A 46,676-nucleotide genomic window follows, 5' to 3' on the forward strand; every position below is an offset into this window, starting at 1 on the left:
TCACCATCGTGATCGGTGGCCTGACGACGTTTAACCTGAGTGCTGGCCGCGCCGTCGCACTTTCCTCCCATCTGTCATGCCGCGGGCTTCCTGGTGTCTGATCGACGCTGCGCGCCCGCCCACGCGGAAAGTATCTGCCGGACGTCTTCAGTGAACTAGGCGTTTGCCAACATTCACGCATCGCGGACTACCGCTACGGGTCGAATCTTACCGGCACCGTGACGGCCACGTTCAGCGTACTCACACCACGACACGCAAACCGACAGCCACATCGTCGACCCGGAATTGAATCCCGGCCTGACCCAAGATCCATGCCTCGATCTTGTCGTGCCACATGCGAAGCAGGTCGAGCGGGCGGCGGCGGTAGTGCTTTTCGGCAATTGCGCTCGGCTTGTGGCCTTGAATCTGTGCCACGACGCCGACCGGCACTTCGCACCATTCCGCCAGCGTGCCGAATGACCGGCGCAGGCCGTGCAAGGTAACGTGCGGCAGTCCAGCCATCTGTAACGCCTTGTTATGTGCAATACGCGGCTCCGCAATCTTGCCATCGGCGGCGGCGGGACTACTGAATACCCAGTCATTTCGGCGCGGTAAGGCGACCAGCACTGATGCAAGGTATGGCGTCAGGGGGATGAGGCGGCCCGTCTCGGTCTCCACCTTGTCCGCGATATGCAGGCTGCGCCACTGAAAGTCCACATCGGCCCATTTCAGCGCGGCCATTTCCTCGCGGCGTGCGCCGGTCAGCAATAGCGCTTGCAAGTAGGCAGAGATAACCGGGTTCCGAATCTCGCGAACCGCATCGAACCATGCGAGTAACTGCTCGCGCTGCAAACAGTCGCCGTCCTTGGCTTTGCTCTGCGGTAGCACCGCCGTTACCTTGGGCGAATCGTAGGCGTCCGGCGCGATGGTTCCCGCATACTCGTCCTGTCCGCCGCACCACCGAATGAACGCCTTCAAGAGTCGATAGGCATGTGCTGCATTGGTCGGGCGTTCGCGGGCCTCATCCTCCAGCCAGGTTGCAACCGTCTTTGCCGTCAGCCTGGATAACTTGAGCGGCATCAACGGCGCGAGCGGCCCCCGCACCGTCTTCCCCTTGCCGCGCTTCAACGGCTCCCCTCCCGGAGCTGCGAGCGCAATATGGTCGGCCAGATAACGGGCCGACCGGGGCTGTTTCGTCTTGGGGGAAATAGCCGTCCTCAGGTAATCGAGGTAATCGGCCCATGCTTCGCCAACGGTTGCGGCATGGCGGCGCGCTTCGACCTTGCGGGCTTCGTGGGCGGCGCGTTGCTCGGCGGCGTGTTCGCGCGGGTCGATACCGCTGTCGACGAGCGTTTGCAGGCGGCGCGCCTCTTGGCGAGCACCGCGCACGTCTTCCCGTCGCTCGCCGTCAACCTTCCGATACTGCGTCTCGATGGGCCACGAATCAGGGCTACCGATGGTCACGCGCACCGTTGCACCGCCAAGCTTGCCCTGGAAAATGTATGCCTTGGAACCGGCAGCAGTCACGCGCAGGCCCAGGCCCGGGGTGTCACTGTCCCACAGGAACGACTGCGACCTGCCGGCAGCGCACTTGTGCGCGTTGACCCGTGCCGCCGTGAAATTGACCTTTGCCACGCTCGCCCCCTTCGGATCGCGTACATGAGTCCATGTAACCACTGTGTAACCCAATTATGGGATAACTGATCAATTCGGGTCAATACAAATATGCGAACAACACGCCAATACTCCCTTGTGGCAGGTGTTTCCACCGGATTACATGAATGCAAATCAACACGAAGAAATGCCATATTTCGCGCATTCGTAATGCGAAGGTCGGGGGTTCGATTCCTCTTTCCGGCACCAACAGATTCAAGCAAAAAGCCCAGTCATTGCGACTGGGCTTTTTGTTTTGGGAAGTCTCCGCGAGTCCTCCCATTCGACGCGAACGGCCAAAACCTTCCTAACGCCCCCTCAAAAGCGCCCTCATGATTTTCACGGGCACGCGCATTGCGTTGCCACGATGCTGACTCCGCCCATGCGGGGTGGGCTTCGGTTACGCTGATTCGCCAGACATCGCGCGCCTGGAAAACCACGCCCGCTGATCGTGACGCCGACGCTCGCCCACCGCCCCGTTCTCACCTGCCATGAACTTTCCTGAAGAACAGCCGCCTGCCGAACCGACCCTGCCCGCCTCCACCGGCTTTGTGCGCGTGCGCGGCGCTCGCGAGCACAACCTGAAGAACGTCGACGTCCAGATTCCTCGCGACGCGCTCGTCGTCTTCACCGGCGTTTCAGGTTCGGGCAAATCGTCGCTGGCGTTCGGCACACTGTATGCCGAAGCGCAGCGGCGCTATTTCGAATCGGTGGCGCCCTATGCGCGGCGCCTGATCGATCAGGTCGGAGTGCCGCAAGTCGATGCCATCGAGGGCCTGCCGCCCGCGGTCGCGCTGCAGCAGCAACGCGGCACGCCAAGCGCCCGCTCGTCGGTCGGCAGCGTCACCACCTTGTCGAGCCTCGTACGCATGCTGTATTCGCGCACCGGCAGCTATCCGCCGAAGCAGCCCATGCTCTTCGCCGAAGATTTCTCGCCCAACACAGTTCAGGGCGCCTGCCCGACCTGTCATGGTCTCGGACGCATCTACGAAGTCACCGAAAAATCGATGGTGCCCGACGACTCGCTCACGATCCGCGAGCGCGCCGTCGCCGCATGGCCGCCGGCCTGGCACGGACAGAATCTGCGCGACATTCTGGTGACGCTTGGCTACGACGTGGATACCCCCTGGCGCGATTTGCCCAGGAAGGACCGGGACTGGATCCTCTTCACGGATGAGCAACCTACTGTACCTGTCTACGCCGGACTCACCCCCAAGGAGACGCGTGCGGCGCTCAAGCGCAAGCTTGAACCGAGCTACCAGGGCACGTTCACCGGCGCGCGCCGCTACGTGCTGCACACGTTCGCCAACACCCAAAGCGCGCTGATGAAAAAGCGCGTGTCGCGCTATATGATCGGCAGCGAGTGTCCGACTTGCCATGGCAAACGTCTCAAGAAGGAAGCGCTATCGGTGAGCTTCGCCGGCTACGATATCGCCGAGTTGTCGCACTTGCCGCTCGCGCGCCTCGCCGCCCTCCTCGAGCCCATCGCACAGGGCAAGTGGCCGGAGGACGAGACCGCCGCGTCTGTGAGCAAAGACAGCGTGCTCAGCAAACACGCCCGACTCGATGCAACCGCGCGACGGGTTGCCGCCGGCGGATCGGCACATCAGGCGTCGCCGGATGTGCGGCGCACGCCCAATCTGTCGGCGGAAAAGCGGGTGGCCGCGCAGCGCATCGCCGCAGAGTTGCTGGAGCGACTGGTTACGCTCATCGACCTTGGGCTCGGCTACCTCGCGTTGGAGCGCAGCACCCCGACGCTGTCCTCCGGCGAATTGCAGCGGCTCCGACTCGCCACCCAGTTGTCCTCGCAATTGTTCGGCGTGGTGTATGTGCTCGACGAACCATCCGCCGGACTGCATCCCGCGGATGGCGAAGCGCTGTTCACCGCGTTGCGGCGACTCAAGGAAGCGGGCAATTCGCTTTTCGTTGTCGAACACGATCTGCAAACGATGCGTCGCGCCGACTGGCTGGTCGACGTCGGACCGGCGGCCGGTGAAGCGGGCGGACACGTGATCTACAGCGGACCGCCCGCCGGGCTCGCGGCAATCGAAGCTTCACAGACGCGCCTGCATCTGTTTGCGCCGCGTATCCCCGTCGCCCGCACGCCGCGCTTGCCAACCGGCTGGCTGCGACTCGCCGGCGTGACGCGCAACAATCTGCAGCAGCTGGATGTCGCTTTCCCGTTAGGGTGCTTCACGGCGGTCACAGGCGTGTCCGGCTCGGGCAAGTCGAGCCTCGTCAGCCAGGCATTGCCGGAACTGGTTGCCGGCCGCCTCGGGCGCGTGATCGAAAGCGTCGACGAAGACGAACCGGATCCGCTCCTCGCGGCAGCTGAGATTCCGACCAGCGGCCAGATCGTCGCAGGCATGGAACACGTGCGACGGCTGGTGCGCGTGGATCAGAAGCCGATTTGCCGCACGCCGCGCTCGAACCTTGCCACTTACACGGGTCTCTTCGATCACGTCCGCAAACTGTTCGCCGAAACGCCGGCAGCGCGCAAACGGCATTACGGCGCGGGCCGCTTCTCGTTCAACGTCGCGCAGGGGCGCTGCCCGACCTGCGAAGGCGAAGGCTTCGTCAGCGTCGAACTGCTTTTCTTGCCGAGCGTCTACGCGCCCTGCTCGACCTGCCACGGCACCCGCTACAACGCACAAACGCTGGAAGTCAAATGGCGTGACAAGAACATTGCCGAAGTACTCGGACTGACGGTCGACGCCGCGTGCGATTTCTTTGCAGGCGAAGCACACGTGATGCGCGCACTCACGGTGTTGCGCGACATCGGGCTGGGCTACCTGCGGCTCGGCCAGCCGGCCACTGAACTGTCGGGCGGCGAGGCGCAGCGCATCAAGCTCGCGACCGAGTTGCAACGCTCGCAGCGGGGCGACTCCCTCTACATCCTGGACGAGCCCACGACGGGTCTGCATCCCGCCGACGTCGACCGGCTCATGGTGCAACTGCAGGGTCTCGTCGACGCGGGCAATACGGTGATCGTCGTCGAACACGACATGCGTGTCGCCGCGCAAAGCGACTGGATCATCGACATCGGCCCGGGCGCGGGCGATGCCGGCGGCAAGGTCGTCGCAAGCGGCACACCGGCCGATGTCGTACGGGTGGCCGCGAGCCGCACGGCCGCTTATCTGAAGGAAAGCGTGTCGGCGTGAGCTGCGCGCGGCCTGGGTCGCAAGTGCCGCCGCCTTATTCGTCGACGTGATACCGGCCGGCCTTTGAACATTCCACTGCGCATCAATGTGCGTCGCATTCGTTCGAAATGCGACGTGCATTCTTCATTTGATAAGTCCAATTAAAAAGTGGTAATGACGCGTCAACGGATACATGTAACCGTTCGTTAACAAAAAATTGGGACGCTATTCGTCTACTTTGTGTGTATGAAGTGAAACGGGTTGAAGTGGCAATATTTAACCTGTGTGCAGTGCAGCGGAATCTTTTACTTAAGGCGTCCTGACTAGCACATGGCAAGTGCCACGCTCCCGCGCTGCAATGCACAAAGAATGTTGCCTGGTGGGCGTGGATAGACGCGAAAGATGGGTCCCGGTCGAAGCTGATGACCGCCGCCGGAAGCCGGGCGTTGCTGAGGGCAGCCAAGCCGTTCACTCGAACCGCCCAGCTCGGCGATCCGAAATGCAGTGCGGCGAATTGACGCCGGTTTTAAGTGCGACCGTTCAAAAATGCCGGCAATCGTTAAATTTTATTCAGACGGATTCAAGTGCGGTGACGGTGTGCCGTTAAAGCAACAAATTGCGAATGAAAAGCTGCTTCCGTGCTTTACCGCACTGGTGCAAAACGGGGACCGAGGCAGATAATCGGTTCGTAAAGGAGAAATATCATGGATGCCAAACCGCCCAAGATTCCGACCCCGGATAAAGTTTTTTGCCCGGATCCGGAACCCGCTGGCGTTGAGTTCCTGGGCGCCGAACTGCCCGAGCATGTTCGAGCGTTCTTTGACGAACAACGCAAGTCGTGCGAGCAGAAGTAGTCAAGCTCTGCCGCGTTGCAGCATCGGGGACACGCCTTTTGGGCGTGACCGGGGTTAACACGCGCCTGAATAACCCAGGCTTTTGCGCGGCGCGGCGCTAGCCTGGTCTAGTCGCGCTGGATTGTATCCAGCGCGTACACCCGCGTCCTGGCGGTCCTCCTTTTGTTTCCGACGCTCAGCGCTTCCCTGGCGCATCGTTTATTCTTCGTGCTTCTCCGCTTTGACCACACGGTCAACTCTCCGACATGAATCGTTCGTCCCTTCGTGGCGTTTTTGGCGGGATGGCACTCTCCGCCGCACTGGCTTTCGCCCCCGCTCACGCAGATAGCGACGACACCGCGCTGACCAATCTGATTTCGCTCGTCTCGCAACGCCTCAATCTGGCCGAGCCGGTCGCGCGCTGGAAATGGGCGCATCATCAGGCGATCACTGATGCGCCTCGCGAAGCCGCGTTGCTCGCCGAGGTGGAAAAGCGCGCCGCGGCGGCGCAAGTCGACCCGGCGTTCGCGCGAGCGTTCTTCCAGGATCAGATCGATGCGAGCAAGGAGGTACAGACCGCGCTATTCGACACATGGCGCGCCACGCGGCCGCCCGAAGGCGCGGCGCCCGACCTCGCCACGAGTACCCGCCCCCAGCTTGATCAGCTGACGAAGTCGTTGATCGCGGGACTCGCACGCGTGCAAACGCTGCGAACGGCGCCGGACTGTCCCTCACGCGTGGCGGACGGGATTGCTAACTGGAAGTCGTTGACGCGCTACGACTCCACACGCTCCAGCGCGCTCGTCCATGCGCTCGGACACGTGTGCGAATCGGGCGGCGTCGGCGCGACCGGCTAAGCGAGGCTCTCGGCGCGGGCGGCCAGCGGCACGCCGAGCGGCATCACCCGCAATCCGCGCGCGAGATGCGATTGCAGGATCCGGTAGGTGGACAGTTCAAACGGACCTGCGACGCTCGATGCATGCAAGCTCGCCGCCTGGTCCAGCGACGGTGCATGCCCGACGTAGCGCCAACGATCGACCACATGAAAAGCCCGTGCCTGCAGCTCGCCGTCATGCTCCTCGAAGACGATCGGGCCGTCGAACGGCCAGGGAGCATCCGCTGGGTCGCTCTTCGCGATCCGCGGCAAGCGGTTCTGGCCCGGACGCAACGTCGCGATCCACTGCGCCTCGGCCAGCATGGCGCCAAGTTCACCGCCGGTCGCGAGCCACTCAACTCGCCGGACTTGCTGTGCAAGCCGCATATCCTTTGCGGAGCGCCGTTCGCCCGTCAGATGGGAACGCAGACGCTGACGTAGACGCACGCTACGTCCGACATACAGCGGTAAATCCCCTTCTCCATAGAACGCATAAATCCCACACCCAGCCGGCGCAGTGTCCAGCAGATCTTCCGTGATGTCGCCTGCCAGCTTGTAGCGCCGTAGCGTGCGGTCGATCTGCGTGCGCAACACGTCCACGGGTACCAGGCCATGCAGGCGCTGCCAGAACTGCCAGAGCAGATCGGCGTCGGCCAGCGCGCGGTGCCGGTCCGAAGGCACGAGCGCGTGCCGCTCGACCAGTGCGTCAAGTCCATGACGCTTTTCAGAAGGAAAGAGCGCGCGCGACAGCCGCACGGTACACAGCACATCAGGATTGAACGCGAGGCCTGCTCGACGGAACTCCCCACGCAGAAAGCCGCGGTCAAAACTGGCATTGTGCGCAACGAACAGCTTGCCGTTCAGCCGTTCGAATAGCCCGGGGGCGATTGAATCGAAAGTGGGCGCGCCCCGCACCATGGCGTCGGTGATGCCGGTCAATTGCTGAATGAATGGCGGAATCGGCTGCCGCGGGTCGACCAGCGTGCTCCAGCGCGTCACGCCTTCTGGCCCTACCTCGACAACACCGACTTCCGTGATGCGATGCTCGCCCGTCGAGCCACCTGTAGTTTCAAGGTCGACGAAGGCAATCGGGGTGTCGATAGCGGGATTCTGCAGAAGCGGTTCAGCCATGGGGGAAATAGACGGTTCGGTACGTGACTTGCGGCAAGTATGCACCAGTTGGGCCGCAACCATGCGAGCGACATGATGATTTCAGCGTTTAAACAGGAAGGCGAGACAACCGGCTTCCTCTACCCTTACCGCGAAAGAGACAGACGGCTCATTATGTTTTTTTGAAACCCACTGGGAAAAACCCGATAAATTTATATACCTGAAAACCTGGGGTGTCCAATCAGGCAGACAGACTCTTATACAAGAGGCGCCTGATAATCCGGATAGCAGACCGGTATAGTAAATATCGGCCATCGTCCTGGCAACTGGCGGAGTTCGTCGATCCTGCGTAGAAAATAAAAAACCCTCGCCTACGCGAGGGTTTTTCTTCGTGTCACAGTGCAGTCATTATAAGACCGCACGACGCGGCGTTCTTACAGCGGCTGAATGTTGGCCGCCTGCTTGCCCTTCGGGCCAGTCTTCACTTCGAAGGAAACGCGCTGGTTTTCCTTCAGCGACTTGAAGCCTTCCGCGCGAATTTCCGAGAAGTGTGCAAACAGATCGTCACCGCCCGAGTCCGATGTGATGAAGCCAAAGCCCTTAGCATCGTTGAACCATTTTACGATACCGGTTTCCATGTTCCAGTTTCCTCAAAATTTTGAATAAAACGGGCAATGCCCTCATGCCGATTACGACGCCTCGCGAATAGAGGCACACGACAGCGCTGCGGCGCCATGTCTTTCAATCGAAAATTCAGCCTTGCCGTTATACGGGGAAGCAAGATCGATCGTCAAGCAAATTTTTAATAAACGCTTATCCGCCAGATCATATTGAATCAAACGACTGATTTAACGCAAAGTCACACGGATATTAAGTAACAACTAAATACCGTTATGTCATTCCTACTGCACGCGTTTCACAGTTGAGCAACACAAGGGAAAACTTTCCGGGCAATGTAACAAATCATGTCAATCGTAAGTGTTTGTCCGAGTTGTTCGGCCCAGGCGATCAAATCATGATGGACCTCAGCAGTACGTATCAGGAGATCGTCATGCTATTGAACGAATTCCGCCGCATCCTTGCGTGGTTCTCGCACTCGCGCCGCGAGGCGCCGGCAGACGGGGCGCAGCAAGCCGTCGCCTCCTCATCCAGTTTCGACTTTGATCCGATGTGGCACGGGGACCATTGGCAGAACCTGCTGTCATCCCCAATGGATGCACGGCACTATGTAATGGAAGATTGGAGCGTCGTCACCGACTTCGAATTTACCTCTGCCGGGCTGGCCATCCAGGGCCGATAAAGCGGCTCGGATGGCCCTCAGGAATGAGGGACAAAAAAAGCGCGACTGGGAAGTCGCGCCGACAAAGGTTTGGAGATCTTTTTCGTCAACGAAAAAGTCTGCTTCGAAAAGCAGCCTCTTCAGTATAGCGCCGACGCGTTGACCGATTCGCGACATGGCCGGCAATCTTCTGTTGCGTTGCCGGCAACAATCGCGTCTTTCCTTCTTTTCGTGTTGTTTCTGCACATCGTTTGGTGTAGTAATTGAACAACGCATCTCGTTGACACCTCCCCGCAGAACCCCATCCAGCCACGGGAAGCCTTTGCTAGCAAGGCCCCAAACCGCGACACCGATCATTGCGCATTGCGTAATACTTTATTGCGGAAATTGGAATGTCCGCTCGCCAAACCCATCCTTACACTCTGCCTGTCCGGAAACGAGCACGCTTGGTCAACCGTGCGTTTCACGCATCAAATTCGCCTCTCGCAGCGAAAGCGTGATGTTTCCTCGAAGCCTGGGTTTCCAAAGCCCATCCTGTTCTCGGAGTTACAAAGATGAAAAAGACACTCATGGTCGCCGCCCTCACGGGCGTTTTTGCAACTGCAGCACACGCACAAAGCAGCGTCACGCTGTACGGCCTGATCGACGCCGGCATCACCTACACGAACAACCAGGGCGGCCACTCGGCATGGCAAGAAACCAGCGGCTCGATCAACGGTAGCCGTTGGGGCCTGCGTGGTTCGGAAGACCTCGGTGGCGGCCTGAAGGCAATCTTCGTGTTGGAAAACGGTTTCGGCCTCAATAACGGCACGTTGAAGCAAAGCAGCCGTCTGTTCGGCCGTCAGGCATTTGTTGGCCTGACAAGCGACCAGTTCGGTGCCGTGACCCTCGGCCGTCAATATGACAGCGTGGTCGACTACCTGGCACCGCTGGCATTGACCGGCACGCAATACGGCGGCACGCAGTTCGCCCACCCGTTCGACAACGACAACCTGAACAACTCGATCCGTATCAACAACTCGGTCAAGTACTCGAGCGTTAACTACGGCGGCTTCAAGTTCGGCGGTTTGTACGGCTTCTCGAACACGGCTGACGGCTTCGCGAACAACCGCGCATACAGCTTCGGCGCGTCGTACAACTACGGCGGCCTGAATTTTGCGGCTGGTTACCTGCAACTGAACAACAACCCGAACAACCTGTCGCTCGCAGCAAGCAACGCCGGTGCGGTCACGGGTGAGTACACGTTCGCTGCAGCACGTCAGCGCACGTTCGGTGGTGGCGTCAACTACACGTTCGGCCCGGCAACGGCTGGCTTCGTGTACACGCAAACCAACCTGAACGACGGTTCGCTGGTTTCGCCGACCCAATCGGGCACGTCCAAGGGCGTTGGCATCGACGGTGGCGCGCGCTTCCAGAACTTTGAAGGCAACATCCGCTACGCTCTGACGCCGGCTCTGAGCCTGGCAGGCGCGTACACGTACACCCGTGGCAACATGGGTGGCGGCGTGAACCCGAACTGGAACCAGGTCAACCTGCAAGCTGACTACGCGCTGTCCAAGCGTACCGACGTGTACCTGCAAGGCGAATACCAGCACATCAGCAGCAACAGCGAAGATATCGGCCCGATCATCAACGGTCTGAGCTCCGCTTCGGCAACGCAAAACCAGATCGCTGTGACGGCTGGCCTGCGTCACCGCTTCTAATAAGCATCTAGCAGTATCAGCAGTATTGAAAGGCGCCGCTTGCGGCGCCTTTTTTTGTCTGTGTCACGCGGCGCTGAGTGGCTCAACCGCCCGTATCCGGCGGTGGATAGCGGACGTCGAGAATGTCGATCGGCTCCGGACCCGCCGGTGTGCGCAGCGTCACCTGATCGCCGATCCTTGCCTTCACCAGCGCCCGGGCGATCGGGGAGATCCAGCTGACCTTTCCGTGATCCAGGTCGACCTCGTCGACACCGACGATCGTCACGGTGTGATCCTCGCCATCCTGCGTCGCGTATTCGACGGTCGCGCCGAAGAACACCTGATCGACGTTCTCCTGCTTGCTGCTGTCCACGATCTCCGCCAGATCGAGCCGTTTGGTCAGAAAGCGGATGCGCCGGTCGATCTCCCGCAAACGACGCTTGCCATAGATGTAGTCGCCATTCTCCGAGCGGTCGCCGTTCGACGCGGCCCAGGAGACCAGCTTTACAACTTCGGGGCGTTCCTCATCGATCAGATGCAGCAATTCATCGCGCAGCCGGCGGTAGCCAGCTGGCGTAATGTAGTTTTTCGCGCCCGCGGGAATAGCCGGTTGGGCGACGTCGAGATCGTCATCACTGTCTTCGCTCGACTCTTTGACAAAGGCCTTGTTCATGATCATCCATAGACTGCAGCAAACCCTGCCCCATCAAGGGTACACGATCATGACAGTGAGACAAATCGCAGTTTCACTCTTCCCTTTTTTTCTGGCTTTGCTATAATCTCGTTTCTGCGTGCGGCTGTAGCTCAGTTGGATAGAGTACTTGGCTACGAACCAAGGGGTCGTGGGTTCGAATCCTGCCAGCCGCACCATTTATTCGAGGGCCTCCCTCCGGGGAGGCCCTTCTGTTTTACCCGGATTATCGAAGCATTCGCCTCATAATCTTTTGTATTGCACCCGTTTTAGCGTGCGGCTGTAGCTCAGTTGGATAGAGTACTTGGCTACGAACCAAGGGGTCGTGGGTTCGAATCCTGCCAGCCGCACCATTCATAAGCAAAGGGCCTTCCACACGGAAGGCCCTTTGCTTTTGCTGAGCCGAATTTGTGGAGCGAGGCATTCCCGCTGGGCATCTCGCATTGGGACCACCACTAGCGCCTAGCGCGGCGCCGATCCTATGTCCCCGATCTGCCCATCCGGCTTCGGCACATCCTCGACGGACAGTCCTACCGTCTGCTCACCGATCGGCTCGGCACGCAGGCCGACCAGCGCCTGAGCCTGCCGCACCATGTCATCCACGGTATCGCCGAAGCGGCTCGCCACGAACGCGCGCAACAGCGCGATCCGCAGCGTCCCGCCCCGCCCTTCCACCGTCCGGTGACCGCCTTCGAAGTTTGCGACGCAGTGCGCCTGCTGCCGGTTCACGTACTCACGCACCTCGAGCCGTTGCGCGCGCTCCAGTACGAGGGCAGCAGCCTCCCAGGACGTGGACGGCGTGAAACGCCCATCCCAGGGATGGCCGCGATCGTTGCCGCGCACGGATACGGTCTCGCCGCTATCGGTAAAGTGGATTTCGCGCACGAAGTCGTGCAGGCTGCGGGCGACCCAGTAGTCGAGCGCCACGCCGGTCAGATCAGCTACGTTCATCGCGTTCTCCCTCCTGTGCAGGTGAAGCTCGCCCGCGGCGTGAGTGTTCAGCGTCTTGAATAGCAGGATTCGGCGGCGGCCCGACCTCAGCCGGCCACCTCAATAGTCCGCGCGTTCGCGGTCGATGCGCATCCCGCCGTCGTGACGGTGATGCCCTTCCTCGCTCGGCCGTTCACGCGCAATGCGCATCACGTCCGGATTGGTGCGCACCCGGCGCATCACATTGGCCAGATGGACACGGTCGCTGACCTGAATGACGAAGCGCAACACCGTCGATTCCTGCGACAGGTCTTCGTCCATCGCAATGTGCACGATGTTCGCGTCGGCGGATGTGATATCCGCCGCCACCCGGGCAAACACGCCCTTAGTGTTCTTGACGAGCACCTTCACCGCCACATCGAAAAGACGTCCCGGTTGCGGCGCCCATGCCACGTCGATCCAGCGGCCCGGATCACGCCGGTGAATGCGCTGGGCCACCCGGCAATCCGTGGTGTGAATCGCCATGCCGAGGCCAATGCCGATATAGCCCATGATGTCGTCGCCGGGAATCGGCCGACAGCACGCCGACAACTGCACCGACATGCCTTCGGTGCCGGTAATCACCACCGGAGGCGCATGCGGCGCATTGTGGGCGTCGTGGCGCGGGCTGTCGTCGTCAGCGTCGAGGCCGCTCATCAGCACTTCGATGCGCTTGGCCATCACCGCCGCCACGCGCCGGCCCAGACCAATGTCCGCGAAAATTTCCTGACGACTCTTGTTGCCGGTCCACTGAACCAGCTTTTCCCAGACTTCCGGCGTCACGTCGGACAACGCCAGGTTGTAGCCCTTGAGCGCCTGATCGACGAGACGCTCGCCCAACTGCACCGACTCGTTCAGGCGCATCGTCTTCAGATAGTGGCGGATGGCCGAGCGCGCCTTGCCGCTGCGCACAAAACCAAGCCACGCCGGATTCGGCTTCGAGTACGGCGCCGTGATCACTTCGACGATATCGCCGCTCTTCAGCTCGGTCCGCAGCGGCAGCAATTCGTTGTTGATCTTCACCGCGACGCATTGATTACCCAGGTCGCTGTGGATCGAGTACGCGAAATCGAGCGCCGTGGCGCCGCGCGGCAGCGCCATGATCTTCGACTTCGGCGTGAACACGTAGACCGCATCCGGGAACAGATCGATCTTCACGTGCTCGAGGAATTCGCTCGAATCGCCCGCTTCGCTCTGAATGTCGAGCAGCGACTTGAGCCATTGATGCGCGCGCTTTTGCACGTCGTTCAGGTCGGCGCCACCGTTCTTGTAGAGCCAGTGCGCCGCCACGCCCGCTTCGGCGATCTCGTGCATCTTGCGCGTACGGACCTGAAACTCGATGGGCGCGCCGAACGGACCCACCAGCGTGGTGTGCAACGACTGATAGCCGTTGACCTTCGGAATGGCGATGTAATCCTTGAACTTGCCCGGCACCGGCTTGTAGAGCGCATGCAACGCACCGATGCAGGTGTAGCACTCCAGCGCGCTCTCCACGACCACGCGGAAGCCGTACACGTCCAGCACTTGCGAGAACGACAGTTGCTTGTCGCGCATCTTCTTGTAGATGCTGAAGATGGTCTTTTCGCGGCCAGTGACTTCGGCGTCGATCTTCGCTTCGGCAATGGCCCGCTGCACGGATTCCAGGATCTTGCCAACCACTTCCCGCCGATTGCCGCGCGCGGCCTTGACAGCCTTTTCAAGCGTGGCGTAACGATGCGGGTTGAAGTTCGCGAAGCTCAGGTCCTGCAGCTCGCGGTAGGTATTGTTCAGACCCAGCCGGTGAGCGATGGGCGCGTAGATGTCCAGCGTCTCGCGTGCCACGCGGCGGCGTTTTTCAGGCGGCACGGCACCGAGGGTGCGCATGTTGTGCAGCCGATCGGCCAGCTTGACGAGAATCACGCGCACGTCGCGCGCCATGGCGAGCAGCATCTTGCGGAAATTCTCCGCCTGAGCTTCCTCGCGATTGCGAAACTCCATCTTGTCGAGCTTTGACAAGCCGTCGACCAGTTCCGCGACCTTGGCGCCGAAACGCTCGGCGAGTTCGGCCTTGGTCACGCCCTGGTCTTCCATCACGTCATGCAGCAGCGCCGCCATGATCGACTGGGCGTCGAGCTTCCAGCTCGCGCAGATCTCCGCGACGGCAACCGGGTGCGTGATGTAAGGCTCGCCGCTCTGACGGTATTGCCCGAGGTGGGCTTCGTCGCTGAAGTGGAACGCCGCCTTGACTTCCTTGATCTCTTCCGGCGACAGGTAGCCGGACAGTGTGGAGGTCAGCTTGGCGATCGAAACGACGTCGTGCCGGCGCGGCTGCTCCGGCGTGGCGGTCGGCCCGAACAGATGGCGAAACGACTGTTCGAGAACCGCGTCGATGTACTTGCGTGCAGAGGCCGGGGAATCGCCTTCTTGAGCTTCTTGCTCCACTTCCGTGACGGGGGGCGAGGGGGTGGTGCTCATGTTCGCCTCCGTATCGGGTTGGACGCCGGTCTGCACGCGTTGAGTGAATTACATGGCAATCGAATACAGATGAAGCGTACCTTAGACCGGCACCTTCTTCAGCATTTCGACGCCGACCTGACCTGCCGCGATTTCACGCAGCGCGACAACGGTGGGCTTGTCGCGGCTTTCGATCTTCGGCGTATGGCCTTGAGCGAGCTGGCGAGCGCGATAGGTTGCGGCAAGTGCCAGTTCGAAACGATTCGGGATCTGTTTCAGACAGTCTTCGACGGTAATGCGGGCCATGTTGAGTTCCTTCTCAGTATGTCGCTTATTCTACCTTATGTGCTCGATACCCCGCCGCGATCACGCGTGCGGGAGGTGGATGCCGAGCTGCACAAAAAGGTCCGTGTGGCGTGCGTATTGCGAACCGAAGCGCAAGCGCGTGGCGGCGACGAGGCATTCCAGCTCTGCGAGCGCCCGATCGAAGTTCTCGTTGATCACCACGTATTCCGCTTCCGCCGAGTGCGCGATCTCGCTGCCGGCAGCCAGCAGACGCCGTGTGATCACGTTCGGCTCATCCTGGCCGCGCTTCTTCAAACGCTCTTCGAGCGCTTCGAGTGACGGCGGCAAGATGAAAATCTCGACAGCATTGCGAAACTGTTTCTTCACCTGCTGCGCACCCTGCCAGTCGATTTCGAGCAGCACGTCATGGCCGCTCTTCATCTGCTCTTCGATCCACAAACGCGAGGTCGCATAGTAGTTGCCGTGCACTTCCGCGCTTTCGAGGAACTCGCCCTCGGCGTGACGCTGCAGAAAATCGTCGACTGTCGTGAAGTGGTAGTGCTCGCCGTCCTTCTCCTTGGGACGCGGCGGGCGCGTCGTGTAGGAGATCGACAGACGGATCGCCTCGTCGCGCGCGAGCAGCGCGTTGACGAGCGTCGATTTGCCCGCGCCCGAAGGCGCGACCACCATGAACAGGTTGCCGGGGTAAGCGCCGGCGTAAGGATTGCGCGGTGCGCTGCTTTCGCGTGTGTGGTCAGTCATGTGTTCGTGTTGCTCCAGATCCAGAGTGAAAGTTGCTCCGGAATTACTCCAGATTTTGTACCTGCTCGCGCATCTGTTCGATGAGCAGCTTCAGCGTCATCGACGAATCCGCCAGTTCCTTCGCCGCGGCTTTCGAGCCGAGCGTATTCGCTTCGCGATTCAACTCCTGCATCATGAAGTCGAGGCGCTTGCCGACCTTGCCGCCTTTCTCGATCACGTGACGCGTTTCGTTCAGGTGAGCGGTGAGGCGCGACAGTTCTTCGGTGATGTCGATACGAATGCCGTACATCGTCACTTCCTGGCGGATCCGTTCGGCGATTTCCTCGCGCGAGATGCTGGTCGTCACCGTGTCCGGCGCCGCGATGCCCAGCGCTTCCTGCAACCGCTCGACAATCTTCTGCTGATGCCGCGTGATCAGCTCCGGCACGAGCGGCGTGATTTTCGCCACGATCGTCTCCATTTCCGTGACGTTCGACAGCAGCATGTTCGCCAGTTGCGCGCCTTCCCGGGCGCGCACGTCGATCAGGTCCGCGATGGCCTGCTTGCCGCAGGCGAGCACCGCGTCGCGCAGGGTCTCGGCGGCGACGCCGCTTTCGGCCAGCACACCGGGCCAGCGCAGGATCTCGCCGGTACGCAGGCGGCCGGCTTCCGGAAACGCGTTCACCACGGCGCGCTCCAGCAGCGCGAGCTGCGCCAGCGCGTCATGATTGATCGCGCCCGCATTGGCCGACTGTTCGCTACGCTGCAGATTGATACGAATATCCACCTTGCCGCGCGACAGCTTGTTCATCAACATTTCGCGCAAGGTCGGCTCACAGACGCGCACGTCTTCGGGCATCCGGAAGTTCAGATCGAGAAAGCGCGAGTTCACCGTGCGCAGTTCAACCGACACGCTTACGCCGCCGTTGCCCGATGCCGCTACGAGTTCGCGCGTGGCGCTCGCATAGCCAGTCATGCTGTAGATCATCATTTGTCTCGCGATGGAGGCCATGTCCCGCTCGGGATGGCCGGAGTGTCGAAACGCCCGGCGTGTCGATGAGGCGGGGCGTGGAACCGGCATTATCCCATTTTCCGCGACGCGGCCTGCCGGTGCGGATGACACACGGGAAAGCGCCCCGGCGCACGCGCCGCAGCCGCTGCAACGGATCGGCGGTAAAATTGCCGTTTCCCTCCAAGCTTCGTCTCCAGGACACGGTCCGGGACGACTCCAACCAGACTCCGAACGATGAACGACACCACCCAACGCCCCAGCGGCCGGCGCGCCAATCAGCTGCGCGATGTGCGCATCACGCGCCACTATACGAAGCATGCGGAGGGCTCGGTGCTGGTCGAATTCGGCGACACCAAGGTGATCTGCACCGCGAGCGTTGCCGAGAGCGTGCCGGGTTTCCTGCGTGATCGCGGCCAGGGCTGGCTGACCGCCGAATACGGCATGCTGCCGCGCGCCACCAACACCCGCAACGACCGCGAAGCCGCACGCGGCAAGCAGAGCGGCCGCACCCAGGAAATCCAGCGGCTGATCGGCCGGGCGCTGCGCTCGGTGTTCGATCTGGAAAAGCTCGGCGCACGCACCATGAACATCGACTGCGACGTGATCCAGGCCGACGGCGGTACGCGCACGGCCAGCATTACCGGCGCCTTCGTGGCGGCGCACGATGCGGTGACGAAGCTGCTCGCGAGCGGACGCATCGAAAGTTCGCCGATTACCGACTTCGTGGCGGCCATTTCGGTGGGTGTCTACAACGGTCTGCCGGTGCTCGACCTCGACTACGACGAAGACTCGCAGTGCGACACCGACATGAACGTGGTGATGACGGGCGCCGGCGGCTTCGTCGAAATTCAGGGCACTGCCGAAGGCGTGCCGTTCTCGCGCGACGAAATGAATGCGCTGCTCGACCTGGCCGGCGACGGCATCAGCACGCTGGTCGCGAAGCAGAAAGAAGCGTTGGGGTTGAAGAGTGAGTGATCGTCAAGGCGCAGCCGGCGCGGCCTCGGGCGATACGAAGGTGTCGCTCGGCAAGGTCGTGCTCGCGTCGAACAACGCCGGCAAGCTGCGCGAATTCGCGGCGCTGCTGGATGCGGCGGGGATTGAACTGATTGCGCAAGGCACGCTCAACGTGCCGGAAGCGGAAGAGCCGTATCCGACCTTCGTCGAGAACGCGCTGACCAAGGCGCGACACGCGGCGAAGCTCACTGGCCTGCCCGCTTTGGCCGACGATTCCGGACTGTGCGTCGCCGCGTTGCGCGGGGCGCCCGGCGTCTACTCGGCGCGCTATGCGCAGCTTGCCGGCGGTCCGAAGAGCGACGCCGCAAACAATGCGCGGCTCGTCGCAGAGATGCAGGGCCTCAACGACCGGCGCGCTTACTATTTCTGCGTGCTGGCGCTCGTACGTCACGCTGATGATCCCGAGCCGCTGCTTGCCGAAGGTCGCTGGCACGGCGAGATCCTCGACGCGCCGCGCGGCGCGCACGGCTTCGGCTATGACCCGTACTTCTTTCTGCCGCAACTCGGCGCGACCGCCGCCGAACTCGATCCGGCCGTGAAGAACGCCAGTAGCCATCGCGCGATTGCGTTGCGACAGCTGCTCGCGCGTCTGACGGAGGCAGTGTGATTCCGATTAAACCTGCCGCGGATGCGGGCGCGGGTGTGATTCGCGCATTCACTTCGCCGGGCAGCATCCATCTGGGTGCGTTGCCTCCGCTCACGCTCTACGTGCACTTTCCGTGGTGCGTGCGTAAATGTCCGTACTGTGATTTCAATTCGCACGAGTGGAAAGGTGACGCCTTTCCCGAGGGCGAGTATCTCGACGCGTTGCGCACGGATCTCGAACTGGCGTTACCGCTGGTCTGGGGACGTCAGGTGCATACAGTGTTCATTGGCGGCGGCACGCCCAGCCTGCTGTCGGCGGCAGGGCTCGACCGCTTGCTGTCCGACGTGCGCGCGCTGTTGCCACTCGACGCGGACGCGGAGATCACGCTCGAAGCCAACCCCGGCACGTTCGAAGCAGACAAGTTTGCGCAGTTTCGTGCGAGCGGAGTGAACCGGCTGTCGGTGGGCATCCAGAGTTTCAACGAAGCGCATCTGAAGGCGCTCGGCCGGATTCACGATGCGTCGCAAGCACGTCATGCCGTAGAAGTCGCGGCGACGACCTTCGACAACTTCAATCTCGATCTGATGTTCGGGTTGCCGCAGCAGACGCTCGCGCAGTGCCAGGCGGATATCGAAACGGCGTTGTCGTTCGCGCCGCCCCATTTGTCGCTCTATCACCTGACGCTCGAGCCGAACACGCTGTTTGCGAAATTCCCGCCGCCGCTGCCCGACGACGACTCATCCGCCGACATGCAGGACTGGATTCACGAACGCACCGCTGCCGCCGGTTACGAGCGCTATGAGGTGTCGGCGTATGCGAAGCCGCATCGGCAGAGCAAGCACAACCTCAACTACTGGCGCTTTGGCGACTACCTGGGTATCGGCGCGGGCGCGCACACGAAGCTGTCGTTTCCGAACCGCGTGCTGCGGCAGATGCGCTACAAGCATCCGACGACGTTCATCGAACAGGCCAGGGCCGGCGCGCCAGTGCACGAACAACACGAGGTCGGAGCGCGCGATCTGCCGTTCGAATTCATGCTGAACGCGTTGCGGCTGGTGGAGGGCTTTCCGGTGCATCGCTTCATCGAGCGCACGGGGCTGTCGATGACGTCGATCGAACCGGCCTTGCAGGAAGCGGAACGACGCCGGCTGATCACGCGCGACCACGAAAAAATCGCGCCGACACCGCTTGGACAAGCGTTTCTCAACGATCTACAGGCGCTGTTCCTGAAAGACCCGCAGTGATTGCGAGCGGACTTGCCGTAGCGGCAAGATTTCAGGTTACAATTTAGGGCTTGGAGGTGTGGCCGAGTGGTTTAAGGCACCGGTCTTGAAAACCGGCGAAGGAGTGATCCTTCCGTGAGTTCGAATCTCACCGCCTCCGCCAGATCATCAATGAATACGGGCCGCGAGGCCCGTTTTTCGTTTGCGGGCAGAGAGCCAAACATCGCCCTGCGGTAGCGCTCTTCGACGAAGAATCCAGTTCGTACGGATACAATCGCTCGGCATCCCGACATGAGTTCGGGATGCCAGCAAATCGCCGAATCGCAGAGTCCGTATGAATAGCGACCAGAGTCCCTGGGCCGGCCGCGTAGTCGCGATTCGTTGACAACTGTTCGTGGGTCGCGACGAGGTCAAGCTGATGACGTCGCCCCCCCGGCAAAACCCCCACTCAACTTCCCGCACCAGGCGCCGATTCCCCGCTTACGAGCCTCCCCACGGCTCGCACGGAGCCGCTCATGAAACTTCGCCCGTTACTCAGCCTGCTGGTATTGCTCGCCGTCGGTGCCTCACCGGCGCTCGTCTACGCACTTGCGCCGACTGATCCCGACGCCGCGGCCCTCTTCGACACCACCCGGCTCTCTACCGCCCAGCAGACGGGCGGCACGGCAACGCTGCCAACTTCGAGCGCATCGGTCGGCGCGGATGTCCTGCGCGGCGCGACCGGCAATGTCGGTGTCAACGTCGCCGCCGGGGCACTGAATGTGCAGGCCAATCAAATCGCGCTCGCCGTCTCGCCAGCAGCGGACATCGAGACGCGACAGGATGCGCACGCGTCGGCGTCCATCACGGGCAGCGGTCATGCGACACTCGGCGCGGGCGCGTTGTCGCATGCGAGCGGGAATATCGGATTGAATCTGGTGTCGGGCGCCGCCAACGCGCAGTCGAATGCACTCGTGATTCACTGAGACGCGTCTACCCCGGCTTCCCCCCGCCACTACCCGACAGGAAGCTGCGCGGACTAAACCCCAATCCCGCACAAGAGCAAAACATTTACCGTCCCCATCCTTCGCCACGCGTCGAAACATTCCGTCACGGGAGTTCCTAGACTCGAAGTCTCATCAAGACGACGGAACGCCGATCATGCCCGAGGCCGCAGACGACGGGATACGCTGCTCCCGGCAACGAACCATGGCGCGCCGAGTCCTGTGCGCCACCAGCATCAGCTACACGATCGTTCTGCTCGACGCGTCGATCGTCAACGTCGCGCTCGAACAGATCGGCTCAACGCTGCGAAGCAATGTCGCGGGACTGCAGTGGGTCGTCAACGCCTACACCTTGAGCTTCGCGACCCTTCTCCTCACCGGAGGCACGCTAGGGGACCGGCTCGGCGCGAAACCCGTCTACCTTGCCGGCCTCGCGGTATTTGCGCTGGCCTCGGCGCTATGCGGTTTCGCGCCCAACCTGCTGACGCTCACGCTGGCCCGCGCGCTGCAAGGCGTCGGCAGTGCAATGCTGGTGCCGTGCTCCCTCGCGCTCATCAATCGGGCTTTTCCTGATCCAGCGGCAAAGGCATCCGCGGTCGGCGTGTGGATGGGTTGCGGCGGTATTGCTATGGCGTCCGGTCCGCTGCTTGGCGGCATCCTGATCCATTGGCTCGGCTGGCGCAGCATTTTCGTCGTCAACGTACCGATTGCCCTGGCCGGCGTATGGCTGACACGCTCCGTCAATCATGAAGCGGCCAGCCAGCGCGGGCATTTCGACGTCGCCGGTCAAGCGAGCGCCATCGTCGCGCTCGGGACGCTGATTGCCGTGCTGATCGAAGGGCCGACCCTCGGTTGGCGAATGCCTCTCATCGCGTCTGGAGCATGCGTGAGTTGCGCTGCATGGATCGCTTTCTTCGTGATCGAAAAGCGCCGCGCACATCCGATGCTGCCGCTCTCGTTCTTCACGAATCCGCTTTTTTCGGCGTCCACGACGGTATCCATGGCGTCGGCCCTGGTGTTTTACGGCTTGCTCTTCATCTTCAGCATCGGCTATCAAACGATGCATGGCTACTCGCCGCTCGAAACCGGTCTGGCGTTCCTGCCGATGACCGCCATGGTGGCGGCGGGCGGCCTCACGTCCAACCGGATCGTCAAACTCTGCGGACCACGCGCAGCAATGTGCGCCGCATTCACGCTATACGCCGCGGGCTCTTTGACGATGCTCGCCGCCCCGCCTGCAGCGCCGTATTGGCTCGCGATTGCACCGATGCTGGCCATCGGACTCGCCGCCGGGTTCATCTCGCCCGCGGCAACCTCACCGGCGATGGGCACCGTCGACACACATCACGCCGGCGTCGCCGCAGCCGTTCTCAACTCGGCCCGGCAAAGCGGCGCGGCTTTAGGTGTGGCAATCTTCGGCGGCTTCATCACGGCTGTGCAGCCGTTCGCGTCCGCACTGCGCGTTGCGCTTGCAACCGCTGCCGTCGTCGCGCTGATGACCGCGCTGCTCTGGTGGATCGCGTCAGACACGCCACCCGGGCGCGCTAAACGGCGCGCTAAACCATTGCCGTCGCCTCGACTTCGATCTTCAGGCCGTAGTGAAGTCCGCTAACCGGCACGATGGCGCGTGCTGGCCTCGCCTCGCCCGCCCAGCGCGCGTAGATCTGATTGAAGCTCACCCAGTGTTCGATATCGGCGATATACACCCGCACCTGGACCAGTTGCGCAACACTGCTGCCGGCGCCTGCGAGCGCTGCTTTCAGGTTCGCAAGCACTTGCTCGGCCTGCACATCGAACGATGCGTCCGTCAATTTCTGGCCCTGCGCATCGATCGGCAGTTGGCCTGACACGAACACCAGGCCGTTCGCGATCGCCACATGACTGTAGTGCCCGCCCGGCGTCGCGAGCCCTGCGGGGTTTTGCGTGCGCGGTAGCCGCGCGTCGTGTTCGTTACCAGCCATGAAAGCGACTCCATACGATGATTGCGCCATCTGCGGACAGCACGTGATAGTCGGGAAACTGCGCGCCCGTTGCGCAGGCGTGGTTCGGAAAGATGCGCAGCTTCGTGCCGATCGGCAGGCGGATAGCGATGTCCTGATCGGACGCGCCGCGCAAGTCGTCATCCTCCGCTGCATTTCCGGTTTGCGCACGCGCCACGATTCCATGCTCCTGATTCGCGCCGATCATCTGATAGCCATCAAGCAACGTTCCATCGAGCCGGCCCACCAGGCCATAACCGTAATCGTGCGCCTGTTTTGCGGTGCCGCGATCGCGGCTCATGGCCATCCATCCCGCGTCGACAATCGCCCAACCCTTCTCCGGCTGATGCCCGATCACGGTGGTCACGACGCTCAATGCCAGCTCACGGATCTCGCACACGCCCACGTTATGCATCACGAGGTCGAAGAAGACGTAGACGCCTGCCCGCACCTCGGTCACACCTTCAAGACTCTGTGCGCGCAACGCGGTCGGCGTCGAGCCGACGCTCACCCCCTGGCACGGCAAGTGTGCATCGCGCAGCCGTTGCGCAGCGCGTACGCAGCCGGCGCGTTCCTGTTCAGCGAGCGCCGCCAGTGCCTCGGGCGTGTCCAGCTCGTAACTGGAACCGGCATGGGTCATCACACCGCCAATCTGCATACCGCCACCGTGCAGAATGTGCGCGACCTCCAGCAACAAATCGTCCTCGGGACGGATGCCTGAGCGGTGTCCATCCGTATCCACTTCGATCCACACTTCAAAGGCCTCGCCGTGCTGCTTGCCGAACGCGGCAAGCGCGCGCGCCGCGTCGGGATGATCCACCAGCAGTTTGAGGTCGCAGCCGGCGCGCCGCAACGCCAACGCGCGCGGCAGTTTCGACGGCGCGATACCGACGGCGTACAGAATGTCCGAAAAGCCCGCGGCAAAAAATTGCTCCGCTTCCTTCAGCGTCGAAACCGTGATGCCACGTGCGCCGGCATCACGCTGGGCCCGCGCGACGTCGATGCATTTCGCGGTCTTAACATGGGGCCGAAAGCGCACGCCGAGGCTGTCCATGCGCTGCTGCATGCGTTCGATGTTGTGCTGCATGCGGGCACGGTCGATTAGCGCAGCGGGAGTGTCGAGGGTTTGCAATGTGGTCATGCGGAAATTGGGTCGAAGGTCGAGGATGCATTGAAACCGCGCAGCCACGGTATCAGCGCCGCGAGGCGAGGCAATTCGATTTCGGGCGCCTGCACGCCGTCGACGCGCTGCAAGCCCGCACGGTTGTGCCAGTAAGTTCTTAAGCCAAGTGCGGCGGTGCCGAACATGTCGTAGCTCGAGCCCGCGACGAACGCCGCCTCGTGTGCATGCACGCCTAACTGTTCGAGGGCAAGACGATAAGGTTGCGCATGCGGCTTATAGAAACCGGCCTCCTGTGCGGTCACGATCGCATCCCAGCGAATCTCCAGCCGCGCTGCCGCCGCGCGGCCAAGACGCGTCGAACAGTTCGTGACGACTGCCAGCAGGCAATGCGGTGCGAGTTCCTGCAATGCCTCGCGCGCACCGCTCCACGGCTGCAACTCCAGCCAGCGCGCTTCGAGTGCGAGCGCTGCGGACTCGGGCAAGCCGACCTTCGCTGCCGCGCGCCGCACGAGTTCTTCATACGCGACGTAGGCACCGCAACCATAGGTCAAACGCAGATACGCTGCGCGCCATGCACGGCCGGCGTCGTCGGAGCCAGCGGCCGCGTTCCACACGCTCCAGGAATCCAGCAACGCGGTCAGCAGGTCGAACAGCACAGCCTTCGGCCACTGACTGCTGATTTCGGATGATCGGGTCTCGTTCATGACCCCGACTATAGAGCGGCATCCATCAATTGTGTTTAAATCAGATCACACCAATCCTTAAGCAAAATTGAATGATCGATCTGGCGGATTTGCGGCTGGTAGTGACGCTTGCGGGCTCCGAATCGCTGAGCGCGGCGGCGCGCGCGTTGAATGTCACGCCAGCGGCGCTGTCGATGCGTCTGAAGAAACTGGAAGCGAATCTGGGCGTCAACCTTGCCACGCGCGACGCGCGTCACCTGTCGCTCACCGCTGACGGCGAGAAACTCGCGCGTCACGCGCACACGCTGCTCGCCGATATCGACGCCCTGCCCGACGTCTTTCGTCACGACGGCAACCACGTTGCCGGACATATCCGCATTGCCGCACCGTTCGGCTTCGGGCGCGCCTATGTCGCCCCTTTGCTGGCGCGCTTTGCGCAGCAATATCCGGAAATCCGCCTGCATCTGGAGTTGCTCGAAGCACCGTGGCCCGACAACCGTGCCGCCGACGTCGTGCTGCACATCGGCACGGTGCGCGACTCGTCATGGATCGCGCTGCCGTTGCTCGCCAACGAACGCTGGTTATGTGCAAGCCCCGCCTATCTGGCAGGACGGGGTTTTCCGCGCGAGCCGCGTGACGTGCTCACGCACGATTGCATCTGCATTCGGGAAAACAACGAGGACGTGACGCTCTGGCAATTGCGACGCCGAGCAACACGCAAGACACAGAAAGCGCCGAAGGCTGCCGCGCATCCGGCATTGCGGATCAAGCCCGCGTTTACGACGAACGACGGCAGCGTCGCACGCCGCTGGGCAGAAGAAGGCTTGGGTCTGGTGCTGCGCTCACAATGGGACGCGGCTGGGCCGGTCGCCGCCGGCAAGCTGGTGCGGCTGCTACCCGACTGGGATTTCGGCAGCGTACCCGTGATCGCACTGGTGCCGACGCGCAAAGGACGTTCACTGCGCATCCAGACGCTGTTGCGCTTTCTGGCCGCCAACATCGAAACCGTCGCGGCCGATGCCAGTTGACCGTAAGCCGTTGGCCTTGAGCGTCAGTCGTTAGTGTCCCTCACGCAGCAAGCATGGCCTGCTTTTCGCGCGCATCGGCGCAACGGCAATTCAGATCGCGATGCATGGCCTGGCTATCGAGCAACGCCGTTACATCAGTCAAGCCATAGTCGAAGCGCAAGACATATTCGATGTCCGTGTAATCGTGATACGCGCCGCTATCTGCCAGCTTGCGTGCTTCGGCGATGGCGGCCTGCTGCCGCTCGCTTTTGGTCAAATCTCTGATCGCCATGGTTGCCGCTCCGAGGAACAGTGTCGCCATCATAGCAATGCTCGGAGCGCTGCAAGGTAGCGCGCACGCAACACCTGGTAGTTTCCGTAGTGCTACCGCACACCGACAACTTCACCGCTAGCCAGTTGGACCGATTCTTCATACATGTATGCAAGGTAAGCAACTGTAAGTGGGGTCGCCTCCTCGAGTCACGGTCTGGCTGTCATTGGATCGCTGCACGAAAAGCTTCGCGAGGCGGCCAGCGCGTCGGGAACCCGGCGTTTCCGTAATGCGCCGTCACACGCCGGCACGAACGAACAACGAGGCACGCGTCTCCAAGCTAGAAAGGAGGATCACCATGATCAGAGTTCTCGCTCTTATTGCTCTCGCCGCCAGTCTTGGCGGCTGCGTCGTCGCGCCGCCCTACGGCTACGGTTATGGCTACGCGCCGGCGCCCGCTTACGGATACTACGCGGCGCCCGCGGTTAACGTCGGGGTCGGCTTTGGCGGCGGCTGGCATCGATAGAAGCGCATGAAAAAATGCCCGCGCGAAGCGGGCAAAAAAGACCTTCCACCGATACCTCTTTGGGAGAGGCGAGTGCAGTGTATAAGCGTTCGAGCGTGATTGTGTTGCCGCCAGGTTTCCCGGCATTACATGAGCCTGGCGCCGCATTTAGAGGAGAAGCGCCGCTCACTTCGTTACGAAATCGACACGTCAAAATGACAACGCGGCTGCCGTTTCAATTCAACGGCAGCCGCGTCAACATCGAAGTTCAGCTCGACGCTCAATACGTTCCGGGCGGGGGCGGCGGCGGCGAGCCAGGCGGAGGCGGAGGCGGCGTGGTGGCATAGCCGCCCTCGGTGGACTGAATCGTACTCATGCGGCCAGAGACCGGAATGCGATTGCCGGACGCATACATACATTGCAAGTACGAATAGTCGTAACGACGCTGGACTTCGTAAGCCGAACCTTGCGACGCACTTGCGCCAAACAGGCTGCCAGCCAGCAGACCAGCACCGGCGCCGACCGCCGCGCCACTACCGCCATTGAACGCCGCACCCGCTGCTGCGCCCAGTGCCGTACCCACCACCGCACTGCCAACTCCACTCGCGGTGGCCGCCTGATTGGTCGACACACCCCCCACCTGCTGAAACGCATATTGCCGGCAAGAGGCATCGTCGGCGCGAAACTGATCGAAAGTTTTACCTGTACCGGGCAGCGCCATCACGCTGGGACCCGTCGGCACAACCGCGCACGCACCGAGAAAACTCAGCGATGCAAGCAAAGCAATCCGTGAATATTTCATTTCCTTCTCTTTGCGGAAAAGCACATTTAATTTGAGGGTGCCGCCGACTGCTGCGCCGGCACCGGCCGCCAGCCCGACGAACACTGCTTCACATACGGGTAATAGCTTTTCGTGGCATCGCAGAAGTACCAGGTGCCATTACCCTGCTGCGCGGCGTCCGGAGCCGGCGCGGCGGCAGACGGACCCTGCTCCACGTATTCCTGCGGCGCCGCCGGCACTGGCACGGGCACCACGACGGGCGCCGGATACGGGTAGTAGTAAGGCCCCGGCGCGTAGTAATAGCCCCCTCCGCCGATAAACACACCCACGCGGGCTGCATGCGCCACGCCGCTCGCGCACACCAGTGCGGCGGCCGACAGCCCAAGCAAAATAGTCAACCTTTTCACAACATTCTCCAGGACGAAAATGGGCGCCCATACGGCGTCCCAAAGTACTACTGAACGCTATTCCACTCTGAGCAGCAACACAACCATTTGCGAAGGCATGAATTTTTCCGCTCGTTACAGTGCAAGCTTTTCGAATGGCTTTTGTACGCTGTGGCGGCTATTGCAAGTCATCTGTGTCCGGATAGAGGCGCTGCAGCAGCTCGCGGCCGCGACGCGTCAGTTGCAGCATGCGTCCCTGGCGATCGTGCTGGCGCACTTCGACCAGTTCGTAATGGCGCAACGCAAGGACATCGGGATCGAATTCTTCCAGATGCCTTCCGGTGTCCCGGAGCAGCATAAGCGTCGCGAGTTCGTGATGGCTCAGCATCCGACACCTCCATTGATCAGTGCATGGGCAATGTCGACATCCTAGTGATCCGAAAAGACGCTTTGGCTACAAATGTGTTTCGTGACGTTACGCGGTTACATATGCAGCGAACGTCGCCAAAAACGCCGCGCCGTAGCAGTCAACAAACTTACAGCAAGCCATGTGCCGCCAGTTCGGACGCCAGCGCTTCGGTGCCGGTGAACCGGTAGCCGCGCAGTCCCGCCTCCACCGCTCCCGCCACGTTCGCCTCGACGTCGTCGATAAACAGCGTCTCGCCGGGTGCAACCTTGAGATGCTGCACGCAGCGCCGGTATAGATCCGGCGAGGGCTTCGCCGCACCGAACGACGCCGACGCATAAACCTGTGCTCCGAACACCTCCGCGACCGGCGGGCATAGGTAATGGATGTGATCGGCAAGCAGGCAGCAATTGTTGGTGAGCACCGCGACACGGTGCCGTCGGGCAACCGCCTTTGCAATGGCAATGACCTCGGCGTCCGGTGTCATGCCGGCACGCCGCGCGTCGAGCCAGTCATCCACCGTGAGCGGATACGCCAGCAGCGCGCCCAACTCGCTGATGTAGCCGGCATCGCTCACCTGGCCGGCATCGGCGCGCCCTTCCAGACCCGAGTCCCAGATCGCCTGGCGGACCGCTTGCGCGTCGCGGCCGACCCGCGCCGCAATGTGCGCGATGCGCGCCGAGCGATCGTAGCGGCACAGCACGTCGTCGAGATCGAACAGGATCAGTGACAGGGGAGATGTCATGGCGTCGCTCGGGAAGGGATTCGCAACTGCATGCGCTTCACGATTCTGGCAGAAACAGAAAGGCGCATCCACGCGCTCAAAAAGGCATTTGCTCCGGCATGCGTGGCAGATTTATTCAGGGCCAATGCGCATTGAAACCTGGCGGCTTTTGACTACCATGAAGACACGTCCTGTCACCGGGTTTGTCCTGCGATGCCCAACCGTACACACCCTGTTTGCCGCTTCGTTTTTCCCCGCAGCCGGTGCCGCCCGCTTGCGCGTGGTGCAGCGTTGGCGTGCTTGATCCTGATGGCCGGCTGCACTTTCACGCCGCCGCAACGTCCAGCACTGACCACGCCGGCCGCCGCCGTCAACAGCGCCTCGCTCGATCAATACCGCCTCGCGGTGGCCCGCCGCATTGTCGAGCGCAACCCCTCGTATGTCTTGCAAGGCACGCTTCAGCCGATGCTGCGTTCGCTTGTCGTGGTCTCGTTCACCGTCGACCGCAACGGCCAGGTCGTGCAATCCGCCGTGTACCGCACCAACGGCGACGACGACGCCGAGAGCACCGCGCTCGCCACGCTACGCCGCGCCGCCCCCTTACCGCAGCCGCCGGCCAAACTGCTCAATACGCGCGGGCAGCTCGAACTGTTCGAAGACTGGCTCTTCAACGACAACGGCAAGTTCCAGCTACGCAGCTTCGCGCCGCAACAGGCGCAGACAATCGATTGAAGGATCGACCAGGCGCCGAAGCAGCCTCGCTGCACACCCACGATATAATTTGCGATCCCTTGCGCCGGAGGCTTCCGGCACGACTGTCGCCGCTCACCCACCCGCTGGCGCCGCACAGCTCGACCTTCGCAGCGCCGCGCTACCCGCGCATTGCATCGCCCGCTGCGTCTTTCTGGCCGCGCCTGCCATCGCTTCGCCCCGGCTGGTTTTCCCAGCTCCGGCCATCGCGCGGCAGGCCGGCCATGGTTCGTCGTTTAAGCTGTCCAATCGTTGTCCGCGCAACGTCCTGCCATGACTGGCGGTGGTCGTCGCGGCGCACGCGAAACTCACTATAAGCCGCACCGGACCGCCCCCACCCACCGGGGCCCGGGCGTCACGAAACTGGAGATTTGAATGTCCACTTCGCCGCTTTCCGCGACTCAGCCTGGCGCAGCCGGGCAAACCAGCAGTGCGCGGATCATCTTCGCGAGCTTCATCGGCACCGCGATCGAGTTCTACGATTTCTACGTCTACGCGACTGCAGCGGCACTGGTCATCGGACCGGTATTCTTCCCACACGGCTCCGCGACCGCCCAGGCGCTATCCGCATTCGTCACGTTCGGCATTGCGTTCGTCGCGCGGCCCATCGGCTCGTTTCTGTTCGGCCACTTCGGCGACCGGATCGGCCGCAAGTCGACCCTCGTGGCATCGCTGCTGATGATGGGCGTTTCCACCACGCTGATCGGCTTCGTGCCCGGCTACGACTCGATCGGGAGCCTCGCGCCGATCCTGCTGTGCGTTTTGCGCTTCGGCCAGGGCATCGGCCTTGGCGGCGAATGGGGCGGCGCCGCGCTGCTCGCCACCGAAAACGCGCCGGCAGGCAAGCGCGGCTGGTTCGGCATGTTCCCGCAGCTCGGGCCGTCGATCGGCTTTCTCGCTTCCAATGGCCTGTTCTTCGGCCTTGCGCTGTCGCTGTCCGACGAGCAGTTCCGCAGCTGGGGCTGGCGGGTGCCGTTTCTCGTCAGTGCGGTGCTGGTCGCGCTCGGTTTGTACGTGCGCCTGAAGATCGCCGAAACGCCGGCTTTCCGTGCCGCCATCGAACGCGAAGAGCGCGTGCGCGTGCCGGTCGCCACCTTGCTTTCGCAGTACTGGTGGCCGACTATCCTCGGCGCGCTTTCGATGGTGGTCTGCTACACGCTGTTCTACAACGCGACTACCTTTTCGCTGTCGTACGGCGTATCGGTGCTGCACATTCCGCGTCAAAGCTTCCTCGGCCTGCTGTGCGTCGCGGTGCTCTTCATGGCGCTCGCCACGCCGCTCTCCGCGTGGGCCAGCGACCGCTACGGACGCAAGCCCGTGCTGATCGTCGGCATCGTCGCGGCCATCCTGTCGGGCTTCACCATGGCGCCGTTGCTCGGCAGCGGTTCGATGCCACTGGTGCTGCTATTCCTCGTGATCGAACTGTTCCTGATGGGCGTCACTTTCGCGCCGATGGGCGCGTTACTGCCGGAGCTGTTTCCGACCAGCGTGCGCTATACCGGTGCCGGCGTCGCGTACAACCTGGGCGGCATTCTGGGTGCCTCGGTGGCACCGTATATCGCCCAGATGCTGGCGGCACGCGGCGGTCTGAGCTGGGTCGGCGCATATGTGTCGATCGCCGCGGCGGTGAGTCTGTTCGGCGTGCTCTGCATGCGCGAAACACGTGACGCCCGTTTGATGTAACACCGCAGCCGGGCGTCGGTCTGGCGCCTTGCCTGCTCGCGCATCGTTGCGGGGCGCAGCGCCTGGTGCGTGCTTGCCGGATCGTTTCCGGCGGCACGCCGGCCACCTTTCCCGACGGTAGTTTGCCGCTCTTGCACGGCTTTTTGCCGCGCCTATACTCAGGGTCAGATACCCCGTGAGCCAGGAGGCGGCAATGAACTTCTATCTCCAGAACTCAGATCTCGTGATGATCATTGCACTGGCGCTGCTGGGCTCTCTGCTGCTGGCCATCCGCTTTCGTCCGGCCACCTGGAAAGGCATCGTGCTCGAGGCGCTCGCCGCCAACGTGGCCGCCATCGTTGCCGTTGTCGCCTTCGAGTTGATGCTGGGTTGATCGCCGGACTCTCGTGGTCGCGGCAGCCGCACGGCCGGCTTGCGCGGACCGTGCGACGCGTCGCCTTGCCTGCTCTTTTGTTTCTCCCTGATGCCTGTCGCCGGTCGCCGTTCCCCCCGCTCAGTAGTAATAGCCGTGGTGATAGCCGCCGCCGTAATACCCCGGCGCCGGTGCAATCACGCAGCCTCCCAACGCGGCGGCCAGCAGCGCGCCCGCAATCAAAGTCAGCGTCAAGCGTTTCACGTCGTTCTCTCCATCTATTCAGTGTGATTCGAGCCAACCTCGAACGCTGTTGATTGGACACCACGACGCCTCGCGCAAGCGTTGCATTTTGTAAGTGATCTGGAGAGTGGCGTTACAGGGCGCGCGGTTGCGCAAAGCGGTGCAGCGCGGGGCAGCGAGGCGATTCGCCCAGCTCGCGAGTCTGGGCAAGGCCGGCGCGTGAACTGAGGTGCGCGGCTGACACATTGGCATGCCTACCAAAAGCGACACTTTTAACAGGTGTGTAATGGAACAGCGACGCGACCGCCCAAGGGACGCAAGACAAACACAAGACGAACATTCCCGCCCGGCGCTGCAACAACATGACGACGCAGATTGAACTCGGCCTTCAACCAGCGGTCTGTCTTATTGAAGTCCTGTTGTGTTCATGTTGGATCCTCTCCGCCCATCGTTCCCCGACGTGGGCGTTTTCAGAGGCGTGCCGCGACGGCGCTCGCTGGTTTGAGCGTACAGTGCGTCACGCCTTTTTTCTTGCTGGCCACGCAACCGGGCACTGGCGCAGCTTCCGCGCCTAGGTCGACGCACTCTCAGCAAACAATCTCAAGCCGCGATTTCAGGCAGCGGTGGCGGACACGCCGGCGGTGCGCGGATCCGTATGCACGTAGTCGATGGCTCGCAAGGCTTCGCTCACCGGCGGCACGGAATGACCATCGCCGATGGAAATTGAACGGAACGGCGCTTCAATGCCGAAGTGCGACGGCGAAGTGGCGACGAAAATCATCACCGTGCGCTTTTGCAGTGCATGCGCGACATGCACGAAGCCCGTGTCCGTACCAATCACGAGCGAACACGCGTCGATCATCCGCGCAATTTCCGTCACGCTCAGCTTCGGCAATACCGTTGCGCCCGGCAACTGCGCCGCGATGGCCACGGCTTCCTCACGCTCACCGTCCGACCCCCACGGCAACACGATGCGAAAGCCGCGCTGCATCAATTCCTGCCCCACAGCCACCCAGTGCGTGAGCGGCCATTTCTTGTCGTCTTTGGAGGTGGCATGAAACAGCGCGGCGACAGGCCCCTCGCCGGCTTCGAACGGCACGACGCCCGTATCCGGCAGCTTCAGATCGTAGATTTGCGGACCGTCGGGCACGTAACCCAGCACCTCCCCGGCGCTGATGCGCATGCCCTGCCACGCGTTACCTGCCGGGCGCGGTCCGAAGCGGCCGGTGTAGGCGAACGCGGCGCCGCGCTCGCCCAGGTCCTTCGCGCGGTAGCCGTAACGACGCGACGAGCGCGCCAGAAAGGCGATGATCGCGCTCTTGTAGACGCCCTGAATGTCGATGATGAAATCGTACCGATATGCCCGCAATTCGCCGATCGACGCCGCGATCGCCTTGAAGTCGGCCCAGCGGCGCGCCTTTTTGAACCGGCGCAACGGCGCGCAGAGGACGCGGTCAACGCTCTGGCTCCAATGAACCACTTCGGCAAACGCCTCGTCTGCAGCCCAGTCGACCTGCACCCCTGGAAACGCCCGTTTGATGTCGGCGATGACTGGGAGTGCCTGCACAATATCGCCCAAGGAAGTTACCTTGACGATAAGAATTCGCTTCATTGATAGCCCGTCACATAATCGGTCGCGGCGTTATTTTAGCCGACGATCCTTTCATCTTATCCAAATGGCAACCATTTTGCCGGCGCCTGAAGCGCCGCGCTGTACGGCGAACCCGCGCAGATGAGCGAGTTCACAGGCGGGATTTCGGATTAATTTCGATTCGCTTTCGGCCGGTTTTGGCCTTGCATCGCCCGCTATACTTTCCCCTTTGCCTGAGCACTTCACTCATGCGGGCACTGCCACCCTTCTCCTCCAGCCTCGCGCGGCGCACGCGGCGCCTGTGGCGCCAGTACGGCGTGTTCTGGCTCGGCGCCATCGCCGTCGGCCTGATTGCCGTCCTGTATGCCCGCCTGATCGATTTCGGTTTTTCGCAATTCCAGGCCATGCAGCATCGGCACGTGTGGCTGCCGCTCTTCGTGACGCCCGCCGTGTCGGCCGCAGCCGTGTGGCTCACGCGCACCTTCTTTCGCGGCGCGGAAGGCAGCGGCATCCCGCAGGTGATCGCCACCCTGCATGCGAAGCCTGGTGAATACGGCGAACGCCTGCTGTCGCTGCGCATCCTGTGCGGCAAAGTCCTGGTGTCGTTTCTCGCCATCCTGGGCGGCTTTACGATTGGCCGCGAGGGACCGACGGTGCAGGTCGGCGCCGCGCTGATGTTCAATCTGCGGCGCTTCTATCCGCGCTCAAACGCATTGATCGAGCGGCAGCTCGTCCTGGCCGGCGCCTCCGCGGGTCTGTCCGCCGCATTCAACACACCGCTCGCCGGTATCGTGTTCGCGATCGAAGAACTTACCCGCAGTTTCGAAGCGCGCGCGAGTGGCGTGCTCATCACCGCCATCATCATTGCGGGCGTGATCGCACTCGGTCTGAACGGCAATTACACGTACTTCGGCACCATCCAGATCGGCGCGCATTTCCCGGATCTGCTGGCGGTCGCCGTGCTGCTCACCGCCATCGTCACGGGTATCGCCGGCGGCTGTTTCGGCTGGCTGCTGCTCAATACGGCGCGCTGGATTCCCGCACCGCTGCGGCAGTTGCACGGCGAACGGCCGGTGGTGTTCGCGGCGCTGTGCGGGCTCGCGATCGCGGTGGTCGGCCTCGTCTCCGGCGGCATGACCTTCGGTAGCGGCTATGCGGAAGCGCGCGGCCTGCTGGACGGACGCGAACAGCTGTCGGTGTTCTATCCGTTCCTGAAGATGATCTCGATGGTCGGTTCGTATCTGCCGGGCATTCCGGGCGGCATCTTTGCGCCGTCACTGTCGATCGGCGCCGGCTTCGGCAATCTGCTGCACATGGTGTTCGGCAGCATGCAATTGCAGATGCTGATCGCGCTCGCCATGGTCGGCTATCTCGCCGCGGTGACGCAGGCGCCGATCACGTCGTTCGTGATCGTGATGGAGATGATCAACGGTCACGCGCTCGTGATCTCGCTGATGGCGACCGCGCTGATTTCGAGCCGCGTGTCGCGCCTGTTCGCGCCGCCGCTCTACGAAGCGCTGTCGCGGCGCTATATGGCGCCGCTGCCGAAACCGGCGCCGGCGCCGGTCCCCGAAGTGCCCGAGGCGCTGATCGACGACGCGCCCGAAGCGGACAAGGCCGGCGAAGTCGACACGCCGCCGCGTTAAGCGCAATCAATAGATCACGACGGGCGCCGGCCGGACATATACCGGCCGCCCCGGCACCACGACGCAGCCGGCCAGCGTGATGGCCAGCAGCACAAGCGCCAGAAGATTCTTTTTCATACATTTCACTCCGCAAGCGCGCAGGCAGCCGGCGCAAGACGACGCGCGGTTGCCCGTTTGCTCATTCGTTGGATGGTGTGCAGGCCTTCACAGACCTGCTCTGCGGCCGCGCTGGGATGTGCCTGAGGATTCTCTTCAGGCAGACCTCACGCAACCGCGCTCAGGGGGTTCGGCGCGTGAGACAAGTCACGCGCCGCGGTTCACGACACTCAAGCCCAGTGGCCGTCGATCCAGCGGTAGTGCGGACCGTGCGCGGCCCAATGGCCCGGCACCCAGTGATACCCGACCCGCTCCACTTGCCAGTGTCCGGGGACCCATACGTAGCGGCCGTGATCCCAGCGCCAGTGGCCGTGATCCCAGACATAGCCGGCACGCGCGGCCGGCACCGCTTCGTAGCGCACCGGCGGCGGCGCGGACGGTGCAATCACGACGACTTCAGCGGCCGATGCCGATGCAACTGCCGAAGCACCAGCGGCAAGCAACACAGCCTGCGCGAGCAGCAAACGAAGAGTCTTGTTCATGTTTTTCCTCTAGTCAAAGGCGCCGATCACGGCGTTATCCGTTTAATGCGCGAGAGGACATTCCGGCTGACGAGGCGAACGTTACGCGCTGCCCCGAAGTGCAACGGAATATTTCGCGGGCGGGAGCGGCTTTGCATAGACGCGGCGATATGGCCGCAAAGGTGCGCGCATACGCCGCTGCGAAGGCACACGTCAGCGGCGAATCACATGAAGAAACACAGGGGGAAGGAGACGAACGGCGGCTGAAGAACCCTGCTACCGCACTCGCATGCCCTGCCCCGTCGCAACGACGGAGCAGGACCTGCGCACAGATGATTTAAAAAGCGCTACTGGAATCAGGCCTGCGGAATTTCGATCTTGACCTCGAGCACTTCGAGGTCGTCCTGGCGTTCGAGGCTCACGCGAATATCATCGTCGGAGATCTTCACGTACTTCGAAATCACGGCAACCAGTTCGCGTTGCAACGCCGGCAGATAATCGGCGGGCGCATGGCCGCCGGCGCGCTCGTGCGCGATGATCAACTGCAGGCGTTCCTTCGCTATGGATGCGGACTTCTTTTTCTCGCCCAGCAAAAACGAAAGAATCGACATTACGTGCGCTCCCCTTACTTGGTGCCGAAGAGGCGCTGCAGCAGGCCTGGCTTCTGGTAATCGGTAAAGCGAAGCGACTTCTGCTCGCCGAGGAAACGCGACACGACATCCTTATAGGCTTCGGCAACGTCAGTACCGTCGAGGTGCACGGCCGGCAAGCCCTGGTTCGACGCATGCAGCACCGCTTCCGATTCCGGAATCACGCCGATCAGATCGATGCGCAGAATTTCCTGGATATCCGTGAGCGACAGCATTTCGCCTTCGCTCACGCGCTTCGGGTTGTAGCGCGTGATCAGCAGGTGTTCCTTGATCGGCTCCTTGCCTTCGATGGCGCGCTTGGTCTTCGACGACAGAATGCCGAGAATGCGGTCCGAGTCGCGCACCGACGACACTTCCGGGTTCGTCACGATCAGCGCTTCGTCGGCGAAGTGCATTGCCAGCAATGCACCCGACTCAATGCCCGCCGGCGAATCGCAGACGATGTATGCGAAGTCCATCGCGACCAGGTCGTTGATGACCTTCTCGACGCCTTCCATCGTCAGTGCGTCTTTGTCACGCGTTTGCGAGGCCGGCAGGATGAACAGGTTCTCGCACTTCTTGTCCTTGATGAGCGCCTGGTTCAGGTTGGCTTCACCCTGGATCACGTTGATCAGGTCGTACACCACACGGCGTTCGCAGCCCATGATGAGGTCGAGGTTACGCAGGCCGACGTCGAAGTCGATCACGGCGGTTTTGCTGCCACGCAACGCGAGGGCAGATGCAAAACTCGCGCTCGTGGTCGTCTTGCCCACGCCACCCTTGCCCGATGTCACCACAATGATTTTTGCCATTACCCTTACCCTGTATGCAATTTCGTTCAAATAAGTCCGGTGTCTGCCCCGATCAGCGGCACGCGCCTCGCAGCGCGCGCAACGGACGATCAGGTGAGCCGCAGCGGTTCAATCATCAGCTTTTCTTCGTCCAGCCAGATTTGCACCGGCTTGCCGAGCACGTCTGCCGGCAGCGGCGTCTCCGTCGTACGGTAGATACCGGCAATGGAGATCAGTTCCGGCTCCAGACAGGTGCAAAAAATGCGCGCGTCGTGGTTGCCGTGCACGCCGGCCAGCGCCCGGCCGCGCAACGGCGCGTAAATATGGATGTTGCCTTCGGCGATCACTTCGGCGCCGTAGCTCACGAGGCCGAGCACCACCAGATCGCCCTTTGCGTAGATGCGCTGGCCGGAGCGCAACGGCTTGTCGACCACCGTGGTCTGCGACGAGGTGGCAAGACGCACCGGTTCGGCAGCGGGCGCGCCGGCCACTTCGGCGCTCGCGGCCGGCGCCGCTGTCTCGGACGCTGAAGGCGCGACGGCAATCGGCAGTTCGGCCTGCACCGGTTCGGCGGCCTCGCCGTTTTCTTCGCCGGCCGGCTTCGCGCTCGCGCCGCGACGGTCGCGCGCTTCGAGAAGCGGCAACGCGGATTCGGCGGCCCAGCTCTGCTGCGGCTGCGCGACCACGCCCACCGGACGCATGCGCACGCTGTCGAGCAGTTGCGCGATCTCGGCGAGCGGCACGCGTTCGCCGTCGGCGAGGCGGCGCACGTCGATTGCGACGACGTCGTTGGCGAAGAATTCCGGGGTCGCCTCGAAGCGCCGCGTCAGTTCGGCACGCATGGCGTCGAGGTCAGTGGTCTTGACCACGAACAGGAGCGTGTCGACGCTGCCGCTGCGCAGTTCAAAAAATGGCGATTTCTTGGGCGACATAGCGTTCTGCAAAAAATTTTGCGTATTTTACAGGCGTCCACGCGCGCGGCGAGTATTTTTGGAGATGACGGCCGCGGACGCGGCCCGGCGCCATGCGGCGGACACGATAGCAGCGCAGGAGCAAGGGAACGGCGTGCGGCGGAACCGCTCGCCGGATCACTGGGAGGAGGCTTCTGAAGACCGCCGGACGTGGCGCACCAGCAGGCTTTCCGACTGGTCGGGCCAGCGCGCCGTGCGAGCGTGCTCGCCGGTCGGGCCGAAGCCGAGGCGCTCGTAGAAGCGCATGGCGTTGCGGTTGGCGTCGGCCACCCACGCGTAGATTTCCTCGGCGCCTTCGCTTGCCAGCCATTCGCTGGCGGTATTGACGAGCAATTCGCCGCCACGCAGATGCCGCACGGCCGGCGCGACCCACAACTCGCGGACAAATGCGCGGCGCGGCGTGGTGTGCTCGAAATGCGCCTCGATCAATCCGGCGGGATGCCCTTCGGTATAGAGAATGAACGACGTGACGGTGGCGGAAACCGCATGACTCGCGGCGGTGACATCGAAGGTGGCGGCGTCGGCCGACAAAGCGTCCTCGAGCGTCTGGCCGAAGGCGTAGGGTGCCTCGCGCAGCGACGCGGTACGAAGTTCGCGGAAAACTGCGCCCTGATCAGCGGCGATGCGGCGAACGGTCAATGACGGACTCATGCAGACGAAAACCCCTTGTAACACTAAGGCGTAGCTTTAACCGAACCGGCGCGCGAGTCAAATCCTTATTTGCGCGATTTGTGCGCAAACGGGCTTGACGGGTGATCGACGAAGCGCAACTGCCGTTTCGATCCGTCACACAGCGGAGCGTCGCGGCGGTGCAGCAAGCGGGCCTGCATACGTGAGCCGCGGTTGCGCCAACGCGCGTGGGAGATGCCGTGCATGTGAGCCGATCTGCGAGAAATAACGCGTTTCCGCCTTCCCGCAAACGTTGTCGCCGACGTTGGCCGGCTCAAGGCGCTTCGTATCTGCCGGGCCCGTCCGGCCACGGCGTAAGCAGCTCATAGCCGTCTTCGGTGACGGCCACCATATGTTCCCATTGCGCCGACAGCGAACGGTCCTTGGTGACCACGGTCCAGCCGTCGCGCAGCACGGTCGTACCCGCGCGCCCGGCATTCACCATCGGCTCGATCGTGAACACCATGCCCGGCCGCAGACGCACGCCCTGTCCTGCCTGCCCGTAATGCAGCACCTGCGGATCTTCGTGATAGACCTTGCCGATGCCGTGCCCGCAATAGTCGCGCACGATCGAAAAGCCCTTGCTCTGCGCAGTCTTCTGGATGGCATGACCGACATCGCCGAGCGTCGCGCCCGGTTTGACCTCGCGGATGCCCGCCAGCATCGCATTGTAGGTGGTGTCGATCAGTTCGCGGGCCACCGTGCTGGGGGTGCCGACGCAATACATGCGGCTCGTGTCGCCGAAGTAGCCGTCCTTGATCACGGCAACGTCGATATTGACGATGTCGCCATCCTTCAGCACCTCGGCGCGATTCGGAATCCCGTGACAGACCACCTGATTCACGGACGTGCACACCGTCTTCGGAAAACCCAGATAGCCGACGTTCGCCGGAATCGCCTTCTGTGTGTTGACGATGTAGTCGTTGCACAGCGCGTCGAGTTCGTCGGTCGACACGCCGGGCCGCACGTGTTCGCCGATCATCGCGAGCACGTCGGCCGCGAGACGGCCGGAGATGCGCAGCGCGGCGATATCCTCAGGAGTCTTGTAGGTGATAGCCATGAAATCAGAACAGGTTGATGAACGCGTCACGGCGAGCGGGCCACGCGAGTTCGTGTGCGGAAGACACACCAGAGGCGCTGCCGGCGTGCGCTGGAAATGCGCACACGCAGCGACGATCCGGTCGTCGATTGGGGAATTGTACAGAGGATGACGGCACCCGCCGTTCGACCCATGCTGCGGGCGCACGCAGATTTCTTTTCCATGTGCTGCATCCAGCGCCTCATTCGAGCCGTAGAACGTGTTGAGGACCTGCCTCTTACCGGCGACGCTGTTCTGTTCCTGTTGAAGAGTGGTGTGTCTTCGTGTCCGTCATTTTCGCCCATGCATCGCGTGAGGAGTTCCGTTGTCTGCACGCGTGCGTCGCGACTGGCGCGGCAACCCTTGCGAACTTTCTGAGGAGCACGGTCATGTCCGACACCAAGCAAGACAGTTATTCAGCATCCCTTATCGATGTCTTCGATCGCCGCGTGGAGCGGCGCCTGAAGCGGCGCCAATTCTTCAGGAATGCCGGCGGCCTCGGTCTGGGTCTGGTAGGGGGCACCTTGATCAGCGCCTGCGGCGGCGGTTCGGGCGGATCCGCCACGGCCAGTCCGTCGGCGCCGACGGATGCCGAGATTCTCAATTTCGCGCTCAACCTCGAATATCTCGAAGCGCAGTTCTATACCTATGCGACCACCGGCAGCGGTTTGCCGGCCGGTATGCTGTCCGGCGTCGGCACGCAAGGCGCCGTGACGGCAGGTGCGCAAGTACCGTTCCAGGATCCGCTCGTTAAGGCATACGCGAACGAAATCGCCAAAGACGAACAGGAGCACGTGGCGTTCCTGCGCACAGCGCTCGGTTCGTCGGCGGTTGCCATGCCGTCCATCGACATCAGCGGCACCAATCCGAATGGCGCATTTTCCGTTGCGGCGCGCGCGGCCGGCCTGGTTGCCGCGGGTGTGGCGTTCAATCCGTACGAGAGCGATAACAACTTCCTGCTGGGCGCGTTCATCTTCGAAGACGTCGGTGTGACGGCCTATAAGGGTGCCGCGCCGCTGCTTGCGAGCAAGACGTTCCTCAGCGCCGCCGCCGGCATTCTCGCGGCCGAGGCGTATCACGCGGGGCTCGTGCGGACGACCTTGTATGCCAAAGGACTCGATACGGAGTCGCTCATCACCGCGGCCAACGCGATTTCCGCGGCGCGCGACAGCCTCGATCAGGTGGGCAACGACGACCAGGGCATCACGGGCGCCACGGCCGGCACCTCCAACATCGTGCCGCTCGACAGCAATGGTCTCGCGTTTAGCCGCACTTACTCAGATGTGCTCAATATCGTCTATCTGACGAGCACCGCCGCGGTCAAGGGCGGCTTCTTCCCGAACGGCGTCAACGGCACGCTCAACATGAGTGCCTGAACGCGCGTTCCGGGATGCCGGCAGCGGGTCGCCGCGACGCGGGTCGCGTTCCCCGTTGGCCGGACCCGCCACAAATCGCCCGTCGCACGGGCATGCGGTGTTCCACGCGTTTGACGGCACCCAGGAGATGTCATGAACGAAGCCGTGAGCCACGCGGTCGTACCGCGAACGCTGACCGAGCAGACCTGTTTCGAGGTGCGCGAAGCGCTGGCCGGCCGGCGTCGCGGGCCGCGCGCGATGCTGACGTTTGCCGGGCCGGCCGTGGTCGCTTCGATCGCATACATGGATCCCGGCAACTTCGCGACCAACATCCAGGCTGGCGCAGGTTACGGCTACACGTTGCTGTGGGTGGTGGCCGTAGCCAATCTCGTCGCGATGCTGTTCCAGTCGCTCTCCGCCAAGCTAGGGCTCGTGACCGGGCGCAATCTCGCGCAACTGTGCGGCGCGTCGCTGCCGCGCCGCTACGTGCTCGTCATGTGGGGCATGAGTGAAATCGCTGCGATGGCGACGGACCTGGCCGAATTCGTCGGCGCAGCGATCGGCATGTCGTTGCTGCTGCATCTGCCGATGCTGGCCAGCATGCTGGTGACGGCTGCCGTCACGTATGGACTGCTGCAATTCGAACGCAAGGGTTTTCGCCCACTGGAACTGGTGATCGCCGCGCTGGTGGGTGTAATCGGCTTGTCGTATCTGGCCGAACTGGTGATCGCACCGGTCCATTGGCCCGCGGTTCTGCTGCATACGTTCACGCCCAGTGTGCCGGATCGCAACGCGCTGACCATTTCGGTCGGCATCATTGGCGCGACGGTGATGCCGCATGTGCTGTTCCTGCATTCGGGTCTCACACAAAATCGCGTGACACCGCGCAACGATCGCGAACGCGCGAAGCTGCTCAGATTTTCGAATATCGAGGTGATCGCCGCGCTCGGCGTCGCCGGTCTCGTCAACATGGCCATGGTGATCATGGCATCAAGTGCGTTTCATCAGGGCCACCCGGAGATCGCCACCATCGAGACCGCCTGGCGCACCTTGACGCCGCTACTGGGCAGCGCGGCGGCGGGACTGTTCCTTGCGGCGTTGATTGCGTCGGGCGTTTCCAGCTCGGTGGTCGGCACGATGGCGGGCCAGATGATCATGCAAGGCTTTGTCGGCTTTCGCATTCCGGTCAGCGTGCGCCGGCTCGTCACGATGGCGCCCGCCTTCGCCGTGGTGGCATGGGGCGTGGACGTGACCAATGCGCTCGTCGTCAGTCAGGTGGTACTGAGCATTGCTTTGCCGGTGCCGATGATCGCACTGGTGTGGTTTACCTCACGCAGCGAACTGATGGGCGCGTATCGCAACCGCCGCGTGACGACGATTGCCGCGGTAACCGGCACCGTCGCGGTACTGGCCTTGAATATCGTCCTGCTGGTGCAGCTCGCACGCGTTTCGCTTTGAGCGGCGCGTATATCCGCGCCCGGATGATCACGCTGCGGGTACCTTCATGCGACCGGCAATGCTTCGGAAAATCCAACACGTCACGCCGCCGCGCGGGCAAGGCGGCCGCAAAAAAGCGCGCGCATGTCAGTTCGCCGATTCGAGCACGAACTGGATCACATCGGTGCGACCTTCATCAAAACCCACCTCGCAATACGCGAGATAAAGCCGCCACGTCCGAATGAAAGTCTCGTCGAAACCTTGTGCGCGGATGGCTTCGAGTTGCGCTTCGAAGCCGCTGCGCCAGCGACGCAAGGTCTCCGCGTAGTCGCGCCCAAAGGCAAGCGACACCTGCGCCGCAAGTTTCGCGCGTTGCGCGGCCGCGATGAAACGTTGCGGACTCGGCAGCATGCCGCCAGGGAATATATATTCGCGGATAAAGTCGCTGGAAGCGCGATAGGCAGCAAAGTGCGCATGATCGATGGTGATGGTCTGCACCAGCGCCTGCGCGCGCGGTCCAAGCCGTTCACGCAAGATGCGAAAGTAGGCCGGCCAGAACTGCTCGCCGACGGCCTCGAACATCTCAATCGAGACGATACCGTCGTACTGTCCAGTCAGCGTGCGATAGTCGCGCAGTTCAAGTTTTACACGCCCGGAGAGGCGCGCCTCGGTCACACGCATCTGTGCAAATTCGAGCTGCGCCAGCGAAATCGTCACCCCATGTACGTGAATGCCAAGACGCGCCGCGTGGATCGCAAAGCCGCCCCACCCGCAACCGATCTCGAGAACGCGCATGCCGGCGCGCAAGCCGAGCGTATCGATGATGCGCTGATACTTGGCGTGCTGCGCGGTTTCAAGCGACTGGTGAAACCGGCCGTCGAAAACCGCGCCCGAATAGGTGAGGCTCCGGTCCAGCCAGCGCGCATAGAAGGCATTGCCGAGGTCGTAATGGGCGTGAATGTTGCGACGGCTACCCGTGCGCGTATTGCGGCGCAGACGGTGTCGCACGCCGTACCAGACCTGTGACAACCAGCCGCCGTACACGGTGCGTTGCAACGCCCGCTCGTTGCGGATCGCCACGCGCAGCAGTGCGGCCAGGTCCGGCGTCTCGACCCAGAAGGCGCGCCACGCTTCGGCAAAGCCAATATCGCCTTTGCGCAGAATCGCGCCGCACGCGCGCCAGTCGCGCAGTTCGAGACGCGCGCCCGGTGCCGCATGCGGGTCGCCGAACACACGCTGCTGGCCATCGGGCGTGACGAGTATCAGGTGCCCGACGCGAATCCGCTTGAGCAAAGCCAGCAACAACCGGCCCGACGCCGGAGCGGTTTGAGGACTGCTCAGCGTTCTGGAAAGTGTCATGGCTGCGTCTCCTCAATCGACGAAGAACGGCGCGCGGTAGTGGACATCTGCCCGGTTGCCTGATGATCGGGAGTGACGCCGGCCATGTGACCAGAAACGGGATGTTTGCCGTAAAACGGCACCCGCTTGAGAAAAAGCCGCAACGCCTGCCAATGGATGCGCGCGACGACGCCCAGCGTGAGCCACGGCTGCCTGCCCAGTGCGGCGAGCGCGGTGCTTCGCGTGAGCGGACGAAGCCGCCCGCTGATCGCGGTGCGAATCAGCAGACCGTCGGCATCGTGATAGTCGATGGCAATCGACGAGCCTTGTGGCGTCTCACGCAGCCGAAAGCGATAACCGCCCTCGACCCGGCAAAACGGCGAAACGTGCAACGCTTTGCGGCAGCTCAGTTCCGTGGATGCGTCGATCGCTCCGCCGGCGGGCGCCGTCAGCAGATAGCCATGCCGCGCGCCGAATGTGTTGCGCACCTCGACAAGTAATGCGCGCAATGCGCCGCCGCGGTCGTGGCAAAACCAGAAGCTGACCGGGTTGAACGCATAGCCGAACACGCGCGGGAAGGCCTGCAGCCAGATTTCCCCGTCGGCCGCTACGCCGGCTTCTTCTAGTTGCGCGCGCATCCATGTGGCGAGGTCGCTGCCGTCGCAAGGTCCATGGTCACGCGCGTGAAGACTGAGCGCGCGCCAGCGGTTGATGCCGAACCACCCGCTCTCGAGCGTCGTGAGGCGCGCGAGATTGCAGCGCACATAGAACACTGGATACGCGAAGCGGTGATGGCGCGGCCGCAGCCGCTCATGCACCACGCGGCCGGTCAGCAGCCACGCGGCAACCTCGGTGTGCTCCGGATGATCGGTCTGCGCGTGTTTCATAGCTTCGCCCACGCCGGTAGTGCATTGAAATCGGCGGCAACCCGCAGCGCCGATTTCAGGCCGTCCTCATGGAATCCATAGCCGGTCCAGGCCCCGGCAAACCATGTGCGGCGACGGCCTTGCACAGCCGGCAAACGGCGCTGTGCGTCGATGGCCGCGAGATCGAACAGCGGATGGTCGTAGACGAAGCGGCGCAGCTCGGTGCCCGGCGCCGGTTCGACAACCGGATTCAACGTGACGACAAGGGGTGTGTCGAACGGCAACGACTGCAGCTGGTTCACGAGATAACTCACGCACACAGGGCGCGTGCCGTCCAGACGCCGGCCGCCCAGATAATTCCACGCCGACCAGACCCGGCGGCGGCGCGGCAACAGCTTCGTATCCGTATGCAGCACGGCGACGTTCGGCTGGTAGCGGACGGCGCGCAGCACGTCGCCCTCGGCGAAGTCGGGGTCGTCAAGCAGCTTGAGCGTGTCCGGTGCGTGGGTGGCGAGGACCACGGCGTCGAAGCGCTGCGGGCCGCTATCGGTCAATACGTCGACGCCATGCGCATCACGCCGTACGGCACGTACGGGGGTGTCGATGCGCACATCGTCGAGTCCGCGCACGATCTGCCGCACGTATTCGCGGCCGCCGCCCAGCACCGTCTTCCATTGCGGACGCCGGTTGATTTGCAGCAATGCGTGATTGAGGCAGAAACGCAGGAAGGTAGTGGCCGGAAAGCGGAGGATGTCGGCGGTCGCGCTCGACCAGATTGCGGCGGCCATCGGCAATAAATAGTGCTGCTGGAAAGCACCGCCGTAACCGCCGGCCATCAACAGATCACCCATCGACGCACCGGTTCGCAGCGCGACGTCGAGGTTGCGCTCGGCGCTGCCATTGAAGCGCACGATATCGCGCAGCATGCCGATGAAGGTCGGCGAAAACAGATTGCTTCGCTGCGCGAAAACCGTGTTCAAACTCGTGCCGGCCCATTCGAGACGACCTTCATCGAGCGACACCGAGAATGTCATTTCACTCGGATGCGCCGTGACACCCAGCTCCGCGAAGAACGCGATCAGATTCGGATACGTGCGATCGTTGAAGACGAGGAAGCCTGTATCGACGGGATGCGTGTGACCGTCGAGCGTCACGTCGACAGTATTGGTGTGACCGCCCGCGTAAGAGCCGGCCTCGAACAGCGTCACGGAATGCTGCTTCGACAGCAGATAGGCACTAGCCAGTCCCGCAATGCCGGCACCGACGACGGCGATCCGTTGACCGCACGGCTGCAGGTTCGAAGCGGCATGGCTCATGTGCGGGTCTCCGGCAAAAAAAGCCGCGCATGAAAGCCGGGATGAATGGCGTTTGCGCGTCCATGTTCGGAATACGCAGCAAGTGCGGGATTGGATGCAGCTGGAGTTGAGGAATCAGGGAGACGCGAGGCTTGATGCCACGCGAAATCATGCGTCGCCGATGGACGCCAGACGGTGTGCGTCGTTCAGCCTGGCTGTTTGGCTGTTTGACTCTTGCGATGTGGATGTCTTTGCGCGGACACCTTGATACGCAGCAGGCTTGGACAGGCGCGTTTCAAACAGCGCGGAAACGCTTAAGACGAATGACGGCGCCGGGATCGCAAACAAACAAGACGGATGCCATGCATCTGCATTCAAAGAATCGACGCGGCGGGGCGGATCGTAACCGTTTGCCCGGCACCGGCGTGGAGGGGCAGGCGCGCTATTCCTAGTCCCACATGTTCCGGAACGCGACCGCCACGATCACCGGCACGCACATCACGAGCGGAATGGCGAAGTAAGGCACTTCCAGATCCACGTAGTAGCTATAGACGAGCCAGCCAATGCCGGCACCGAGGGTCACCAACGCGACAAGCCACGTCAGGATATTCAGCGTCCGGTTCGACGGACGCCGGCGCGGGTGGTCTTTTGTGGAAGAGGTTTTCATCGCAGCACCAGGGGATCTTGTCGCGGCTTTGTCGCGGATATCTGAAGCTTCAATGTTACTCCCCCGCGGCTGACGGATGCGAATTGGCGATGCGCCTGACAAGCGAGCGCACCGGACAGACGGTTGCTTTGGGGTGGCCATGCGCGCGTGGCACAAAGCAAAAAGCCCCGCAGGATCTGCAGGGCTTTTTAGAATTCTGGCGGAAAGGGTGGGATTCGAACCCACGGTACAGCATAACTGTACACCGGATTTCGAGTCCGGCGCATTCGACCACTCTGCCACCTTTCCTGCGGATTCACGTTCGCGAAGCGGGTCGGTGCTGCGCGAAGTCGAGGATTATAGACAA

General features: G+C 62.5%; 47 protein-coding genes and 4 tRNA genes. 21 read left to right on the top strand and 30 right to left on the bottom strand.

The annotated features are described in order from the left end of the window. Positions 1–240: 240 nt before the first annotated feature. Entirely contained in the window at positions 241–1,614 is a 1,374-nt protein-coding gene (locus tag VGH41_RS26160) for a site-specific integrase (RefSeq protein WP_331600575.1), read from the bottom strand. 509 nt (positions 1,615–2,123) lie between these two features. Between VGH41_RS26160 and VGH41_RS26165 the strand changes: the two genes are divergently transcribed. The 3 genes from VGH41_RS26165 to VGH41_RS26175 all read left to right on the top strand — a co-directional run bounded on the left by VGH41_RS26165 (position 2,124) and on the right by VGH41_RS26175 (position 6,462). Next, positions 2,124–4,793, top strand: coding sequence for an excinuclease ABC subunit UvrA (locus VGH41_RS26165; protein WP_331600576.1), 2,670 nt, complete (start codon positions 2,124–2,126; stop codon positions 4,791–4,793). 683 nt (positions 4,794–5,476) lie between these two features. After that, entirely contained in the window at positions 5,477–5,626 is a 150-nt protein-coding gene (locus VGH41_RS26170) for a hypothetical protein (protein WP_331600577.1), read from the top strand. Positions 5,627–5,907: 281 nt separating this feature from the next. Next, positions 5,908–6,462: a chorismate mutase gene (locus VGH41_RS26175; RefSeq protein WP_331600578.1), complete on the top strand. Its 555-nt coding sequence runs from the start codon at positions 5,908–5,910 to the stop codon at positions 6,460–6,462. Here VGH41_RS26175 and VGH41_RS26180 read toward each other — a convergent pair. Together VGH41_RS26180 and VGH41_RS26185 are read right to left on the bottom strand one after the other, a co-directional pair. Further along, positions 6,459–7,610: an exonuclease domain-containing protein gene (locus VGH41_RS26180; protein ID WP_331600579.1), complete on the bottom strand. Its 1,152-nt coding sequence runs from the start codon at positions 7,608–7,610 to the stop codon at positions 6,459–6,461. The genes VGH41_RS26175 and VGH41_RS26180 overlap by 4 nt on opposite strands. Before the next feature lie 413 nt (positions 7,611–8,023). Then, positions 8,024–8,227, bottom strand: a complete 204-nt coding sequence (locus tag VGH41_RS26185) for a cold-shock protein (protein ID WP_074263676.1) — start codon at positions 8,225–8,227, stop codon at positions 8,024–8,026. A 413-nt stretch (positions 8,228–8,640) separates the two neighbouring features. Here VGH41_RS26185 and VGH41_RS26190 point away from each other — a divergent pair, with 413 nt between their 5' ends. Both VGH41_RS26190 and VGH41_RS26195 read left to right on the top strand, forming a co-directional pair. Continuing rightward, positions 8,641–8,889: a hypothetical protein gene (locus VGH41_RS26190; protein WP_331600617.1), complete on the top strand. Its 249-nt coding sequence runs from the start codon at positions 8,641–8,643 to the stop codon at positions 8,887–8,889. A gap of 533 nt (positions 8,890–9,422) precedes the next feature. Then, a complete protein-coding gene (locus tag VGH41_RS26195) occupies positions 9,423–10,571 on the top strand; it encodes a porin (protein ID WP_331600580.1) in 1,149 nt (382 codons plus the stop codon). An 82-nt stretch (positions 10,572–10,653) separates the two neighbouring features. Here VGH41_RS26195 and greB read toward each other — a convergent pair whose 3' ends face one another. Further along, entirely contained in the window at positions 10,654–11,223 is a 570-nt protein-coding gene (greB, locus tag VGH41_RS26200) for a transcription elongation factor GreB (RefSeq protein ID WP_331600581.1), read from the bottom strand. Positions 11,224–11,343: 120 nt separating this feature from the next. Here greB and VGH41_RS26205 point away from each other — a divergent pair. After that, positions 11,344–11,420: transfer RNA gene (locus tag VGH41_RS26205), tRNA-Arg, on the top strand. Between the two features lie 97 nt (positions 11,421–11,517). Further along, positions 11,518–11,594 (top strand) — tRNA-Arg (locus tag VGH41_RS26210). Between the two features lie 109 nt (positions 11,595–11,703). On the opposite strand, the gene VGH41_RS26215 is transcribed toward VGH41_RS26210, so the two are convergent. The 5 genes from VGH41_RS26215 to VGH41_RS26235 form a co-directional block, all read right to left on the bottom strand. Next, positions 11,704–12,192 (bottom strand): phage protein NinX family protein, encoded by a 489-nt coding sequence (locus tag VGH41_RS26215; RefSeq protein WP_331600582.1) that lies wholly within the window; start codon positions 12,190–12,192, stop codon positions 11,704–11,706. Between the two features lie 99 nt (positions 12,193–12,291). Beyond that, entirely contained in the window at positions 12,292–14,664 is a 2,373-nt protein-coding gene (locus VGH41_RS26220) for a bifunctional (p)ppGpp synthetase/guanosine-3',5'-bis(diphosphate) 3'-pyrophosphohydrolase (RefSeq protein WP_331600583.1), read from the bottom strand. An 81-nt stretch (positions 14,665–14,745) separates the two neighbouring features. Then, positions 14,746–14,949, bottom strand: a complete 204-nt coding sequence (rpoZ, locus tag VGH41_RS26225; protein WP_006025620.1) for a DNA-directed RNA polymerase subunit omega — start codon at positions 14,947–14,949, stop codon at positions 14,746–14,748. Between the two features lie 60 nt (positions 14,950–15,009). Continuing rightward, a complete protein-coding gene (gene gmk, locus VGH41_RS26230) occupies positions 15,010–15,690 on the bottom strand; it encodes a guanylate kinase (protein ID WP_331600584.1) in 681 nt (226 codons plus the stop codon). A 43-nt stretch (positions 15,691–15,733) separates the two neighbouring features. Next, on the bottom strand, positions 15,734–16,657 hold the full coding sequence (locus tag VGH41_RS26235) for a YicC/YloC family endoribonuclease (protein ID WP_331600618.1): 924 nt from the start codon (positions 16,655–16,657) through the stop codon (positions 15,734–15,736). Positions 16,658–16,915: 258 nt separating this feature from the next. Here VGH41_RS26235 and rph point away from each other — a divergent pair, with 258 nt between their 5' ends. The 6 genes from rph to VGH41_RS26265 all read left to right on the top strand — a co-directional run bounded on the left by rph (position 16,916) and on the right by VGH41_RS26265 (position 22,099). Continuing rightward, positions 16,916–17,656, top strand: a complete 741-nt coding sequence (rph, locus tag VGH41_RS26240; RefSeq protein ID WP_331600585.1) for a ribonuclease PH — start codon at positions 16,916–16,918, stop codon at positions 17,654–17,656. Further along, positions 17,649–18,302: an RdgB/HAM1 family non-canonical purine NTP pyrophosphatase gene (gene rdgB, locus VGH41_RS26245; protein ID WP_331600586.1), complete on the top strand. Its 654-nt coding sequence runs from the start codon at positions 17,649–17,651 to the stop codon at positions 18,300–18,302. The genes rph and rdgB overlap by 8 nt, the downstream gene beginning before the upstream one ends. Then, complete coding sequence (gene hemW / locus VGH41_RS26250) at positions 18,299–19,525, top strand: radical SAM family heme chaperone HemW (protein WP_414696723.1); 1,227 nt, start codon at positions 18,299–18,301, stop codon at positions 19,523–19,525. Before rdgB ends, hemW begins: the two co-directional genes overlap by 4 nt. 52 nt (positions 19,526–19,577) lie before the next feature. After that, positions 19,578–19,667: transfer RNA gene (locus VGH41_RS26255), tRNA-Ser, on the top strand. A gap of 352 nt (positions 19,668–20,019) precedes the next feature. Next, positions 20,020–20,469: a hypothetical protein gene (locus VGH41_RS26260; protein ID WP_331600587.1), complete on the top strand. Its 450-nt coding sequence runs from the start codon at positions 20,020–20,022 to the stop codon at positions 20,467–20,469. A 223-nt stretch (positions 20,470–20,692) separates the two neighbouring features. Then, positions 20,693–22,099, top strand: a complete 1,407-nt coding sequence (locus VGH41_RS26265; RefSeq protein ID WP_331600588.1) for an MFS transporter — start codon at positions 20,693–20,695, stop codon at positions 22,097–22,099. Here the strand turns inward: VGH41_RS26265 and VGH41_RS26270 are convergent. The 3 genes from VGH41_RS26270 to VGH41_RS26280 are packed head-to-tail and all read right to left on the bottom strand — an operon-like array spanning position 22,044 to position 24,293. Then, a complete protein-coding gene (locus tag VGH41_RS26270) occupies positions 22,044–22,448 on the bottom strand; it encodes a RidA family protein (protein WP_331600589.1) in 405 nt (134 codons plus the stop codon). The two genes, VGH41_RS26265 and VGH41_RS26270, sit on opposite strands and share 56 nt — an antisense overlap. Further along, entirely contained in the window at positions 22,438–23,607 is a 1,170-nt protein-coding gene (locus VGH41_RS26275; protein ID WP_331600591.1) for a DSD1 family PLP-dependent enzyme, read from the bottom strand. Before VGH41_RS26275 ends, VGH41_RS26270 begins: the two co-directional genes overlap by 11 nt. Then, the gene (locus VGH41_RS26280) at positions 23,604–24,293 is read right to left on the bottom strand and encodes an HAD-IA family hydrolase (protein WP_331600592.1); all 690 of its coding nucleotides are present in this window, start codon (positions 24,291–24,293) and stop codon (positions 23,604–23,606) included. The genes VGH41_RS26275 and VGH41_RS26280 overlap by 4 nt, the downstream gene beginning before the upstream one ends. Before the next feature lie 71 nt (positions 24,294–24,364). On the opposite strand from VGH41_RS26280, the gene VGH41_RS26285 reads away from it, so the two are divergent. Beyond that, entirely contained in the window at positions 24,365–25,300 is a 936-nt protein-coding gene (locus VGH41_RS26285; protein WP_331600593.1) for a LysR substrate-binding domain-containing protein, read from the top strand. Between the two features lie 40 nt (positions 25,301–25,340). Here the strand turns inward: VGH41_RS26285 and VGH41_RS26290 are convergent, their stop codons facing one another. After that, positions 25,341–25,571: a hypothetical protein gene (locus VGH41_RS26290; protein WP_331600594.1), complete on the bottom strand. Its 231-nt coding sequence runs from the start codon at positions 25,569–25,571 to the stop codon at positions 25,341–25,343. 337 nt (positions 25,572–25,908) lie between these two features. Between VGH41_RS26290 and VGH41_RS26295 the strand changes: the two genes are divergently transcribed. Next, complete coding sequence (locus tag VGH41_RS26295; protein ID WP_331600595.1) at positions 25,909–26,076, top strand: hypothetical protein; 168 nt, start codon at positions 25,909–25,911, stop codon at positions 26,074–26,076. A 259-nt stretch (positions 26,077–26,335) separates the two neighbouring features. Here the strand turns inward: VGH41_RS26295 and VGH41_RS26300 are convergent, their stop codons facing one another. From VGH41_RS26300 to VGH41_RS26315, 4 genes are all read right to left on the bottom strand, one after another. After that, positions 26,336–26,857 carry a hypothetical protein gene (locus VGH41_RS26300; RefSeq protein ID WP_331600596.1) on the bottom strand — a complete coding sequence of 174 codons (522 nt, stop codon included), beginning with the start codon at positions 26,855–26,857 and terminating at the stop codon, positions 26,336–26,338. 26 nt (positions 26,858–26,883) lie between these two features. Beyond that, positions 26,884–27,243 carry a hypothetical protein gene (locus VGH41_RS26305; RefSeq protein ID WP_331600597.1) on the bottom strand — a complete coding sequence of 120 codons (360 nt, stop codon included), beginning with the start codon at positions 27,241–27,243 and terminating at the stop codon, positions 26,884–26,886. A gap of 157 nt (positions 27,244–27,400) precedes the next feature. Next, positions 27,401–27,610 carry a hypothetical protein gene (locus tag VGH41_RS26310; RefSeq protein ID WP_331600598.1) on the bottom strand — a complete coding sequence of 70 codons (210 nt, stop codon included), beginning with the start codon at positions 27,608–27,610 and terminating at the stop codon, positions 27,401–27,403. A gap of 148 nt (positions 27,611–27,758) precedes the next feature. Further along, positions 27,759–28,373, bottom strand: a complete 615-nt coding sequence (locus tag VGH41_RS26315; RefSeq protein WP_331600599.1) for an HAD family phosphatase — start codon at positions 28,371–28,373, stop codon at positions 27,759–27,761. Positions 28,374–28,565: 192 nt separating this feature from the next. Between VGH41_RS26315 and VGH41_RS26320 the strand changes: the two genes are divergently transcribed. The 3 genes from VGH41_RS26320 to VGH41_RS26330 all read left to right on the top strand — a co-directional run bounded on the left by VGH41_RS26320 (position 28,566) and on the right by VGH41_RS26330 (position 31,158). Beyond that, positions 28,566–29,084, top strand: a complete 519-nt coding sequence (locus tag VGH41_RS26320; protein ID WP_414696724.1) for a cell envelope integrity protein TolA — start codon at positions 28,566–28,568, stop codon at positions 29,082–29,084. A gap of 393 nt (positions 29,085–29,477) precedes the next feature. After that, positions 29,478–30,785, top strand: a complete 1,308-nt coding sequence (locus VGH41_RS26325; protein WP_331600601.1) for an MFS transporter — start codon at positions 29,478–29,480, stop codon at positions 30,783–30,785. 193 nt (positions 30,786–30,978) lie between these two features. Further along, the gene (locus VGH41_RS26330; protein ID WP_331600602.1) at positions 30,979–31,158 is read left to right on the top strand and encodes a hypothetical protein; all 180 of its coding nucleotides are present in this window, start codon (positions 30,979–30,981) and stop codon (positions 31,156–31,158) included. A 120-nt stretch (positions 31,159–31,278) separates the two neighbouring features. On the opposite strand, the gene VGH41_RS26335 is transcribed toward VGH41_RS26330, so the two are convergent. Both VGH41_RS26335 and waaC read right to left on the bottom strand, forming a co-directional pair. Beyond that, positions 31,279–31,401 (bottom strand): hypothetical protein, encoded by a 123-nt coding sequence (locus tag VGH41_RS26335; RefSeq protein ID WP_331600603.1) that lies wholly within the window; start codon positions 31,399–31,401, stop codon positions 31,279–31,281. 592 nt (positions 31,402–31,993) lie between these two features. After that, on the bottom strand, positions 31,994–32,992 hold the full coding sequence (gene waaC, locus VGH41_RS26340; protein WP_331600604.1) for a lipopolysaccharide heptosyltransferase I: 999 nt from the start codon (positions 32,990–32,992) through the stop codon (positions 31,994–31,996). 227 nt (positions 32,993–33,219) lie between these two features. Here waaC and VGH41_RS26345 point away from each other — a divergent pair, with 227 nt between their 5' ends. Beyond that, entirely contained in the window at positions 33,220–34,617 is a 1,398-nt protein-coding gene (locus VGH41_RS26345) for a chloride channel protein (protein WP_331600605.1), read from the top strand. Positions 34,618–34,943: 326 nt separating this feature from the next. Here the strand turns inward: VGH41_RS26345 and VGH41_RS26350 are convergent, their stop codons facing one another. From VGH41_RS26350 to map, 6 genes are all read right to left on the bottom strand, one after another. Further along, positions 34,944–35,255: a YXWGXW repeat-containing protein gene (locus VGH41_RS26350; RefSeq protein ID WP_331600606.1), complete on the bottom strand. Its 312-nt coding sequence runs from the start codon at positions 35,253–35,255 to the stop codon at positions 34,944–34,946. 335 nt (positions 35,256–35,590) lie between these two features. Further along, positions 35,591–35,845 (bottom strand): cell division topological specificity factor MinE, encoded by a 255-nt coding sequence (gene minE / locus VGH41_RS26355; RefSeq protein WP_117335330.1) that lies wholly within the window; start codon positions 35,843–35,845, stop codon positions 35,591–35,593. A gap of 14 nt (positions 35,846–35,859) precedes the next feature. Continuing rightward, entirely contained in the window at positions 35,860–36,675 is an 816-nt protein-coding gene (gene minD / locus VGH41_RS26360) for a septum site-determining protein MinD (RefSeq protein WP_331600607.1), read from the bottom strand. 89 nt (positions 36,676–36,764) lie between these two features. Next, entirely contained in the window at positions 36,765–37,586 is an 822-nt protein-coding gene (gene minC / locus VGH41_RS26365) for a septum site-determining protein MinC (protein ID WP_331600608.1), read from the bottom strand. Between the two features lie 156 nt (positions 37,587–37,742). Next, a complete protein-coding gene (locus VGH41_RS26370; RefSeq protein ID WP_331600609.1) occupies positions 37,743–38,276 on the bottom strand; it encodes a GNAT family N-acetyltransferase in 534 nt (177 codons plus the stop codon). A gap of 292 nt (positions 38,277–38,568) precedes the next feature. Then, on the bottom strand, positions 38,569–39,354 hold the full coding sequence (gene map, locus VGH41_RS26375; protein ID WP_331600610.1) for a type I methionyl aminopeptidase: 786 nt from the start codon (positions 39,352–39,354) through the stop codon (positions 38,569–38,571). A gap of 407 nt (positions 39,355–39,761) precedes the next feature. Between map and VGH41_RS26380 the strand changes: the two genes are divergently transcribed. Together VGH41_RS26380 and VGH41_RS26385 are read left to right on the top strand one after the other, a co-directional pair. Further along, the gene (locus tag VGH41_RS26380; protein ID WP_331600611.1) at positions 39,762–40,748 is read left to right on the top strand and encodes a ferritin-like domain-containing protein; all 987 of its coding nucleotides are present in this window, start codon (positions 39,762–39,764) and stop codon (positions 40,746–40,748) included. Positions 40,749–40,880: 132 nt separating this feature from the next. After that, the gene (locus VGH41_RS26385) at positions 40,881–42,185 is read left to right on the top strand and encodes an Nramp family divalent metal transporter (protein ID WP_331600612.1); all 1,305 of its coding nucleotides are present in this window, start codon (positions 40,881–40,883) and stop codon (positions 42,183–42,185) included. Between the two features lie 126 nt (positions 42,186–42,311). Here the strand turns inward: VGH41_RS26385 and VGH41_RS26390 are convergent, their stop codons facing one another. From VGH41_RS26390 to VGH41_RS26410, 5 genes are all read right to left on the bottom strand, one after another. Further along, positions 42,312–43,523 carry a cyclopropane-fatty-acyl-phospholipid synthase family protein gene (locus VGH41_RS26390; protein WP_331600613.1) on the bottom strand — a complete coding sequence of 404 codons (1,212 nt, stop codon included), beginning with the start codon at positions 43,521–43,523 and terminating at the stop codon, positions 42,312–42,314. After that, on the bottom strand, positions 43,520–44,389 hold the full coding sequence (locus tag VGH41_RS26395; protein ID WP_331600614.1) for a DUF1365 domain-containing protein: 870 nt from the start codon (positions 44,387–44,389) through the stop codon (positions 43,520–43,522). The genes VGH41_RS26390 and VGH41_RS26395 overlap by 4 nt, the downstream gene beginning before the upstream one ends. Then, positions 44,386–45,684, bottom strand: a complete 1,299-nt coding sequence (locus tag VGH41_RS26400; RefSeq protein WP_331600615.1) for an NAD(P)/FAD-dependent oxidoreductase — start codon at positions 45,682–45,684, stop codon at positions 44,386–44,388. Before VGH41_RS26400 ends, VGH41_RS26395 begins: the two co-directional genes overlap by 4 nt. Before the next feature lie 427 nt (positions 45,685–46,111). Next, a complete protein-coding gene (locus VGH41_RS26405) occupies positions 46,112–46,330 on the bottom strand; it encodes a hypothetical protein (protein WP_331600616.1) in 219 nt (72 codons plus the stop codon). A gap of 197 nt (positions 46,331–46,527) precedes the next feature. Then, positions 46,528–46,618: transfer RNA gene (locus VGH41_RS26410), tRNA-Ser, on the bottom strand. Between the last annotated feature and the right edge of the window lie 58 nt (positions 46,619–46,676).

Origin of the sequence: Paraburkholderia sp., assembly GCF_036488795.1 — a bacterium.
Taxonomy (GTDB): Bacteria; Pseudomonadota; Gammaproteobacteria; order Burkholderiales; family Burkholderiaceae; genus Paraburkholderia.

Excerpts from the sequence above, each read along its gene's own strand:
- VGH41_RS26165 (WP_331600576.1), top strand. The coding sequence starts at position 2,124 with ATGAACTTTCCTGAAGAACAGCCGCCTGCCGAACCGACCCTGCCCGCC.
- VGH41_RS26170 (WP_331600577.1), top strand. The coding sequence starts at position 5,477 with ATGGATGCCAAACCGCCCAAGATTCCGACCCCGGATAAAGTTTTTTGC.
- VGH41_RS26175 (WP_331600578.1), top strand. The coding sequence starts at position 5,908 with ATGGCACTCTCCGCCGCACTGGCTTTCGCCCCCGCTCACGCAGATAGC.
- VGH41_RS26180 (WP_331600579.1), bottom strand. The coding sequence starts at position 7,610 with ATGGCTGAACCGCTTCTGCAGAATCCCGCTATCGACACCCCGATTGCC.
- VGH41_RS26185 (WP_074263676.1), bottom strand. The coding sequence starts at position 8,227 with ATGGAAACCGGTATCGTAAAATGGTTCAACGATGCTAAGGGCTTTGGC.
- VGH41_RS26190 (WP_331600617.1), top strand. The coding sequence starts at position 8,641 with ATGCTATTGAACGAATTCCGCCGCATCCTTGCGTGGTTCTCGCACTCG.
- VGH41_RS26195 (WP_331600580.1), top strand. The coding sequence starts at position 9,423 with ATGAAAAAGACACTCATGGTCGCCGCCCTCACGGGCGTTTTTGCAACT.
- greB (WP_331600581.1), bottom strand. The coding sequence starts at position 11,223 with ATGAACAAGGCCTTTGTCAAAGAGTCGAGCGAAGACAGTGATGACGAT.
- VGH41_RS26215 (WP_331600582.1), bottom strand. The coding sequence starts at position 12,192 with ATGAACGTAGCTGATCTGACCGGCGTGGCGCTCGACTACTGGGTCGCC.
- VGH41_RS26220 (WP_331600583.1), bottom strand. The coding sequence starts at position 14,664 with ATGAGCACCACCCCCTCGCCCCCCGTCACGGAAGTGGAGCAAGAAGCT.
- rpoZ (WP_006025620.1), bottom strand. The coding sequence starts at position 14,949 with ATGGCCCGCATTACCGTCGAAGACTGTCTGAAACAGATCCCGAATCGT.
- gmk (WP_331600584.1), bottom strand. The coding sequence starts at position 15,690 with ATGACTGACCACACACGCGAAAGCAGCGCACCGCGCAATCCTTACGCC.
- VGH41_RS26235 (WP_331600618.1), bottom strand. The coding sequence starts at position 16,657 with ATGATCTACAGCATGACTGGCTATGCGAGCGCCACGCGCGAACTCGTA.
- rph (WP_331600585.1), top strand. The coding sequence starts at position 16,916 with ATGAACGACACCACCCAACGCCCCAGCGGCCGGCGCGCCAATCAGCTG.
- VGH41_RS26260 (WP_331600587.1), top strand. The coding sequence starts at position 20,020 with ATGAAACTTCGCCCGTTACTCAGCCTGCTGGTATTGCTCGCCGTCGGT.
- VGH41_RS26265 (WP_331600588.1), top strand. The coding sequence starts at position 20,693 with ATGGCGCGCCGAGTCCTGTGCGCCACCAGCATCAGCTACACGATCGTT.
- VGH41_RS26270 (WP_331600589.1), bottom strand. The coding sequence starts at position 22,448 with ATGGCTGGTAACGAACACGACGCGCGGCTACCGCGCACGCAAAACCCC.
- VGH41_RS26275 (WP_331600591.1), bottom strand. The coding sequence starts at position 23,607 with ATGACCACATTGCAAACCCTCGACACTCCCGCTGCGCTAATCGACCGT.
- VGH41_RS26280 (WP_331600592.1), bottom strand. The coding sequence starts at position 24,293 with ATGAACGAGACCCGATCATCCGAAATCAGCAGTCAGTGGCCGAAGGCT.
- VGH41_RS26285 (WP_331600593.1), top strand. The coding sequence starts at position 24,365 with ATGATCGATCTGGCGGATTTGCGGCTGGTAGTGACGCTTGCGGGCTCC.
- VGH41_RS26290 (WP_331600594.1), bottom strand. The coding sequence starts at position 25,571 with ATGGCGATCAGAGATTTGACCAAAAGCGAGCGGCAGCAGGCCGCCATC.
- VGH41_RS26295 (WP_331600595.1), top strand. The coding sequence starts at position 25,909 with ATGATCAGAGTTCTCGCTCTTATTGCTCTCGCCGCCAGTCTTGGCGGC.
- VGH41_RS26300 (WP_331600596.1), bottom strand. The coding sequence starts at position 26,857 with ATGAAATATTCACGGATTGCTTTGCTTGCATCGCTGAGTTTTCTCGGT.
- VGH41_RS26310 (WP_331600598.1), bottom strand. The coding sequence starts at position 27,610 with ATGCTGAGCCATCACGAACTCGCGACGCTTATGCTGCTCCGGGACACC.
- VGH41_RS26315 (WP_331600599.1), bottom strand. The coding sequence starts at position 28,373 with ATGACATCTCCCCTGTCACTGATCCTGTTCGATCTCGACGACGTGCTG.
- VGH41_RS26320 (WP_414696724.1), top strand. The coding sequence starts at position 28,566 with ATGCCCAACCGTACACACCCTGTTTGCCGCTTCGTTTTTCCCCGCAGC.
- VGH41_RS26325 (WP_331600601.1), top strand. The coding sequence starts at position 29,478 with ATGTCCACTTCGCCGCTTTCCGCGACTCAGCCTGGCGCAGCCGGGCAA.
- VGH41_RS26330 (WP_331600602.1), top strand. The coding sequence starts at position 30,979 with ATGAACTTCTATCTCCAGAACTCAGATCTCGTGATGATCATTGCACTG.
- waaC (WP_331600604.1), bottom strand. The coding sequence starts at position 32,992 with ATGAAGCGAATTCTTATCGTCAAGGTAACTTCCTTGGGCGATATTGTG.
- VGH41_RS26345 (WP_331600605.1), top strand. The coding sequence starts at position 33,220 with ATGCGGGCACTGCCACCCTTCTCCTCCAGCCTCGCGCGGCGCACGCGG.
- VGH41_RS26350 (WP_331600606.1), bottom strand. The coding sequence starts at position 35,255 with ATGAACAAGACTCTTCGTTTGCTGCTCGCGCAGGCTGTGTTGCTTGCC.
- minE (WP_117335330.1), bottom strand. The coding sequence starts at position 35,845 with ATGTCGATTCTTTCGTTTTTGCTGGGCGAGAAAAAGAAGTCCGCATCC.
- minD (WP_331600607.1), bottom strand. The coding sequence starts at position 36,675 with ATGGCAAAAATCATTGTGGTGACATCGGGCAAGGGTGGCGTGGGCAAG.
- minC (WP_331600608.1), bottom strand. The coding sequence starts at position 37,586 with ATGTCGCCCAAGAAATCGCCATTTTTTGAACTGCGCAGCGGCAGCGTC.
- VGH41_RS26370 (WP_331600609.1), bottom strand. The coding sequence starts at position 38,276 with ATGAGTCCGTCATTGACCGTTCGCCGCATCGCCGCTGATCAGGGCGCA.
- map (WP_331600610.1), bottom strand. The coding sequence starts at position 39,354 with ATGGCTATCACCTACAAGACTCCTGAGGATATCGCCGCGCTGCGCATC.
- VGH41_RS26380 (WP_331600611.1), top strand. The coding sequence starts at position 39,762 with ATGTCCGACACCAAGCAAGACAGTTATTCAGCATCCCTTATCGATGTC.
- VGH41_RS26385 (WP_331600612.1), top strand. The coding sequence starts at position 40,881 with ATGAACGAAGCCGTGAGCCACGCGGTCGTACCGCGAACGCTGACCGAG.
- VGH41_RS26390 (WP_331600613.1), bottom strand. The coding sequence starts at position 43,523 with ATGACACTTTCCAGAACGCTGAGCAGTCCTCAAACCGCTCCGGCGTCG.
- VGH41_RS26395 (WP_331600614.1), bottom strand. The coding sequence starts at position 44,389 with ATGAAACACGCGCAGACCGATCATCCGGAGCACACCGAGGTTGCCGCG.
- VGH41_RS26400 (WP_331600615.1), bottom strand. The coding sequence starts at position 45,684 with ATGAGCCATGCCGCTTCGAACCTGCAGCCGTGCGGTCAACGGATCGCC.
- VGH41_RS26405 (WP_331600616.1), bottom strand. The coding sequence starts at position 46,330 with ATGAAAACCTCTTCCACAAAAGACCACCCGCGCCGGCGTCCGTCGAAC.